This is a genomic window from Hoeflea phototrophica DFL-43 (genome assembly GCF_000154705.2).
Classification (GTDB): domain Bacteria; phylum Pseudomonadota; class Alphaproteobacteria; order Rhizobiales; family Rhizobiaceae; genus Hoeflea; species Hoeflea phototrophica.
In genome coordinates this window covers 3,999,904-4,057,574 of sequence record NZ_CM002917.1, presented here as the reverse complement: position 1 = coordinate 4,057,574, position 57,671 = coordinate 3,999,904, and the positions used below count along the sequence as shown (strand labels likewise).

Here is a 57,671-nt window from a genome sequence, read left to right as displayed (position 1 = left end):
TAGCAGGGTAGCTATATACGGAATGGATAACCGCTGAAGGCATCTAAGCGGGAAACCAACCTAAAAACGAGTATTCCCTGAGAGTCGTGGAAGACTACCACGTTGATAGGCTGGGTGTGGAAGCGCAGTAATGTGTGAAGCTTACCAGTACTAATAGCTCGATCGGCTTGATCGTTCTCATTGCTTGTGCTCATCTTGAAGTGCAAAGCACTTCAACAATGACATGTCCTCACGGATGAGCGTCACTAACGTGACTATCCTCCGGACGGGGCGGCCAAAAGTGGCCGGCGCGCAGTCGCGCTTGCAGAGCTTTGCTCTGGTTCCTTGTCCCTGATCTATCAGGGGAAAGAAATTCGAAGCATCGCTTCGCAAGGGCAAGTTCCCGTCGCCAATCATTTGGCGCGCCGTCTGCAGCGCAGCAATCGTCAGATTGCGGCAGCGTGAAGACAAAACAGACGTGTTCAAAGACAAAGGGTTAGCCGCCCGCCAGCTTCTCATACAGATTTACTGAAATGTTCTGTCTTAGAACATGGTCAGCCAATGCGCCCTGCGAGGCAACGAGCAGGACAAGCTGCATTGGCCAGTAAAAATGTTGCGCTTTGCCGACCTGGTGGTTATGGCGGGGCGGCTGCACCCGGTCCCATTCCGAACCCGGCCGTGAAACGCCCCAGCGCCGATGGTACTTCGTCTTAAGACGCGGGAGAGTAGGTCGCTGCCAGGTCTGCAAAGCGCAACAAAATCTTCTCACATTACGAAAATTGGAACCGCCGCGGGTCGCATATCGCGGCCCGTTTTTGCTTTGAACGCCTTGAGTAATCATCAAGGCAACCCAAGGGCCCGAGCAGCCCCGCCGAAACCCAGGGAGCAACGCTCCCAAGGCCGGCAAAAAAATCCGGGCAGATCCCGGAGCGCTCAGAACTTAACGCGGGGCATGGAGCAGCCCCCGCCGACCCGCAGGAGCATCGCTCCGAGGACCGGCAAAGCAAAAAAATCCGGGCAGATCCCGGAGCGCTCAGAACTTAACGCGGGGTGGAGCAGCCCGGTAGCTCGTCAGGCTCATAACCTGAAGGTCGCAGGTTCAAATCCTGCCCCCGCAACCACCGAAACTTGTAAGTCCTTCCATTCAAGGCGCTTACCCTCAAGTTCCTCCGCACACAGCGCGAGGAATTTTTTGCGTTTGGCCTCCGTGTCGAGAACGCCCTTGTCGATCAGGTTGTGGAACTCGTATTCCTGAGCCGTCCGGAACTCCGCTTCCATCGCCTTGATCGTGTCCATCGTTGCCAGAATGCTCACGATAGCACCATGGACGTAAAGTTCGACGCCGTTGCCGTGTTCGGCCGGACCGATCACGACTTGCTGGATCAGCCCGCGAATGATGTTCACGAATGGCTGCTTGGTCTCGGTATCGGCGTGCTCCCGCAAATAGTACATCAGCGCATTGATCACGCGTTCGACCATTTCCGCGGTGACGTCGTCCGCCAGATTGACCGGCTTGGTGGTCCTGGCCACTTCCAGTTCCTGTCGGAGGCCAGCAATCTTGACCTCAAGCTCATCGACCATGTCGTCGAGGCTTGCGATAGCAGGTCGGTTGGCCTGGATGCGATCGGCGATCTGTTTGAGGATCGTCTTCTGCTCCTGTTGCCTGGCGGCAATCTGCTGTTCAAGCGCGGGGATGCTGTTGCCGGCCTTTGCCTGTCGCGCAGCTACGCTTTCCTTGGTGGCGGCAATCACGGTCTCGATGTTGACCAGGTTCCAGAGCGCGTTCGGGATACAAGTCAGCACCCGGTCTTCCAACTCCTGCCGGCTGATGGTCTTGGTGTTGGTACAGACGCTTCCGTCAAGGTGATCGAGCGGCAGCTTCTTGCCTCGGTTCGTGCAGCTGTAGCGATCTTTCCCTGAAATCGCATAGGGGCCGCCACAATGGGCGCAGCGCAGGATGCCGCTGAGCAGATAGCTCGGGCGGTGTGTCCGGTTCAGCTTGTTCGTGGTGGTCGCTTCGTAATTGTCCCGGACTGCAATCTGGCGCTGCTTGACCCTGTCCCAGAGCGCATCATCAATGATCCTGAGTTCCGGGACATCGACGATGATCCAGCTGCTCTCACTGTTCATACGGGCTTCGCGCTTCTCGGTCTTCGGGTTCTTGCGGAACTTGCGCCGGTTGAAGATCAGGCGTCCACGATAGGCCTCGTTGTTGAGGATGCCCGTGCCACGGTCGACATGTCCGCGAATGGCCGTGTCGCGCCATTTGAGGCCACGTGGTCCGGGCACGCCTCTCCTGTTGAGTTCTTCGGCGATCTGGATCGGAGAGCGCCCGCGGGCATATTCCCGGAAAATCTCCTGAATGATCGCTGCCTCTTCGGGATCGATCTCCCTCAGACCGGGAATGCGGTTACCCTTGGCATTGGTGCAGGGATCAAATTTCAACGTTTTGTATCTATGCGGCGGGGATCGAAAATTAGCTTGATTGGTCCCGTATGCCGCATAAGCACAACTCCGCCCGCCGCCATCATATCGGCAAGATGAAGTTCAAAGTGACGAACTGGGCGGAGTATGAGGCGGGCCTTCGCCGCCGTGGCAGCCTGACCCTTTGGATAACGCCGGAGGCGTTGGCGGGCTGGGCAGCCCCACGTCGCAAGACGCGTGGTGGCCAGCCGCGTTACTCTGACCTGGCGATCGAAACTACGTTGACGTTGGGCATGGTATTCGGATTACGGTTGCGCCAAAGCGAAGGGCTTCTGAGTTCGGTGCTTGACATGATGGGATTGGATTTTGCCGTGCCCGATCACACCACGCTCAGCCGACGGGCCAGAACCTGGAAGCCATCGGCCAGAAGCAAGGGCCACCAGCATGTGGCGAGTGGCCCCATTCACGTTCTGGTCGACAGCACCGGGCTGAAGATCTATGGCGCGGGCCAATGGCTGGAAGAAAAACACGGCGTAAAGTCCCGGCGCAGCTGGGGAAAGCTGCATCTGGCTGTTGACGCCGACAGTGGCGAGATCATTGCCCATAGCCTGACCGATCAGGAAACAGGCGACGCCTCGCAGGTGCAGCCATTGCTGGATCAGATCGATGATGAGATCGACCAGTTCACTGCCGATGGAGCTTATGATGGCCATCCATCCTACGACGCGGTGCTACGTCACAGTCCAGGCGTAAGGGTCGTCATCCCTCCGCGCTCGAACGCGGTTGAACATCCCAAAGCCCACGCATGCTGCCAGAGAGACGACCACATAGCATCCATGCAAGCAGAGGGCCGACTGAAATGGCAGGCATCCACCGGCTATGGCAAACGAGCTTTGGTTGAAACCGCGATGGGTCGATACAAGGGCGTCATTGGACAGCGTTTGCGTGCTCGGTCATTCCTTGCGCAGCAGACAGAAGCTGCGATCAGCGTCGCCATTCTTAACCGAATGCTCGCCTGCGGACGCCCGAAATCCGCTCAACGCCGAGCATCGGCGGGAGCCGCCAAATAACCGGACCCATCAAAGAGCGAGCTCCGCTCATTAGCTGATCCGCGCACCAACGCCGCGCAAATGCATTCGCGTCGTCAAGCGTGCTGATGCCGCGCAGCCTCAATTCCTTAACCAGCCGATCCTGCAAAGTGCGGTTCGCCCGTTCCACACGGCCTTTGGCCTGTGGTGTGTTGGCGCAGATGATGTCGATGTTAAGTTCGTAAAGTGCGCGGCCGAATTGCGTCAGGCCGCTCGTCCGGTCTTTCTCTGATGCGTGCGTCGAGCGGAAAACCCCGTGCTTGTCACTGTAAAAAGCTATCGGCTTTCCCCATTCTTCCAGATAGGCCTTTGTCGCCAGGAGATAATCGAACGTGTTCTCGGACGGCGCAAAGCGCAGGTGAAGCAGTTTGCCGGTCGCGTCGTCAATATAGACGAGCAGGGCGCATTTTGGCCCCCGGTTCTCGAACCACCAGTGATGCGATCCATCGATCTGAACCAGTTCGCCCAAACAATCGCGACGTGCGCGCGGCTGGTAGATGCGCTGCTTGCGCTCGCGCCGTGATGTCCAGATTCCGGCCTCCGTCATCCATTGTCGCAAAGTCTCTTTGCCAATGGCAATCCGGTGCAGCTCAATGAGCTTCTCGCGCGCCAGTGTCGGGCCGAAATCGTGATAGCGCTCGCGTATCAGATCAAGCACGGCGTTGCGAAACTCGTCGCTATGACGCCGGTTGCTGGGCTGGCCGCGTTTGCGCGACACAAGACCGGGTGCGCCGTCACGCTCATAAGCCTGCAACAGCCGATGCATCTGGCTTCGGCTCAGCCCCAGCATCTCTGCCGCCCGAATGATACTCAACCTTCGATCCTTGATCTTTTGAACCGCTTCCAGCCGGTTCAGCTCTTTCTGCGACATGGTGATCAAACAAGACATGGCAACTCCATCAGCACGTGGCCTCAGAGCCCAATCTTCCTTCCAGCGTTGAACTTGACCAGCTAGAAGGGCGAAAACTGTCGCATCTCTAACGGGCCCAACTGTCGCATTACTAAATAGCTGCTATAGGATGTGCTCGCATAAGCTTTATTATGGAACTTATGACCGGATTTTGAGTTTGCGGCACCAGAAATAGAAGCAACGTTCCGTCAGAATCCAACAAACAACATATCCAGCGTTGACTGCATTCGGCGAAATCGTAAGCCTATTCTCTGTCATTGAATGTCGAAACCCTTCAAGGCCGCAGGCTATGAGGCATAATAGATCCGACACGCTTTAGCTTGACACCCCAGCCTTCCTTGCGGCCCACAGCATTCCGCGCCTGATGATTTCCGTCACCTGCGGCACTTTCAGGTCATCGAGCGTGTGGCCGATCGAGCAGTAGAACACCCGGCCCTTGTCCCAGCGTCGCTTCCAGACGACAGGAATGACGGTGCCTTCAATCCACCACAGATGATCGCCGGAAAAAGTGGTGGTTGCCAAAACCTCATTGGATGGATCGACCAGCATGTAATATTGCTCGGAATGCAATCTGAAGCTCTTGATGCCTTTGACGATCGGGTCATCGGGCCGGGTAATGGTCACGTCGTAGTCTATGAAATCATCCGAGGGCACCGGGTTGTCCGGCCAACCCGGCGGATGAGCGACAAACTGCCCGCCAATCATGAAATGATAACTCGGGTGGTCACGAAAGGCGTCGCCCATATGGCCGTGCCAGCCTGCGATCCCGCAACCATCCGCAATCAGTTTCAGCAGGCCTAGCTCTTCCTCCCGGGTGATATTGCCAAACTCGTCCTGATGTGACGAGCGTGCGCTTGACCATATTGGAACGATCAGATCGACATCCGCCATTGCCTCGGGATCGGCCAGCGGTGCAAGCGTGTTGTGGGTGACCACTTCGAAACCCTGCGGTTTCAAAAGGGCTTCGCACCAATCGCCAAAATCGGTTGGTGTGTGGCCTTCCCAACCGCCAACGAATAGAGCCGCCTTCATCGTGCTTGTCCTTTCATGAACGCAAAAACCGATGCCATATCGCGTTGGCCGTAGCCATCGTTCTGCGCCATCTTGAGAACATCCAAAGTGGTTTGGGTCTGTGGCATGTTGACACCAAGTTCATCAGCCAGTGCCAAAGCCAATGTCACATCCTTTTTTGCGAGGTCGAGGGTGAAGGAGACGTCCTGATCAGCTTCGTTGAGATAGTGAGCGCGCCTGTAACCAAGCATCGGTGCTGCGACGGCTGAATTTTCAATGACATCGAAGGCGTCGCTTTCGCTTATGCCGGCTCTGCCTGCCAGGGTCAGAGCCTCGGAGACAGTCTGATTGAGCCCGTGAATGAGCATGTTGACGGCCAACTTCATGACGGCGCCCGCACCAGTTGAACCAAGCCAGATTGTCTTGCGGCCCATTGATCCGAAGACATCCGCAAGCACCGGATGAGCATCCTGCTCGCACCCTGCCATGATCAACAATCGAGCATCTTCGGCGGCCTGCGTGGCACCGGAAACCGGCGCATCAACAAAGGCTTTACCCGCAGCAGTCGCCGCGCTCGACAACTCCTGAACGAGACCCGGACTCATTGTACCCATTTCGACCAACAGCTTTGCGCCGGGGCTCTGTATCAAACCCGTTGGCCCGAAATAGACCGCACGAGAAGCATCGTCATTGGCGAGCATGGTGATAACGGCTTCGCATCGACAAGTCAGCCGGCCAGGGTCCTCGGCGGCTTTCGCGTCATATGCCTTCAGAAAGAGCTCGACAGGATCGGAGCTGCGATTCCAGACGGTGACTTCATGACCGGCTCGGACGCAGTTTGCGGCCATTCGGCGTCCCATCCGCCCCAACCCGGCGAAGCCGAGTTTCATCTCAGACGGCTTTCTCGTCGCTTGCGACAATTCCCGAAATTGCCTGGATAAGGCTGTCTTCGGTGACCTCCTCGGAGGTGAATTCGCGCATGATCCGGCCGCTGTACATGGCAATGATCCGATCCGAAACATGCAACACCTCGGGCATTTCCGATGAGATCACGATGATCGCGTAACCCTGCGAAGCCAGGCCCCGGATGAGTTTGTGGATTTCGGACTTGGATCCAACATCGATTCCACGCGTCGGTTCGTCCACGATAAGCACCTTCGGATGCATGGAAAGCCATTTTCCGATAACGATCTTCTGTTGGTTGCCTCCCGAAAGATTGCCCGCAAGCTGCTTCCAGCTTGGGGTCTTAATCTCCAGCTTGTCGTGATAGAGGTCGAAGATCGCGATCTCCGCACCGTCTGACACAAAGGGGCCGGCGGTCAAATCACTCACCTGCGGCAGGGTCATGTTGTCACGGCAATTCATGCCGAGGACGAGTCCCTGTTCTTTCCGGTTTTCCGGCACCAGCGAAATGCCAAGATTGATGGCGTCCATTGGGGAGGTGATTTCCACTTCCTGACCTTCCAGCAGGATGTTGCCACCAGTTGGCGTTCGCAGGCCGAACAGGGTTTCGGCAATTTCCGTACGCCCGGCCCCGACAAGGCCATAGAAGCCAACCACTTCTCCAGCGCTCACGTTGAAACTGACATTCTGGTAGAGCGAGCCGCAGGACAGCCCTTTCACCTCTAGTGCAACATCACCGAATTCATGGTCATTGACGTGGCGCGTCAGATCAAGCTTGCGTCCGATCATCAGCTGGGTGACGTCTTCCTCGGTTGTTTTTGCCGTTTCCAGGGTGCCGCGGTACTGACCGTCGCGCAGGACCGAAATGCGATCGGTAATCTTGAAGATTTCTTCCATCCGGTGCGAGATATAGATGATGCCGACACCGTGAGATTTCAGATCTTCAACCACCTCGAACAGAACCACTTTCTCAGCGTCCGTGAGTGAAGCAGTCGGTTCATCGAAGATCACCGCCTTGGCTTCATGGGTAAGCGCGCGTGCAATCTCGACCATCTGCTGGTTGGCAATCGACAGGTCGCTAACCTGCGTCTTGGCATCAAAACCAACCTTGAGACGCTGCAAAATCAGGTTGGTCTTGTCGAACAGGGATTGCCAATCCACCACGCCAAAGCGCTTGCGCGGCAATTCGCCCAGATAAATGTTTTCGGCAACCGTCAGTTCCTTGGCGAGGCTGAGTTCCTGATGAATGAAGACAATGCCCTTGTGCTTGGCCTCGAGCGGCGTGCCCATCCTTACAGGGGTTTCATTGACAATGATGCGGCCGCTGTCAGGCTGATGGATGCCGCCGAGAACCTTCATCAGCGTCGACTTTCCAGCCCCGTTTTCTCCCATCAGGGCATGCACTTCGCCAGGCATGACGTCGAACGAGACACCGTCAAGCGCGCGCACACCGGGGAATGTCTTGACGATGTTTTCAAGCCTAAGTGCAGGCGCCAATTCAGAAGCTTTTTTGCTCATACCTTCAACTCCCCCTTGGCCTTGATGTTGAGTTGGCGATCAAGGAACAACACCGCGATCAGGATCAGGCCGATGACCAGATTGACCGTCTCCGTGCCTGCGCCGATATAGCCCAATCCCTTGCGCAAGAGCTGAATGGCAATGACGCCGCCAAGCGTGGAGATGATCGACCCGGACCCCCCGGTCAGCTTGGTGCCGCCGAGCACCACAGCCGTGATGGCCCAGAGCTCGAACAGTTCACCATCATTGGGATTGACCGAGCCGCTTTCCGAGTAGAACACCGCCGCAGAGAGTGCTGCCAAAAAACCGATCAGCATGAAGTTGATCATCATATGCGGACCGACACGAATTCCCGCGTTGACCGCAGCCTCCCGATTGTCCCCAATGGCATAGGCATTGCGGCCATGAACCGTGCGGTTCATCAGGAACCACAGACCAGCGACGACGGCCAGCAAGAACCAAGTTGCCGTGTGCAGACCGAGGAACTGTGCTTCGGCGAAATCAACAAGGGTCCAGTTGAGCTGCGACGTCGGCTGTTCGCCATTGTACATGAACACAAGCCCGCGGTAGCCCAGCATTGAACCCAGAGTGACGATGAAGGCATCGACCCCGGTTTTCCAGACAATGAGGCCATTGACGGCGCCAAGCAAAACGCCCGTGAGAAGAGCCAGAATCCAGGATATCGGGATCACCCAATCACCGAGGCCGCCAAAGACCGGCCAGGTCATGCTGTCCAGCATCACGATTGCCGCAAGCGCGTAGGTTGCCCCAACGCTCAGGTCGATGTTGCCATTGACCATGATGATCGTCATGCCCAGTGCGATAATGCCGATGGGCGCCGACTGTTTGAGCAACAGCAGCATGTTGTCGACATCCATGAAGGCGCTTTCCGAGACCGAGAGGTAACTCCCGGCGATCGAGAAGAACGCGAGCTCGAACAGGATGAAACCCCATATGGCGCCCTTCTTGAACAGTCTGGTGCGGGATTCGTTCTGCATCAGTCCGACCTCACGCGATGGGTGACAACAGGCGGCCACGCTTGGCCGCAATGTCGAGCCAAACGGCCAGAATGATGATGACCCAAGTGACCACATACTGCGCGTAAAACTGCAGGCCAACCAGCAGCAGGCCGTTCTGTATGAAGCCGAGGATCAACACGCCAATGATTGTCTTGAAGATCGTGCCGGAGCCGCCGAGAAGCGATGCACCACCGAGAATGACAGCAGCCAGGACCTCGAGCTCCAGCCCCTGGCCCACGGTGTTCTGGCTTCCCATGCTCCGGCTCGCCTGAATGAGGCCGGCAGTGGCAACACACAAGGAAGAGAGCAGATAACAGGTAAAAACGACCCTCGCCCGGGGAATGCCGGAGAAGGTGGCTGCCACACCATTGCCGCCCACGGCATAGACCTTTCGTCCGAAAGGCGTTTTCCCAAGCACCATTCCGAGCAGCGCCGCCAGCAGTCCGAAGATCAGGATCGGGACTGGAATCCCCAGAACACTGCCCTGCCCAAAGACCGCGAACCAGGTTTCGCCCTTGTTGGCGATGTCCATGTTCTTGCCGCCCGAATAGGTCAGCGTGAGCCCATGAATGGCAGACAGCATGCCAAGCGTCACAATCAGCGAATTGAGCTTAAGATAACCAACCAGAAACCCGATGAAGGCCCCCAGGCAAAGGGTCATCACAAACATGGCAGGAATTGCAAACTCGGGTCCGATCTTGTCATGCAGATCCAGCACGACAATCGTTGAGAACGACATCATCGATCCGACTGACAGATCCAAATTGCCGCTGATCACCACGAAGGTAACCCCGAGGGCCATGACACCAAGAATTGCGGAGGAGCGCACCACGCCCATGACATTCTCAGGCGCCAGGAAACGCTCGTTGGCGATTGTGAAGCCGATCATGAAAATGACGAAGGCAATCAAAATGCCCTGCTTGGCAAGAAGCCCGCCAATATCCGATTTGGTGATGCCACCAGCCATCGTGTCCTGCCTCCCATTCCAAAATGCACTCAGCGTCAAAAACACGCCGTTACCGGTCTGAACCCTTACTCAGACCAGAACCATCCCACCATCGATCATGACGATCTGACCGGTCATGTAATCGCTGTCAGCCGAAGCCAGAAACGTCGTGGTTCCGGTGATGTCGTGCGGCGTAGCCACACGACCCTTGAGAATCCCGGCGGCAAAATCCTCCATTGCCTGTCCCGGGCGCTCCGCAGCGCCGATCTCCATAAGGTCCTGATCGACCTGTTCCCACATTTCGGTCGCGACCACACCCGGCGCGAAACCGGTCACTGTAATGTCGTGCTTCGACAGATCGCGTGCGCCCGACTGGGTCAGGGATACAACCGCGAACTTGCTGGCGCAATAAGGTGCGACATTGTCGAACCCCTGCCGCGAAGCAACCGATGCCGTGTTAATGATCTTGCCCCCGGTGCCTTGGGCAATCATCTGGCGTGCGGCCTCCTGCATGCCGATCAGGCATCCAAGACCATTCACACCCATGATAAAGTTCCAGTTCTCTTCCGTCACATCGAGGAAGTTCATCGGCCGGTTCACGCCGGCATTGTTGAATTTGACATCGATCTTTCCAAAGGCGGATACCGTGTGCGCGATGAGAGCCCGGACCTGCATGCGATTGGTCACATCAACGGCCGCATGGGTCACCTTACCGCCCTCGCTTTCAGCAATATTCTTGTAGAGATCGGCGACTTCACCCGCCTTGTCACCATCGATGTCGGCAAAGCAGACGTCGGCACCTTCGCTCAGCAGCGCTTCGCCAATGGCCCGGCCAATGCCGCGTGCAGCCCCCGTGACGATGCACGAGCGTCCAGATAACCGGCCCATGCTCACCTCCCCGCTCACATGGAAAAACGACAGGAATGATCCGGACGCGGCATCTGCCGCGCCCGGAAGGAACAACTCCACCAGCCTCAGAAAACAGGCTTGGTGAAATCGGACATATTGTCCTGAGTGATCTTCGGTGTGTCGAAGTAGTTGAGGAACGGCAATTCCTTGCCATCGAGAACATCAATCGCCGTTTTCAACGCCGCCTTGGCGTCATCGACGGGAGACTGGTAGATCGAGCCCCAGTATTCGCCCTTTTCCATCGCCTCATATCCGACGGCGAAGTTGGTTGCGCCGACGAAGATGATGCCCTCGCGACCGGCTGCCTTGGCGGCATTGAGCGCCCCGACTCCCATATTGTCATCACCGGCATAGACACCGTCGATCTTGTCGTATTTTACCAGAAACGCTTCCATCACCTTCTGAGACTTCTCACGGTTCCAGTCGCCTGGCTGGGTTTCGACAATCGTCACATCCGGGCAGACTTCCGGAAGACGGTCGTCGAAGCCTTTCTGGCGTTCGATTGCAGTGGTGTAGCCGGGCTGACCCGAGATCTGGACCACCTGCGCGGTGGTTTCAATGCCCATTTCCTTGAACTTGTCGCACATGATTTCCGCCGAGCGGGAGCCCTGCGTGATGTTGTCCGGTCCGGAGAAGGACTTGACGAAGTCGAAGCCGGCTTCGGCAATATTCGAGTTGGTTACGATGACCGGAATGCCCGCATTGTGGGCCTTACGGACGGCGGGGATCACGGCCTCGCCATTGGTCGGCCAGATGATGATCGCCTGAACCTGCTGCTGGATCAGATCCTCGATCTGGGCGATCTGGCGGGCAACATCACCACCTGCATCAAGAACGACCGCTTCCACTGCGTCATTCGCCTCGACGGCTTCCTTGAACGATTTGTCATAGGTCGTCTGGTAGCTGTCGACACCGACATTGTTCTGCGTGATGCCGATCCGGTACTCAGCGGCACCGGCTGCATTTGCAAAGACCAGGCCCGCCATCGCGGTCGACAGGGTAAGCATAGTACGAAGTGTCATTTGGTTTCCTCCCGAAATCTCAATCTCACACACATGTGGGTTTCGCATTTCCTTTGCCCAGTGAGCGCGGCATCAGGAAGCGGTCTCCAGCCGCGTTCATGCAAAACACAACCGCAAAGTGCCGACAAGCTCCTCACGATTGAGTCTGAAAGATATTCAAAATGGATATTTTGATATCCAAAATGGTTTTCTTGCCCGTATCCTCAAATCCTCAAATTGAACATCTTGATGGAGACAGCCATGAAAAAAGCTGCGCGGCAGTCCGGGGCCGGACGTCCTCTGGCAAAGGCGGAAGGCCTAATCGGCAAGGCGGGAGCCGAAACCATGCTTTCGATCAACAAGGGAGGACACGAAGCGCGACGGCCGCCGGACCGGCAGTTCGAGACCACCGAACTGCTCGACGTGGTGGCGTTTCTTGAGGATTTCGAGCACGAGTTGTCCGATGCCCTGAGTGTTTTCGCGCCTGATCCTTATGTTCGCATGACGCTCCACCTCATACGCAGCCATCTCGAAGCCAAGACGGTCACGCCAACATCTCTGATCGGCGCTTCCGGTGTCCCCTATGCTACAGCAACCCGGCGCATCGGTGAAATGATCGACAATGGCCTGATAGATCAACGCCCGCGAACCCGCAGCGGCAAGACATTTTCAATGCACCCGAGCGAAAAGTTGCTCGAGTCCTGGATGCAATTGTCAGGACGCTTGCAGCGTCTTGCCGAAACCCGCCTGGCGAAATCACCCAACGGCTCAGCCGGCCAGGAATACTATTTCGGCGGCTCCTACTTGGCGGCCCAGTCGATCCCGCCTCTGCAGGTGCTCGCCGAACCGCTGCGGCTTGCTGGCGGCGTGCGCGTGCTGGTGCACGGAGACCCCACCTTCATGGTGATGGACAATCTCAAACGGCGGTTCGAGCAGGTCGTGGGTACGGACATTTATCAACGTGCCTTTTCCATCGACCGGCTACATCAGGAAGCGCTCAAAAACGCCGAACGCAAGGCAAGCCGCTATGACATCATTGCCGTAGATCTGCCCTGGATCGGCGAGTTTGCCGAGAAGAACGTACTCATGCCGCTCGACGAAGCACTGGATATTGCACGCCTTGATCCGGCCGATTTTCATACCGCTGGTTGGAAGGCCGCCCACTGGGGCGGACGCCCTTATGGCGTGCCGGCCCAGACGACACCGGAACTGCTGTTTTATCGCAAGGACATCTTCGCCGAAGCCGGTATTGAAGCGCCCGCCACCACAGCCGACGTCATCAAGGCGGCAAAATCGCTGCATGACCCTGCCAGAGGCTTTTACGGAATAGCCTGGAATGCGGCGCGCGGCACCGCACTTGGCCATACATTCCTGATGACGATGGCCGACTTTGGCCAACCCGTGATCGACATTCCCCCAGAGGCCGGAGGCTTCAAGACCGACAGGCTCAAGGACGGCGTCTACCATCCGATGATAGACTCGGAAGCAGGGATGGCCGCTGCCGAATACCTGATGGAGTTGCTAAAGTATTCGCCGCCCTACATCCTCTCGATGTCGTGGTACGAGCGCATCCGGCCCTATGCGGCGGGCGAAATCGCGATGGCCTATGGCTACACCTTGCTTGCCCCCTATTTCGAGCTCGACCCGACATCGCCTGCACATGGCCAGACCGGTTTCCTGCCGCATCCCGCCGGTCCGGAGGCCACGCCGGTCGCGCCCGTGGGCGGATATGTGATGGGCATTCCGCGCAACATTGCCCCCGAGCGGATAAAGGCCGCTGCGGAAGCGCTGATCGTCTTCACCTCGGCGGGAGCCCAGAAGCTCTACGTCGAAAACGGCAGCCGCACCAATCCACGCTACTCGGTAGCCGCAGACCCGGAAGTGCGCCGCGCGTCACCTATCTTCGAGGCAGTCGATCAGATGTCCTGGCGCGACGAGCTCCAGTTCTGGCCACGGCCGCCAATTCCAGAAATCGGCGAGATCTTCCAGATCTGCGGCGAGGAACTACACGACATGCTTCGCGGAATAACTCCGCCGAAAACCGCATTGCAAAACGCCCAGAAACGGGCGGAGCAAGCCTTGCGGGGGCAACGCAAGACTTAAAAATGGAGGAGTGACATGGATCCCAATCGGCTCACAGGAAAGAACATTCTCATCACCGGAGCGGCACGCGGCATGGGTGCGGCAAATGCAGAAAGCTTCGCCCAGCAGGGCGCCAATGTCTGCCTGGGGGATCTCGATCTCGATGAAGCTCAAAAGGTCGCCGACCGCATCAATGCAGCCGGAAACGGCAAGGCCGTTGCCGTTAAGATGGACGTCACCAAGCGGGAGGACAACGTGGCGGCCGTGGCTGCAACGGTGGAGGCTTTCGGCTCGATCAATGTCGGCGTTTTCAATGCCGGTCTGAACAAGCCACGTTTCTTCATGGATATCGATGAAGACAATTGGGACATGATTATGAATGTCAACACCAAGGCAATGTGGCTCGGCATGCAGGAAACAGCCCGACAGATGATCGCTCAGGGCCCCATGGACGAGCCTTATAAAATCATCAATGTCGGTTCCATTGCCTCGAGAAAGCCGCTGGTCGACGTCACGGTGTACTGCACCTCCAAATATGGCTGTCTCGCACTCACCCATTGCGGCGCCGTGGCGCTGGCCGAACACAACATCACCGTCAACGGCTATGCGCCGGGCGTTGTTGTAACCCCGCTTTGGGAGCAGCTCGACAAGGATCTTGTCGAGATCGGCTTCAAGGAAAAAGCCGGCCAGGCTTACGAGGACATCGCCCGCGATGAACTTCAGATAAAGCGGGTCTCTTATCCTAAAGACATTGTCGGCACGGCCTCGTTCCTTGCCAGCCGGGACAGTGACTACATGACCGGCCAGATGATCCACATCGATGGCGGCTGGTGCATCCAGTAACGGCATAAACCCAGGTTTCAACGAATGAAACGGGCGCGTGAAGGCGGGTCCGGAGGAGAAAGTCATGTCGCGTGCCCTGACACCCAACATCCTGACAGCCCAGGATCTCGAACCCCAGTGGAAATGGGAAAACCGGCTGCCCGCGTGGGGTCACACATCTGTTGATTTCGAACGCAGGATCGATCACGATCGGCTGCGGCGCTATCGTTTGAGCCGGACGCGCCAGGCGTTGCAGAACTCGCCTGCCGGAACGCTTCTGCTGTTTGACGTCAACAACATCCGCTACGTTTCGGCGACCAAGATCGGCGAGTGGGAGCGGGACAAGATGTGCCGCTTCTGCCTGCTGACCGGCGACGATTCCCCCTATGTCTGGGACTTCGGCTCCGCGGCCATGCACCACAAGAAGTTCTCGGATTGGCTCGAGCCAGACCATTGCCGGGCCGGTGTCGTCGGCATGCGCGGCACGATACCACCGGATTTCGGTCTGATGCGCAAATACGCAAGGGAGATTGCGGGGCTGATCAAGGACGCCGGAATGGCGGATATGCCGGTCGGCGTAGATTACGCGGAAACAGCCATGTTTCATGCGCTTCAGGCGGAAGGCCTCAACGTCATCGATGGTCAGCAGATCATGCTGGCTGCGCGCGAGATCAAGAACTGGGACGAGATCCAGTTGCTCACCCAGGCGGCCGCCATGGTCGATGGCGTCTACCACATGATCTATGAGGAGCTGAAACCGGGCATCCGCGAAAACGACATCGTCGCGCTGTCCAACAAGATGCTCTATGAAATGGGGTCGGATGACGTCGAGGCGATCAACGCCATTTCCGGCGAACGCTGCAACCCGCATCCGCACAATTTCACCGACCGCTATTTCCGGCCTGGTGATCAGGCATTCTTCGATATTCTGCAATCCTACCAGGGATATCGTACCTGCTACTACCGGACCTTCAATATCGGCCGGGCAACGCCGTCGCAGAATGATGCCTACGTCAAGGCGCGGGAATGGATCGACGCATCGATTTCGATGATCAAGCCCGGCGTCAGCACCGACAAGGTGGCCGAGGTCTGGCCGAAGGCGGAGGAATTCGGTTTCCCCAGCGAAGAGGCCGCCTTCGGCCTGCAGTTCGGCCACGGCTTGGGCCTGGCGCTTCACGAGCGCCCGATCATCAGCCGTGCGGTCTCGCTGGATCATCCGATGGAGATCCAGACCGGCATGGTGTTTGCGCTCGAAACCTACTGTCCGGCAAGTGACGGATACTCGGCCGCGCGGATCGAGGAAGAGGTGGTGGTGACCGACACGGGCTGCGAGGTCATCTCGCTTTTCCCCGCCGAAGAACTCCCGATCGCCAACCGTTATTGAGCTCCTCCCTGAAAGGCCCGGTTCGCATTCGCTGCGACCGGGCCCCAGCAGGAGACTGGGAACTGAAAATGAGCAGCAGCAAAGCCAAAAAAACCACCAGCCACCAGGCCAAACACAATACAGAGGATTTTCTGCGGATGTACCGCCAGATGGTTCGGATCCGGACCTTCGAGGACAATGCCAACCAGCTCTACCTGTCAGCGAAGATGCCCGGGCTGACCCACATGTATTCCGGCGAAGAAGCGGTTGCCGTGGGAATCTGCGAAGCGCTCAAGGTAACGGACAAGATCACCTCGACGCATCGCGGTCACGGGCATTGCGTGGCCAAAGGCGCTGATTTCAAGGAAATGTTCTGCGAATTGCTGGGCAAGGAAGAAGGCTATTGCCGCGGCAAGGGCGGGTCGATGCACATCGCCGACCAGTCAAACGGCAATCTGGGGGCCAATGCCATCGTCGGCGGCTCGATGGGGATTGCCACCGGCGCGGCTTTTACAGCCAAACTGCTTGGCAAGGATGACGTTACCGTCTGCTTCTTTGGCGACGGCGCGACCGCTCAGGGCCTTATGTATGAAGTGATGAACATGGCGGCACTTTGGAACCTGCCGATCATCTATGCCTGTGAAAACAACGGCTATTCGGAATACACCAAGACAGCCGAAATTGCGGCCGGGTCGATCACGGGCCGGGCCGAAGCTTTCGGTATTGAGGCGCACACCGTCGATGGCCAGGATGTGCTTGCGGTCAATTCGCTGACGGAACAATTGGTCGAACGCTGCCGCAAGGGCGAAGGCCCGTTCTTCATGGAGTTGATGACCTACCGCTATCACGGTCACCATGTCGGCGACATCAACCGCGAATACTACCGATCCAAGGACGAGGAAAAGGACTGGCGGGAGAACAAGGACCCGATCACCCAGTTCGCCCGCCATCTTACCAGCGAAGGCATCGCCACCGAGGAAGAGCTCGAGGCCATGCAGGCCGAGATCAAGGCCGATGCCACTGCCGCCGTCGAATACGCGCTGAAGGCAAAATATCCGGATGCGTCGGAAGTCGACATGCACGTCTACGCGGCCTGAGGAGAAGAACCATGCGTGAAATCACCCTTTCCCAGGCCGTCAACGAGGCCCTTGCCGAGGAGATGCGCCGCGATGAAACGGTCTTCATCATCGGCGAGGACGTCGCCGAAGCCGGCACCCCCTTCAAGGTCCTGTCCGGCCTTGTCGAAGAGTTCGGAACATCCCGGGTGGTCGATACACCGATTGCCGAACCCGGTTTCATGGGCATTGCCGTTGGTGCTGCGATGACCGGTTCGCGTCCGGTGGTGGACCTGATGTTTGGCGACTTCCTATTTCTGATCATGGACCAGCTCTGCAATCAGGCGGCCAAGACCCATTACATGTCCGGCGGCAAGCTGAACGTTCCGCTGGTGCTGCGGACAAATCTCGGCGCCACGCGCCGGTCGGCCGCCCAGCATTCGCAGTCGCTGCATGCTCTGGTCGCGCATATTCCCGGCCTGAAGGTTGCGCTGCCGTCATCGGCCTATGAAGCCAAGGGGCTGATGAAGACGGCAATCCGCGACAACAACCCTGTCGTCATCTTCGAAGACAAGCTGATGTACCAGGAAAAGGCAGGTGTTCCTGAAGAGGAATACATGATCCCCTTCGGGGTCGCCAATGTGAAGCGCGAAGGTACCGACATCACCCTGATCGCCACCTCTTCGATGGTGCAGGTCGCTGAAAAGGCCGCCGAAATTCTCGCGACTGAGGGCATCAGCGCGGAAGTGATCGATCCACGCACCATCGTTCCCCTCGACGAAGCTACGCTGATCAAATCGGTGAAAAAGACCTCGCGTGCCATCGTCATCGACGAAGGGCATCAGAGCTACGGGGTGACCTCGGAGATCGCCTCGCGACTCAACGAGAAGGCGTTCTACCATCTTGATGCTCCGGTGCTGCGCATGGGAGCCATGGATGTGCCGGTACCCTTCAGCCCGGCACTGGAAGATCTAACCGTGCCAACGCCGGAAGGCGTGGCCGCCAATGCCCGCAGGCTTGTTGCCGGGGAGCTGATCAATGCCGCATGATGTCATCATGCCGGCACTCGGCATGGCACAGGACACAGGCCTGATCGTGTCCTGGCTCAAGAAGCCGGGCGATGCGGTGAAGACCGGCGAGGCGCTGATGGAGGTCGAAACCGACAAGGCGGTGATGGAAGTCGAGGCTGCGGGCGACGGCTTTCTTGCCGCCGTCAGCGCTCAAGCCGGCGATCACGTGCCTGTCGGTCAGGTTGTCGCCGTGATTGCGGAAACAGCGGAGGCGGCGAAGAACACAAGCCCTTCGCCGTCAGACACCAAGCCACAGGATGCCAAGCCAACCTCGCCGGAGGCTGCCAAGCCCGAGGCGCTGCCGTCGGGCGCGGAGATCATCATGCCGGCGCTCGGCATGGCGCAGGACAGTGGTCTGATCGTTGCCTGGCGCAAGAAGCCGGGCGACCCGGTTGCCACCGGTGACATCCTGCTCGAAGTGGAAACCGACAAATCGGTGATGGAAGTGGAAGCCGGACATGACGGCTTCCTGGCCGCCATTCTGGCCGACGCGCGACAGGCGGTGCCGGTCGGATCTGTGATCGCGATCATCAGCGCGGAAAAGCCAGAAAATGCCGTTGCCCGCAGCCACAAGAGCACCGCTGCTGACGACAATGGCGCACCTGGCAAGCCCGCACCCAAAGCGCCGCCGGCGGCGGCGAAAATACCCCAAACCGGAGGCGCAGCTGCTTCGGGCGGGCGCATTCTGGCGTCTCCCAAGACACGCCGCCTGGCAATGGAGAAAGGCCTCGACCTGAGCCTGCTGGTTGAGCATGGCGTGCCGCAACCCTATCATGTCTCTGATCTACGGCTTCTTGAGACCCTGGTCTCTTCCACGAAAGCGGCTGATGCAAGTCCCTCCCCCGCGTCTGCCGGCGCCTTGCCGATGCACATTGGTGCGCGAGTGGCTGCAAGCGGCTGCGACGAGTTCATCGCCTGGCTGGCGAAGGATGGCGATATTCATGTTGAACCGCGCCTGATCTGGCTGCGTTTTGCCACAGCCGCATTTCGTGAGGCGACAGGCCTCCGGGACAAAACCCTTGTTGTGGAATCCCGGACGGTTCGCACCACGGATGGACGTTTCGCCGATGCAGACCGCTCACGCCTGTCCAAGCCGCTGAGCGATGCGGGAGATCAGGTTCCGTCCATCATGATGCGCGATCTTTCCGGATCGCCGATCACCGCGGCCACCGGTATTCCAACCCACGCACCGGTGCTGACGGTTTGCCGTGAACGGGAAGACTACGTCGTTTCGCTCGACTACCAGGCCGGCCAACTCGACGAGGACCAGGCGATCGAATTCGTCACCGGCTTCGTGGACCGGCTCGGCGAACCTCTCAGACACCTGCTTTGACTGGAGCAAACCGGATGCAACACACCAATCTTTACATCGATGGCCAATGGCGCGACGCGGCGAGCGGCGACCGCTTCGATGTCATCAACCCCGCAACCGAAGAAGCGATCGCATCGGTTGCCTCCGCCGATCTCGCCGATGCTGATGCGGCGCTCGATGCAGCGCAAGCCGCCTTCGGGCTTTGGGCCGCAAAGAAGCCGCGCGAACGCTCGGAGATCCTGCGCAAGGCCTGGGAGCTGATGACCGCACGGCTGGAGGAATTCGCGCGGCTGATCACGCTTGAAAACGGCAAGGCCCGTGCGGATGCGATGGGTGAAGCAGCCTATGCGGCCGAATTCTTCCGCTGGTTCGCCGAGGAGGCCGTCCGCGCAGACGGCATGATCACCCATGCGCCGGCTTCGGGCGCGCGCATCGTTGTTCAACACAAGCCAGCCGGCATCGCCGTGCTGGTCACGCCGTGGAATTATCCGGCCGCGATGGGCACCCGCAAGATCGCGCCGGCTTTGGCGGCAGGCTGCCCGGTGATCATCAAGCCCGCGTCTGAAACGCCATTGACGATGCTGGCGCTGATGCCGTTGCTGGAAGAGGCGGGCGTGCCGAAGGGGCTGGTCAACGTACTGCCCTCAAAGAAATCCGGTAGGCTTGTCGACCATATGCTGCACGACCCGCGGGTGCGTGTCATCTCGTTTACCGGCTCCACCGAGGTTGGCCGCAAGTTGCTTCATTCTGCCGCCGATCAGGTGCTCAAGCCGGCCATGGAACTGGGCGGCAACGCCCCGCTGATCGTGTTCGAGGATGCCGACATCGACAAGGCCGTGGCTGGCGCGATGCTCGCCAAGATGCGCAATCTCGGCGAGGCCTGCACCGCCGCCAACCGCTTCTATGTTCACGAGAAGGTCAGCCGGGAGTTCACGAGCAAGTTCAGCGCCGCCATGGCTGCCCTGAAGATGGGAGACGGGCTGGAAGACGGGATCGACGTCGGCCCGCTGGTCAATGCCGATACCCGCGACAAGGTGGCAGCCTTTGTCGAGGATGCAGTGGCAAAGGGCGCAAAACTGGAGCTCGGTGGCACCTTGCCGAACGGCAAGGGTTATTTCTACCCGCCGACGGTGCTCTCCAATGTGCCGGAAACGGCCGACTGCGTGAACGATGAAATATTCGGACCCGTTGCGGCGATCCAGTCCTTCACAGATGAAGATGACGTGATCCGCCGCGCCAACAACACGGAGTACGGACTGGTCGCCTATGTGTTTTCGGAGAACATGAAGCGCGCCATGCAGGTTTGCGAGCGCCTGGAATATGGCATGGTCGGTCTCAATCGCGGTCTGGTTTCAGATCCCGCAGCCCCCTTCGGTGGCGTCAAGCAATCAGGTCTTGGCCGCGAGGGCGGACATGAGGGCATGCTGGAATTCATGGAAACCCAGTATATTTCGGCGGAATGGTAAGATGGGGCAGTCCGAAATCATTGCCAGCCCCTCGGTTGTTGCCCTGGCCGGGCGATTGGGCGTTGACCTTGCAGATGTGGCTCAGGCCGCCGGCCGCATCAATATCGCGCGCGAGGATGTTGAACGCCATGCCGGTGGCGATGCCCAGCGTGGCTCTGCCGCAGCTTCCAGGGACAATCGCTATTGGGACGTGGATCACGCGGCATACGGACCCGTCACGCATGAACCGGTGTCGCGTTTCGCGCGCGCCGCCGCGGCCAACCTGTCTGCTGCGAACCGTCTCATCCCGCAAGTCACCCATCATGATCGCGCCGACATGCGCGCCGTGGAAGCCTTTCGCCGGAGACTGAAACCGGAGGCAGCGGATCGTGGCGTGCGTCTCACCGCACTGGCCTTTCATGTGAAGGCCCTGGCAGTAAGCCTTGGAGAGTTTCCTCGTTTCAATGCGTCGCTGACTGCAGACGGCGAAACCCTGGTGCTCAAGCAGTTCTGCCATATCGGAATTGCAGTGGACACGCCGCACGGCCTGATGGTGCCGGTGATCCGGGATGTCGACCGCAAGGGCCTGTGGCAGATCGCTGGCGAGATCTCCGATCTGGCCGGGCGGGCGTCACAGCGCAAGATCAAGCCCGACGAGATGGGCGGAGCGTCGATGTCGATCTCCAATCTTGGCGGCATCGGAGGCACCGCGTTTACGCCCATCGTCAATCCACCCGAGGTCGGGATCCTGGGCATCACCCGCACCGAAACAGTTCCGGTGTGGGAGAATGAGAGCTGGACGCCGGTTCCGATGGTGCCGCTCGACCTGTCCTATGACCACAGGGTGATCAATGGCGCGGAGGCAGCTCGCTTCATGGCACACCTGGCCGGTCTGCTGGCCAACCCCCGCCGCATGATGAGGTAGAAGACGTGACCCTTCCGATCGACTTGACAGGACAGACCGCGTTGGTGACCGGCGCATCCCGGGGGATCGGGAGAGCGATCTGCGCGGTTCTGGCCCGCGCCGGAGCCGATATTGTCGGCACTGCAAGCTCGATGCCGGAAGACGGCGGCGAGACGGCTCACCTGGTCAGGGCGGCGGGCCGGCATTTCACTGCCGAGAGCTGCGACCTGGGAGACCGGGACGCAACGCTTGGCTTCGCGGCCCGGATGGCCAATCGCGGCGACATTTCGATATTGGTCAACAATGCCGGGATCATCCGCCGCGCGCCGGCCAGCGAACACCCGATCGAAGACTGGGATGCCGTGATGGCGGTCAACTGCGATGCCCCGTTCATCCTCACCCAGGCCATTGGCCGCGGCATGGTCGAGCGCGGATATGGCAAGGTTGTCTTCATCGCCTCTGTTCTGAGCTATCAGGGCGGCATCAATGTCCTGGGCTATGCGGCCAGCAAGGGTGCCGTGGCGCAACTCATCAAGGCCTTCGCCAACGAGTGGGCTTCGAGCGGCGTCAACGTCAATGGCATCGCACCCGGATATGTCGCCACCGACAACACCGCGGCGCTGCAGGCCGATTCAGCCCGTCAGAAGGCGCTGATGGATAGGGTTCCCTCGGCGCGTTGGGGCAAGCCCGAAGAAATCGCGGAACCGGTGGCGTTCCTGTGTAGCGATCTTGCGCGCTTTATTCACGGAACCATCCTCCCGGTTGATGGTGGATGGCTGGGCAGATAGGAAGGCGATGTCACGGTAATGCCTTGTGAGGGTCCGCTGCGATTGAGACCGCCCATGCTTTTGGACAGAGAACCACTCCATCTATTCAGTCTGGGTCGGTCGCACCTGACGAAATGAGGTCCACATGAAATGTAAAACCCCTCTAAAGGATAGCAGGGGTTTTACAATGCGTGGCTGAGATGCGTTATTAAAGCATGACTTAGAACTCTTTCCACTCGGACGTATCAATAGCGGTAATACCGCTAGATACTGCACGGGGGGCGTCGCCTTAACCGAGCACAGCGCGCGATCATTGCCTGGGCATGAATTTCAGGCTTTGAACGACAAGGCGATCTCACGCCAAGTGGTGCTGGCGTGGGCGCGGAGTTGGCGATGATCGGTAGCGGTCATGTGTTTTCTATGAAGATGGAAAAGATTGGCAATCTGGCCGTGGGTTGAGACGAAACGCTGGCATTGCCGTGCCGACTTGAACCGCATCATGCGTCTCTCTCGTCGTCGCACGGGAAGGTGAGAATTCTCGACGCGGTTGTTGAGCCCTTTGTGCGAACGGTGCTCGATACCCGGCATGAGCTGTCGCTTTGCAGCGGAGTAGGAGCGCAGCTTGTCTGTCACCATCACGCGTGGCGTGACGCCCTGGCTTTTCAGCAGTTTGCGCATCAGCCGGAGAGCGGCTCCCTTGTTTCTACGGCTTTGCAGCAGGGCATCGAGAACGTAACCGTTGGCATCGACGGCGCGCCACAGCCAGTATTTCTTTCCTTTTATGGAAACGACCATCTCATCAAGATGCCATTTGTCAGCAAAATTGCCGCCGGACCGCCGACGAAGTTGACGGGCGAACTTCAGGCCAAATTTCCTAGCCCATTCGGCGACAGTCTGAAAAGACACCTCGATCCCACGCTCGGCAAGCAGGTCTTCAACGTCGCGCAGGCTCAGCGGAAACCGATAATAGAGCCATACCGCATGCGCGATGACCTCGGCTGGAAAGCGGTGGCGTTTATATTGGGCGGAAGCATCTTCAGTCATGCAGATAGACTATGCCCCGATCCCCACCAACCAGTTAAGGCGACGCCTCCCATTCTGCGTCAGCTGGAAATCTTCACGAAAAACAGTGCGACGTCGTGAAGTACGATGAAGTAAAGCGACGCTACCCATCAGTGTCCGATTTTCCCGGTAGCTTGCTCATGTTTCAATCTTCCGATTCTGCTCTACATCAAGCCGGGCAACCAAAGCACAACGGCCGGAATGTAGGTGATGATTGCCAGAACCAGGAGCATCAATCCGATGAACGGCAACACCGCCATCACGACCTCTCGGTAGCTCACTTTGAAGGTGGTAATCCCGATAAACAGGTTCAGACCGAACGGCGGGGAAACCATTCCCAAGGCGACATTGGCGACAATAATGGCGCCGAGGTGGATCGGATCTATACCCGCTGACAAGGCCGCCTGAAAGATCAGAGGCGTCAGCACGATAATGGCCGAGTTGGGATCGATGAACATGCCGCTGAAAAGAAACACGATATTGATGATCAACAGCACTTCATAGGTCGAAGCTCCCGACAGAAGCGCGGTTACCTGCTGCGGGACCTGGCTGAGTGTCAGGTAATAGGTGAGCGCGGTTCCGGCGGCGATAAGGATCAGAAGAACCGCAATCGTTGCCGAGGAACTGTTGGCGGCCCGGAAGATGTCCGAGAACGGCATGGACCGGTAAATGATGCACTCGACGATGATCGCATACACGCACGCAAAGGCTGCCGCTTCGGTCGGCGTGAACGCGCCGCCATAGATGCCACCCAAAACAAAGACAGGAAGCCCGAGCGCCCAGAGAGCGATCTTGGTCGCGCTCCAACGCTCAGTCCAGCTCAGCTTGGCGGTCGGTTTGATGCCGCGCATACGCGCATACACATAGGCATAGCAACACAAAACGCTGGTGAAGATGCTCCCCGCCATAAGTCCGGCAAGAAAGATTGCTCCAATCGACGAGTTCGTCTGCAAGGCATAGAGGATCATCGCGACCCCCGGCGGAATGAGCATCGCGAGTGTGGAAGCAGTGGTGATCAGACCGACTGCGAAACCTCGAGAGTAGCCTTGTTTGACCAGCGCCGGATAGACTAGGGGGCCAATGCTTACAACTGCGGCAGGACCGATGCCGGACATGGCGCCGAACAGTGCACATGCGAGAACTGTTGCGATTGCGAGGCCGCCTGTGATGTGTCCGACAAAGCTCTCGGCAAGGCGGACCAGCCGGCTGCCGATCTGGCCGCGGGAAATGATGTCGGCAGCAAAGATGAAAAGCGGAATGGCGAGCAGCGAGAACTTGTTGACGCCGTCGACCATTCTCTGCGGAATGACCATGGAGGGGATTGGCGGCCCGTAAGCTTCGAAAGTGATGATGGTCCCAGCCATGATGGACAGGAAGATCGGAGCCCCGATGACAAGTGTCAGAAGGCCGATGGTAACGAGAACCGCAACGTGCATCAGATGTCCGCTTTCTGTTCGTCAGCGTCTGTACCCAGATCAACCAAGGGAGGGAGTGTATCGGTGATGGCGCGCCAAAAGATTTCGGCAAAGGCCACCATCATAAGCAAAGCGCCCACAAGAACAGGCAGGAAGAAAAGCCCTCGCGGCACCGGAAGCGTCGTTCCCATCTGGCCCGAACCGAAACTGAAGGCCGTCAGATCATAGGAGGAAGATGCGAGGTAGATCATCACCAGGATGCCGATCAATGCACCCGCACCACGGAAAAAGCGTTGCATCTGCGGGCCGACCGCCCGAAGCAGCAGGTCGATGTTGACGTGCCCCTCGCGGCGGACGAGCACGAACGTTCCCACAAATGTGATCCAGACGGTGAGGAGCCGGGCCAGTTCCTCACCGCCCAGAAAGGACCATCCAATCAGGTATCGACCGGATGCGTTGAAGAAGATGGTGAGCGTGGCCCCAAGAAGCGCCAGCCCAGATCCCCACGAGACGACGGCTTCCACGACATTCATGATGCGCACGCCAAAACCGGTGTGGCGTTGGGTTTCGTCTGTCATGGCCGGCGCCTCGCGGGATGTTGATCTTAGTTGGACATCTCGTCTTCAAACATCTTGAGTATTTCTGCGCCGCGTTCACCGTTGGTCTTGGCGTAGAAATCGAGAACCGGCGGCAGGACGGCTGCCTTCATGGCTTCGCGTTCTTCGTCGGTGAGTTCGACGACTGTCACGCCTGCGGCTTCGAAATCCTTCATCGCCTGTTCTTCCTGGGCCATGGTGGCCTCCAGCGTGATCTTGTTAGCCTCAGGCATCGCATCCTTGATTGCCGACTGGCAGCCTTCGCTGAGGCCATCCCACCAGGGCTTGTTGACCAGAATGACCTGATCGAGATTGCCATGATAGGTCATGGTCACGTGCGACTGCACTTCGTGGAACTTCATGTTCCAGCTTGTTGGGATCGGGTTTTCCTGGGCGTCGATCGCGCCGGACTGAAGTGCGGAATAGGTTTCGGGAAACGGCATCGTGACCGGGGTCAGCCCGAACGCCTTCTGCTCTTCGGCCAGAACCGGCGAAGGCATGACGCGAGAGACGAGGCCGTCATAGGCTTCCAGCGTGTTCAGGGGCTTGTTGGCGGTCCACTGCTTGTAACCGGTGTGCCAGACATCGAGCATCACCATGTTGTGTTTTTCCATCTCCGACGCCATCGAAGCCATGGCGGGCGACTTGTGAAGCGCCAGCAGGGCATCAACATCTTTCGGCCAGAAGAACGGGAAATCGAAAACACCGAGAAGCGGCTCGGTGCCCACGATATAGGACGCGGGCATCACGCTCATTTCGATAGAGCCGAACTGGACGCCCTCGTTGATGTCCTTGAACATGCCAAGCTGCCCGCTCGGGTAAACCTGGCCGTCGACATCGCAGCGTGCATCCGCCTCGACGAGTTCGACGATCTTGTCGGCGCCAAGGTCGCGCGGATCGCCGTCGGGAAGAATGTGAGCAATCTTCAGCGTCACGTCGGCAGCTTGTGCGCCGATGGCGCCGGCTACAAGAACAAGGGTGATGGCAGTCGTCATCTTCAAGGCATGTTTCATGTCGTCATCCTCTGGTTTTACCTGCGGCCATCCAGGGCAATGGAACGACCGAAGGGCGGTTTTTATCATTCATACCGACGGACATGGTAAACAGACATGAATATAAATCAAGTGACTTGATTGAAAAGAAATCGGTTTCTTTGCTCCGTCGGCAGGGTCCCCTGTCGCGGAACGGAACATGTATGCATGGCAGGTCACGATGCTTCGTGACTCTAATAAAATCAATCGTCTAGTAGGAGGGCGGGGAATTCACCCAGACAACCCGTGCTACGACTTTCCCGGGGTTGCGATAGGAATGTGGCCTGCTTGAATCAAAAAAGAACGAATCTCCGGCGCCCAGGAGCACCGTCTGATCGCCGACGGTCAGCTCCAGCGACCCTTCAACCACATAGCCCACTTCTTCGCCTTCGTGCTGAATGGCGCCATCGCTGGCAGCGCCCGGTGCAATTACGTGCAGCTGGCCCTGAAGATGGCCGTGGATCTCGTAGGGAGTGAGCCTTTCCAAGGCGAGACCGGGGCCGTGCCGCATATAGCTTTCGCTTAGGACTGACCGTGTGCCCTGGCGCTGAATAAACCGTGAGGTCTCTTCCACCGGTGCAAAAAGCCCGGAAATATTAACGTTCAGGACCTTTGTAATCCTGTGCAGCATGTTGATCGAGGGGCTGACATGCCCGGTCTCGACTTTTGAAAGCATGCTTTCGGAGCAGTCGGCCGCAGCCGCTACGTCCTTCAGCTTCAAGCCTGAAGCGATACGCATGTGCCGGAGCCGGGCTCCGATCAGCACATCATTATGATCCGTTTCGGATGCCGCCGTATCGATTTTCTTGCGCTGTTGCTCGGACGCCATCTCTTTATCCCCTTGTGGACAACCTTTCCGTCCGTAGCTGAAAAATCCGCGCCGAACAACTTTCTTGTTGTTCAAGTGAGTTGATTATCGTTCAAATTTCTGAGATGAACATGATCAGTTAAGTGCCAATGGAAATTGTAGAAGGGATCCAGATGTCCAAGACGCCCGAAGAGAGGATACTCTATTCAGCGATTGTTGACCGTCCGCCGCTCAAGTTCGACGGTGAGACCAAACTGGTCGTCTGGCCGATCGTCAATCTTGAAGTGTGGGAAATCCAGCGGGCGATGGCTCGCCAGGTTCTGCCGGCGCCAACCGGCGTCTCGGTACAGCCCGATATTCCCAACTGGTCATGGCACGAGTACGGAATGCGCGTGGGTTACTGGCGCTTAAAGGCGCTGTTTGACCGCATGAACATCACCCCGACGCTGTCGATCAACGCCAATGTCTGCGAGCGTTACGAACAGGCGGCCGCCTCGGCCAGGGACGCCGGCTGGGAATTCATGGGCCATTCCTATGTTCAGATGCCCACCCATGCGCTTGAGAATGAAGAAGAGAACATGGTGCGCTCGCTGGATGTATGCGAGAAGTTCACCGGAAAACGGCCGGTGGGCTGGCTTGGACCAGGCCTAACGGAAACATATGCATCGCCCGATCTGATGACCAAGCACGGCATCAAATACACCGGTGATTTTGTGTTCGACGATGAACCCTGCGTGTTGAGCACCGACAACGGCCCGCTTGTCACGCTGCCCTATACCGTCGAACTCAACGACATCCCGATGATGATCGTCCAGCATCATGAAAGCAGCTACTTCAAGACCCGGATCATCGACCAGTTCGACCGGCTTTACGCCGAAAGCGGCGAGCGGGTTAAGTTCCTTTCCTTCGCCATCCACCCCTATATCAGCGGCGTTCCGCACCGCATCCGGTATCTTGAGGAAGCCGTCGAATACATGGCAGGCAAGCCGGGCGTGGAGTTCTGGACCGGAGAGCAGATTTATGACTGGTTTGCCGCGAAGTCGAACCTGAAATAGAGCGGCGTTGACAATGAGCATCAAAGACAAAATGGCGCCTGCGGCGCATGGTTTCGATCCGACGTCCGAAGCTTGGGCGCTCTATGGCGGGCTGGTCGAGGCGACGCTCTCGAGCGTTGACGGGATGCTTGCATCGGTCCCCGCAGACGCCGTGGAGCTGCCGGCCGGCAAAATGGGCAAGTCCGCGCCGGTCCCATCCGAAATCGGATACGGCCCGCGCGGAACCGGCGATCTTTGCGATCTCGTCGCGCAGCTGACATCGGGTGAGACAAGTCCAACAAAGGAAGTGGCTGCGGCCCTTGAGCGGGCTTCGGCACGTGACAACGCGTATCACGGCGTGATTGCGCTCGAAGCTGACCGGGCGATGGCGGACGCGGAAAAACTCGAAGCCAAACCATCGGCCGAGCGCGGCATTCTCGCCGGGGCGCCCTATGCGCGGAAAGATCTCTTCAAGCGCGAGGGGTACAGAGCCGAGAACGGGGCCCTGATTTTCAAGGGCCAGATTGCCGACAACACCTCCACGGTGATTGAACGCCTGGACGCGGCGGGCGGCATTGATATAGGCCGGCTGGCGATGGCAGAGCTTGCCATGAGCCCGACAGGCTTCAATGCCCATACCAAGCATCCGCGCAATCCCTGGAACCCGGCGCATGTGACTGGCGGCTCGTCCTCGGGTTCTGCAGTCGCGGTTGCAGCAGGCTATGTGCGGTTTGCGCTTGGCACCGATACCGGCGGATCAATCCGCCATCCGGCCGCGATGTCCGGCCTGACCGGGATCAAGCCGACCGCGAACCGCGTCAGCCGCGCCGGTGTCTGGCCGCTGTCCTGGAGTCTCGATTGTGTTGGTCCGCTCGCCCGGTCCGCACGGGATTGCGGCCTTGTTCTGGACCTGATTTCTGGACTTGATCCACGAGATACATCTGCGGGCTCAGTGGCAACCGCACGCCCGCCGCTGACTGGCGACCTGAGCGGAAAGACCATCGCCGTGCCGAAGGGCTATTACTTCGAGACCGTGACGCCGGCCGTAAAGGCCAGCCTGGATGCGGCGATCGAAACCTTCAAGAGTGCAGGCGCAACCATTGTTGAAACGGCCGGACCGGCTATGACGGCTGTCAACACGATGGCGCATCTCGTGCTCGCGGTCGAAGCATCGGCACAGCTTGCGCCGCATTTCACGGATCCCGATTGCAGCATCGGCCGGCAGGTGCGAGACCGGCTCGAGCCGGGCATGTTCTATTCCGGGATCCACTACGCGACCGCCTTGCGGGTCCGTGCGACGCTGCGCGGCAAGTGGATCGCAGAAGCCATGGAGGGAGCTGACATTGCTTTCATCCCGGCAATTGCCTGTGAAGTGCCGACCATCGAGGAAACCACGCAAGGTGACCCAAAGTTGGTATCCGCGGCCATTGCCAAGCTCACCCATACAACACGCGGCATAAACTACCTTGGTCTGCCGGCGCTCGTCGCACCGTGTGGAGAGGATGCCAAAGGGCTTCCGATTGCATTCCAGCTTGTTGGCCGCCCCGATGATGAGGCAAGCCTTATCGAGATCGCCGATGCCTTTCAGTTGAAGACCGACTGGCACACGCGCACCCCAACAGACAGGAGCATCTCATGAGCAACCCGGTCCCGGAGAATGCGATCGATATCGTCAGTGACAATCTCAATCCGCATTACGAACCCATGGGCTGGCATCACTGGCCCGAGCATCCCTGGCTGACCTATCAGTTTCGTCGCGGGCTTGGCGAAACCCAGGAAGGCGGCGGCGCGGTCTCGGAGTGCTTTCTGGCCGCGAGCCGGATGATTCCGGGAGATTATGACAGCTGGAACCGCGAGTGGATGCGCGTTGCCGACCAGAACTGGGAACGCGGACTGGAGGCCGAGGGCAGGGGCCACATTCGCACAGCGATGAACTGCTTTCTGCGCGCCGCTGATTATTACCGTCAGGCCGAGTTCTATCTGGAGCCCGACGCAGCCGACCGGCTGCCGACATTCGAGAAAATGGAGGCCTGCAGCCACAAGTTCATCAGCTATCTCAATCCCCCCGGTGAAGTGGTCGACATTCCCTATGAGCCGGGAAAGCCTATCTGCGGCTATTTCATCAGGACACCCCATCCCGGCGACAAGATGCCGGTGCTGATCTGCTTTGGTGGCCTGGATTCAATCAAGGACGAGATGTGGTTCATGCAGGCGCATGGCGCATTGCAGCGCGGGATATCTGTTCTGATGGTCGATCTTCCCGGCCAGGGAGGCACGCTCCGCCGTCACGGACTGGCAGCCCGGCACGACACCGAGGTTCCGGTTGGCGCCTGCATAGACTGGCTGCTTGAGCGCGATGACGTGGACCCGGACAGGATTGCCTGTTGCGGCTCGTCCATGGGCGGCTACTATGCGGCGCGCGCCGCCTGTTACGAACACCGCCTTGCCGCCTGCGTGGCGCATGGAGCGATCTGGTCAGTTCACGAAATGTGGGGTGACAAGGACGAGAGCTTCGGTCTCGCCATGCACATCAAATGGGTGATGGGCGAAGACACCATGGCCGTCGCCCTCGAAAGGTCACGGGATTTCGCCCTCGAAGGTCATCTCGAACACATGCAATGCCCGCTTCTCGTCCTGCATGGCGGGCATGACGTGCTGACCGTTTCTGCTGCGACACAGGTTCACGAACATGCGGTCGAAAAGGGGATCAACTCGACCCTGCGGCTGCTCCAGCCCGACGAGACGGGCGCAGAACATTGCCAGCACGACAATCCCACAATCGGTCAGGAAATCCTCAACGACTGGCTCGCTGACGTGTTCGGAATCGACCAGCAAGCGTTGCTCAAGACCGGATGGAACCCGCTGATATGACCGCGACAAGCATGAATTTTGGTGTCGATACTCCAAAGGCCGCCGTGATCGCGATCGACTGTCATCGCGGTCATCTGGATCCGGAAGTCGCGACCATGCCGGTTGCGGCAGATGTGGCGGACGCGGTGATCGCTGCCAACAAGGCGCTGATGGACCGTGCCCGCGCGGCCGGTATTCCCGTCATCCATCTTGTGACCCGCTACCGGGACGCTCAGGAAATCCGTGCAAACGCTTTCTGGCGCACGCGGGCCGAAGATCCGGGCAACACGCGAAAGAACGTGCTCAGGCACAATCTTGACGGCATGCCCGGATGCACGGTCATGCCCCAGCTTCGTGAGCCGGAGGACCGCGTTGTTGACACCAAGAAGCGCTATGACTGCTTTTTGGGAACGGATCTTGATTTTCATCTGCGGGCGCATGGCATCAACACGCTCATCATCACCGGGGTGAACACCAATTCCTGTGTGCTGGCCACGGTGACAGCGGCCAATGTCCGCGACTATGCGGTCATTGTTGCCAGCGACTGCGTGCAGACGATGGACGCGCCGGAACTTCACGATGCCGGATTGCTCTGCATTCGCACGGCGTTCGGCTGGACCATGACCAACGAGGAAATCTACACCCTGCAGGATCTGGGGTTCGGATCGGAAGGCTAGGATTTGTCAGCGGCATTCGACGCGAGCATCGAAAACGGCACCCTTCTGGTTGCGGTCAATCCGGGCCTTTCGCCGGTGCCTGACGCGATGGATGGCGCCAACGCACTGTTCATCGATTGTGAGGGCACAGGGCTCGGCATGGTGCGATCCGCCAAGATGGTGGAGGACGCCAAAGACCGGCGCCTGATCTCGATGATCCGTACGGACGGACTTGGACCCGTGGCCATCGGCGCGGCCTTGTCTGCCAAACCCGATGTGCTGGTCCTGCCGCAGGTGACTACCGAGCAAAGCCTCAAGGATTGCATGGCGCATATCGGTTCTGAGAATGTGGGCGTGATTGCGCAAGTCGAAACTGTGGAAGCGGTGGACTGCCTTGAAGCCCTGATGCGGGTTGACGAAGTCTCGGCCTTTCTTATCGGCCCCAACGACCTTGCAACGGCCATGGGGCATCCCGGCCAGCCGACGCACCCCGAAGTGGTCGCCGCCGTCGACCGCGTCGCCAGGAGGCTATCCGCCGCCGGCAAGGCTTTTGGTTTGCCGGCCCTCACGAAGGCGGCGGCCGAGATGTGGAAGGCACGCGGCGCGCAGCTCCTCTACGTGCCTCTGGCTGCGTTCCAGACAATGGAGTTGAAGTATGGAAATTAAAAAGAAGCCCCTGATCAGTGTCCGGCTTGAAGCGCATTGCCCGACCATGAGCCTGACGGAAATCCGGACGCGCAATCATTCCTTCGTGATTGACGAACCTCCCTACCGGCATGGGACCGATGTCGGCCCGACGCCGCTTGAAACCATGCTCGGCGCCCTGATGAGCTGCACCCATGTGATTGCAGCGCGCATCGCCCATGAGCGCGGCGTCACCCTGGAGTTTGCGAAAATGAGCTGCCACGGGCTGCTCGATCACCGCGGCATCGACAAGGAGGCGGATGTGCCGGTGCCGTTTCCGAAGATCGAGCTCGATATAACGGCGAAAACCGATATGGATTCGGCAACGCTCGAGGATTTCAAGGTCGAACTCGAACAACGCTGCCCGATGTCCGTCATCCTGCGTCAGGCAGGCAGTGAAATTGTGCAGAACTGGACATTCCAGCCGGTGGTGGCGAAATGATCATCGATGCACACACCCACACGCTCTGTCCCGCCGTCAATGAAAAGGTGGCCGGCACGATCAAGCCCGACAGCGTGCCGTACCAGCGCGACATGTCACCTGAAAGCAAGGAACAGGATCATACCCAGTTCCCCGAGCTCAAGATCATGTTCAACCAGGTTGAGCGCCGGCTTGCCGACATGGCGCGGATGGGCATCGACCGCCAGGTGATCGCCCCGGCTCCGGGCCAGCAACACTATTGGGCCGAGCCCAAATTGCTGGCCGAAATCTCGGCGCTCCAGAACGACCATGTCGCCGAACTCGTCGCCAGGGCGCCCGACCGCTTTGCGGGCATCGGCACGTTGCCCATGACAGATCCCGATGCAGCCGTAGCCGAGATAACACGCGCCACACGCGAGCTTGGCCTCCGCGTCTTCCAGATCGACAGCCGGGTGATGGAGCGGGAACTCTCTGACGCCTCGCTTGATCCGATCTACGCGGCACTGGAAGCTGCCGGCGCCGGCCTGATGATCCATCCGCTGGGCTTTTCAAATGGTGAACGCCTGACGCCCTTCTTCATGGTCAATTCGGTCGCCCAGCCGCTCGAAGAACTTCTGGCCTTCAACCATCTGGTCTTCGGCGGGGTTCTTGACCGGTTTCCCAAATTGAAGGTCTATATCGCTCACGGCGGAGGGTTTGCGCCGTTTTACATCGGTCGTTTCGACCATGCCTGGAAAGTGCGCCCCGAGGTCAACCGGCTGACCCCGTCCGCGCCCTCAACCTATTTGCGCCGCATCTATTTTGACACCTGCGTCTACCGTACCGACCACATCGAAACACTGGTCCGGACCGTTGGCGCCGACCGTGTCATGCTTGGCAGTGACTACCCGTTCGACATGGGAGACACGGATCCGCTTGGCCTTCTCAACGCCTGCCAAGGGCTGAGTGATGATGAGAAGGCAACCATCTCCTCGAAAGTCGCCATAGATTTCTTCGGTCTTGAGACATGAAGGCAAAAGACGAGTTCAACAGACTTGTCCAGGGCAACGGAAACTACACCGACGATCTGATTGCCTCCCGCCCCGAAGCCATGCATGTGAGCTTCGTCAGATCGCCCGTGGCCCATGCAAGGATCACCGGGATCGATACGGGAGATGCCGCTGATCAGCCGGAGGTGATCGCGGTTTTCACTGCCGATGATTTTCCGGACCTCAATTCCTTTCCGGCCAGTGCTTTCCATCCGCTTGTTGGCAACGGTGGCTTCAAGCCGGCACCCCGGCCGGCCATAGCCGCTGACCGCGTGCGATTTGTTGGCGAGATTGTTGCGTTGGTGATCGCACGGACCCGCGCTGGTGCAGAGGCCGCTGCGGAAATGGTGATGATCGACTATGACGAGCTTCCGCCGGTTATCGGCTGGGATCCTGCCGCCGATGCGGTCGATCTCCATGATGGAATACCCGGCAATCTGGCGATGGATGTGGGCTTCGGTCATGAGGCTGAACTCACAGATCGCTTTTCGCAGGCCGCCTGCATCGTCGAAGCTGCTGTCGAGCTGCCTCGGGTGGTTGCCAATCCGATGGAGCCGCGCAGCGCCATTGCAACTCATGATCCGGTCACCGGTCGGTATCATCTCTGGGCGCCGCACCAGGGGGTGCCGGAAATGCAGACGGTGCTTGCCGCAGTTCTGGGCGTGGCGGAGAAATCGGTTGCCGTCGAAAGCGTGGATGTCGGCGGTGCTTTCGGTGCGCGCGGCGCGCCCTATCCCGAACATGCACTCCTGATGGCGGCCGCAGAACGGATCGGTGACACGCTGGCTTGGCAGGGTCAGCGTGTCGAGGGTTTCATGTCTGATGCCCAAGGCCGAGGAAATCGCCTCACGGGCAAACTCGCCCTGGACGATAACGGCCGCTTTGTCGCTATCGATGTGATCTACGAGGCCGATCTCGGCGCGTATGCGACACCCGTCGGCGCGCTCATCAATCTGAAGAATCCGGCGCCCTGTATCACAGGAGCCTATCAGATTCCTGTTGCCCGGATGCGGGTTGTCCAGCGTTACACCAACGCGGTGCCCACGGGTCCGTATCGCGGAGCCGGCCGTCCGGACATTGCCTGCCTGGTTGAAAGACTGGTCGACAAGGCAGCCATGACGACCGGGTTTGACCGCCTAACCCTTCGCGAAGTCAATCTGGTTCCTGCATCCGCTATGCCCTGGAAGACCCCGCTCGCCTCGGAATATGATTCCGGCGATTACCACGACCTCATGCGGCGTGCTGCGGAACTCTCGCAGTGGGACGAATTCGAGCACCGGCGGCAGGCTTCACAGCGAGAGGGCAAGCTGCGCGGCATCGGCATGGCAGTCTTTGTAGAAATTGCCGGTGGCGGCCCGGTGCCTCAGGATCAGGTAAAGCTAGCGCTCTACATTGGGGACGATTCGAAACTTCGGATCGACTGCAGGATCCTCGGGCACTCTTCGGGCCAGGGTCCAACCACGGTTTTCTCGCAGTTGGTTGCCGACCATCTCGGCTGTCGTCCGCAGGATGTTTCCATCCTCTATGACAACGGCCAATCGGGTCTTGCCGGTGCCGGTGCATTCGCCTCGCGGTCGGCCTCGATTATCGGGACCGCCATTGCACGAGCATGCGAGGCGGCCCGAACGGAACTGACGGGAATTGCCGCCGACGTGGCAGGTCTGGCGTCGAACGGCATGCATCTCGAGGACGGCGTCTTTCGGGTGGCTGGCGGGAATGTGTGCTCTCTCGAAGATGTGCTCGCGACCGGTGTCCAGCAGAAGGGTAAGTTTGCCTACATAGGCACCGCGGATCGCCACGAGACTTACCCCTCTGGCGCTCATGTGGCAGAGATCGAGATCGACCCTGCAACCGGCGAGATCGAGGTCGTGCGATACACTGCGGTTGACGATTGCGGGACGGTGCTTTCCGAACAGCTCGCCGAGGCTCAGATCCAAGGCGGGATCGTGCAGGGGTTGGGCGAAGCGCTTGGCGAGATGGCTGCCTTCGACGACAGCGGCCAATTACTCAGTGCCAGCTTCATGGACTACCGGATGCCCCGGGCGCTGGATGTCCCCAACCTCACGGTGGAATTCCAAGGCAGCCCGTCGCCACGCAATGTCCTGGGCGTCAAGGGGGTCGGCGAAGCCGGTCTGACCGGCGCCCTAGCCGCCACCTTCAATGCGATTCATCACGCACTTCGAGGAAAGGCCGACAAAGCGGCCCTCCAGATGCCGTTCACCTCCAACAAGGTTTGGCAGGCCATCAATGGCTGAATGTGATAGGCGCTTTGGTTAGCAGGTTGTCAGTGATCTACGCACGCAAGGTCCTGTAGCGTGTTGCATCTATTGTGCCTCATATCCCGCTGCCTTGAAGAAGTTTTAGCATTCGATGACGGTGTATCGGCTTACAATCTCGCCGAGTGCCGAGCTGATTGCATCGAAGCTGCGAGCCGCGTGCTTTGTATGATGCGGTTACCCGTGGGACATCTCGATTGCTATTTATAGCTTTTCTCTGAGGGCTTCGTAAGGCGTGTTGCCGTTGAGCGCGCCGTGCGGCCTATGGAAATTATAAAAGCGCTCCCATTCGCTCAGCTTTATTTCGAGATCGACGTCGGCTTTGTAGCTGAGGAGTTGATAGAATTCTTGGCCGTCCGATCTGTGCGACCGCTCGACCTTGCCATTCAGCTGCGGTGTGCCGAGTTTGATATATGCGTGTCGGATGCCAAGATCTTCGACGTAGCGTTGGTGCATGGATCACTTAATGGATGGATTTCGGTCTTTGATACAGTTGCTAGGTAGCGTCGCCTTAACATTTGCGTCGGTATTTAACGGCATGAACCCGAACCCGAACCCGACGCCCGATGTAACGACGCTGCGCTATAAGCGTCATCGTTTTCCTGCTGAGATCATAGCGCATGCGGTGTGGCTCTACTTCCGCTTTCCGCTGAGCTTGCGTCATGTCGAAGATTTGCTGGCTGAACGCGGCATTGAAGTCTCGTTCCAGACTGTCGCGGAATGGGCTGGCAAGTTTGGCCAGCACTATGCCCGGTCCATCCGGCGGCGTTCGAGGGGAAGTTTTGCCGACAAATGGCATCTGGACGAGATGGTCGTTGCCATCAAGGGCAAGAAATACTGGCTGTGGCGCGCCGTCGACGCAGATGGTTATGTTCTCGATGCCCTGATTCAGAGCCGCCGGAACAAGAAGGCGGCCCTTCGGCTGATGCGAAAGCTACTGAAGGGCCAGTGCGTCACGCCGCGTGTCATGATCACTGACAAGCTCAGATCCTACGACGCAGCCAAAAGGAAAATCATGCCCGGTGTCGAGCATCGTTCGCATAAGGGTTTGAATAACCGGGCGGAGAATTCGCATCTGGTTGTGCGACGACGAGAACGAGGTATGATCCGGTTTAAGTCGGCAGGACAATGCCAGCGCTTTGTCTCCGTTCATGGCCAGATCGCCAACCTCTTCCGTCTTCACCGCGACCGGAAGAGCGCTGCTGAACATCGCAAACTGCGAAACGCCACCATGAATACGTGGCGCGAAATCGCCTTGGCGACCGCGGCATAGACAGGCCCCATCGCGGCTATTTCTGTCCCGACCCCAGTTAAGGCGACGCTACCAGCGAGCATGCCGGGATCGGCCGTGGTGCCACCGGTTCCATCGAATGCTTCGCAAGGCGCGGCCATAGGGCTCAATTCTGAGTGGAAATCAACAAGCCATAGCCGACACCTCTCAACGACAAACCCCCAATTCCCCATCCAACCAGTGAGAGCGCGGTCGAAATCACCCAGTTCTTGCGGGTGTCCAGCTGGACTTCGATGTTCGAAACCCCAGCTAACTCTCCACGATGATATTATTGTGTTTGCAGAAAACTAGAGCCGGCGCGTTTGGCAGCTGATTGAGCCATAGTCAGGCACCATCATATCCCAAACTGTCGATCCGTCACCGAGCTCGTTGATAACGATTTCCCAATCGCTGACATAGCCGCCTTGCAGCGCTTCTCTGTCTGTGAACGTATCGCCAAACGGCGTCATGGACGACATGAGCGGCGGTGAAAACGAACGCGAACCATCCTCAAAATCAGGAAACTGGATCATAACATCGCCAGAATTGGCGAACTGTTGATTGAGCCGGACGACTTGGCCATTGAGCGGTGGATAGTCGGCGCATTGCAACACTTGCTCGGTCGGGGTGCCGTACTGGTAGGGGCTCAAGCGAGACCCGTTTGGCAAAGACGCGGCTTGGGCAAGATTTGCCGCGCGCTGCTCGTGCACGCTTGGAAAGCTTTGAAAGCCGTCCCAGCCGCACTCCCTGCCAAAAGTTTGCAAGGCTTTGCGTGAACCTTCCAAGCTGATAAATGCTTCGCGCTCATTCATTGTAAGGCGTGCTTCATGTCCAGACGACAGCGCTTCCACAATCGGTTCGCTGCCTTTTAGCTGAAACTGCGGTACGATTCCGTTTCCCTCAACAAATCCCATAGTGGTCGCGAAAGAGTAAGGCACGTTATCCACCTCAATGGTCAATTCTGTACCACCTGGTAAATGCACTGATCTGGCCAGACCTGTCGCGCGCATGATGGCAGGGACACCGTATCCGGTGCAGATGAGTTCCAACCCTGCGCAGCTGTTGTTTTGGCAATAATAAGCCTTCACATCGGTGCCTTCACCGGACACTTGCCAACCAGGCGGAGCCACCAAGGAAAGAGCTTGGCTGGGCGCCATCATGTTTGCGCTCACAATCAAGCCCGCGGCTGAAGTGGCAATCGCTGACTTGATGAGTTTTGACAAAACGAAAGTCATGGAGAGCCTCTTCATTGGTTAGCGACAGGTTTCATATGTGCCTGGAATTAGCTGCGAGCGACCGCAAATAATTCCACCCCATTGATAGCCGCCGCGCCCATCGCGATAGCGGATTTGAAACCAAGGGTAGCCGCCCATATCAACGCCCGTGTTTTGTAAAAGCGTGATCGGCTCTCCTTCCGAAAGACTATCGAGGCGTTGCGACTCCATGGTCGGACCGCTACGAACAATGCCGCCCCAAGAAGCTGCTTCTGGGAAATTACCCTGTTGCTGGATTGGCGGAGCGGGATTTAGATTTTGATTTGAGAAATTCTTGTTACCTTGCCCTTGCTGGGGATTAACTTGGCGGCGGGCCAAGGCCTGCTGCTCATAAAGCTGATAGGCAAGAGGGTTGGAGGCTTTTAGGACATCAAGATATGCACAGATCTCCCGCATCGCCTGATCAGTAAGCGCGCCGGCCATGCAGGAGTCCATCGTCAAGGTCGATGTCGCCAACCCGGGCGGTATGGATGAAACTTGCGGTGCCTGCTGGCCCTGCAACGCTTGTCCACCGGCTACCGGCGGCTGAGCGAGAATAAGCGGTGATCGTTGCTGGCCCTGCGGGGCAATTGTTATTTCTTGATAGGCACCAGGCTGAATCCGGTAATTCATAACCGGTGTGCGATTGATGCCGAAAATCCAAGATGCACCGGTGGCGGTTGTGAGGTCCCGGCTTTGTCCTGGCGCAATCTGCCCTATGGGTTCGGGCTGATTGGTCGAAGGGTTGACGCGATATACGTCGACGGCCTCATTGAACGCGTTAACGGCCCGTAACTGGACTTGCTGTGCTTGCTGTTGATTACCTTGCTGGCCTTGCAACGGTTGGCCCTGCGGTGGTTGACCTTGTAGAGGCTGGCCCTGCAAGGGTTGACCTTGTAAAGGCTGGCCTTGGAGTTGCTGACCATAACTGTTGTTTTGTGCCATCGCCGTGCCCGAGATGAATACAAAAAGACACGCACCGACAAGCGCTTTTTTGGAACCATGTCCGTTAGACATCTGATGCCTCCCACTCAAATATTTGACTTTGCAAATCACTGTTTTGGCTGCACTAATATGATGGTACCAGCGCGCTATTGATAACATTTAAAGTCATAGGTTTTTTGAATGCAACATGAATTTGACATTCAGCACCCGTTCATATTGTACTGCCTAGATCGACATCTACGTAAAGCGAATGTCAATGCATTTTGTATCAGCAACACGCTTTTCGCAGACCAATTTGTTGTGCCACGCAATGCTCAATCTGTTTGGAGCAAAAGGTGCATTCTGGATTATTAAGCGCGTAGGTTGAACATCCGAGTGCTTCCTTCCAGTCATCTTCATTTTGGTAACTTGTGAGCAATTTGCGTTATTAAGGGAACGAAACACGATGGCTCGACGGCTCACCTCTCTTCAAACCAAATTGATCGCCTGCACGACAGTTTCTGCGTTAGGCTTGCTTGCCGGCGTTATCGGCACCAATGCAATCGCCAGCGATATTTCGGAATCGGACACTAAACCAGTGAGCGCCGCGCCGATCCAATTGGCGCAACTGCTGCCGCCACAAGGCCAGCAGCAGAGTTTTGTGGTCAATCGGTTTGAAAACCGGACCGGCGTTCCCATCGACATTCTGGTCGTTCGCAACGGCGCCTACCAGCTATTGGGAACGCTGGGACCCAATATGAGCTATGACTATCAGACCCAGTTTGCAGACCAGCTTGCCTTCGGTTATGCGGGCCAAACTATTTTGGCGACCCATACTATTACCGGTTCGCTTGGTCAGACCATTACTATTCCTCTTGGCCCAGAGCTTTTGGCCCGCGCGGGTATTCAAGCGCCGCAACAGCAGGCCCAGCCGCAACTTCCACCTGCGCAACAGCAGGGCCAAGTCGCGCAAACATTGCCGCCAACGGTTGATCCGAATGCAGCGCCAGCCGTTGGTCCCGGCTCACCGCCACCGATAAGCGCCGATGAGGCGGTGCCGCGTCAGAATGCTGAATTTGCCGCAATGCCTCAACGCCAATCATTTAGTGATCGGCCATGGGCTGAAAGCCCGCTTACCTCCTATATGATTTGGCCGGGAACTGGAACAAGTGCACTCATGGTCAACGTACACGGTGAGATCGACTACGTGCCGATCAAACAAAATCTCAGCAATGGTACGTGGTTCCTGGAGGAAATCGAGGGAACCAACCGGCTTGTTATCCGTAATGTCCAATTCCCTGACAAAGCGCTTTACATTGACCGGGGTGCATCTGGCGGGGCGCAGGTCCGATTTGGCCCCGAAGGCCTAAATTCGGAGCTGGGCCAGTGGACCAAAGAACCCCGCGGGGATCTTGTGTCATTTCATCCAGTGTCCAACCCTTCGCTATACCTTTCCGGCAAAGATGGCGGACTGTCGGTCTTGGCCGGGGAAGTGTCCGCCGCTTATCAAGGCGTTTGGTTTGCGCATACTGTCCGGGATATGCGCGAACTGATGGGTGTCATGCAAGATCTGGCGCCTGCCTTCTCCGAGTTGAATGATAACATCAATGAACTTGAGCGCAGCATTTCGGAAGAAAAGCGTGCCGCTCTGGAAGCTGAAGAGAAGGCTCGTATTGATCGGGCGCGCCAACCTTGGATATCGAGCGGCGGAAACGGAAGCGACCAGATGGTCATGCGTCTTGGGGTCAATCCAGCGGAAGAGCCGATCCCCGACGTCCATGGTGTGCGGTTCAACTATGATGTGACACCCTATCCGGCGTTCGTCAAAGGCCCCTTCCAATCAAAGGATGGCGGTAATTTCAATGTCCAATTGCAACTGCGTCCCGAGGTGTATGCCTGGGCGGAAAACGGAAAGCTTTATGTCCGCGTAAAGACGTCGGACGGCACGAGCCTTAGCATCCTTGAAAATGGACTTAAGCCGCAGATCACCGATACTGAAAACACTTACTATCTTGCCGGTGCCAACGTTGGTATGTGGCTTACTGGTGCTCAGGCGATTCGACATTCCCCTGCCAATATCAACAGCGTGACAGATGCGGGAGTGAGCTCCGACCAAACAGTTGGATTCGACCTAAGCCTTGAATCCTTGGGCGGGAACTTTTCGTCCTCGCGCGGAACCAATGCCAGTTACCAAGCCTATGACTACCGTATTTCGGGTGGCTTTGACCGCGGCGGTGTCTCCTACAAATGGGAAGGATGTGGTCTGGCGGTCACTGTGTCCCGTGCAGATAATTGCACCTATTCAGGGCCGCAGGACCTATGGGTTCCCGAGGACAACACGGTCCGCAATTTGAAAGACATCTCGCTCGACATGCCACTGATGTTGACCGACTCGGTTTATGTGATCGATCCTTCCCAGATCGTGTGGGACGAAAACTCTTCCGCTCATGGGATGGTCAATATTGGCATGTATGTCGGCTTTAATCTTCATGCGGTCGATATACAGGACGTTCGAAACACCAATGCGACAGAATCCGAAACGTTCTGGGAGCAATTCAAAGGCGGCTTTGAGTTTGTCTATCGTCCCGACCTATGGGATTTCAATTCCTCGCTTAATGACCAAGCCATAGTGCGCAAACACACCATTAAGGCCGTACCCTATGGCGGCTCTGGCCAATTCATCATCAACCTTCGGGCCGATGTTTCTCAACTCAAGCCATTTTTGAATTGAAGCTGCGAAAAGGAATCAGCCATGATCGCACAGTCCAAGGTCCAGACGTCGCTTGTCGTTTCGTACAAGAACATCATGCTGGGCACGGTTTGTTCAGCACTTCTGGCAGGCGGCACAGTGCTGCCCGCCCATTCTTTTCCGGTTGCGGGATTGGACTTGAAGCAAACGATCCAAAAGGCTGACCGCTATATTCACAACGTCAATATGACTGCGGCGGAACGCGCGCGGCTACGGGACCGCGCCAAAAACGGCGGCTCTAGTTCAACATGGAGCCCGGGCTCGCGGCCGAACAACATTGATCGTGACAATGGCGGCTTCGGCGGCGACGCCCAGGGTAATCGCGGCCAAAACCAACGCCCCGGAGACGACGGCTATGGTGCCGTGCCCTCACAGGCTGACCGCGGAAACGGAACGGTCAACGATGGCGGCTATGGCGCGGTCCCGTCCGGTGGCGGCTATGGTTCCATCCCCTCGGGCAATGGTTACGATGCGCCATCAAACAACCAAGGCGGGTTTCAGACGGGCAATGATGGCCGGCCAGCTGTAAACAATCCCTATGATACGGTGCCACAGATCGGGCCAACCGGCAATGGTGGCTACGCGATCGCACCGCCCCCGGCCAATGGTGGGAATCCGTATGGTGTCGCGCCACCACCGGCGCAAAATGCGGGCTCCGGCTATGATTTGTTGCCACCACCTGCCGGCAATGATGGCGGGGGCTATGGCAACGCCCCATCACCGCTAAATCCCTATGGTGCAGCCCCGCCACCGGCGCAAAATGCGGGCTCCGGCTATGATTTGTTGCCACCACCTACGGGCAATGATGGCGGGAGCTATGGCGACGTCCCATCACCGCTTAATCCCTATGGCGCAGCCCCGCCGGAGCGTGTGAACAATAATGCCTATGATTTGGCTCCGGCTCCGGCACTGCCGGCCAATTATGGTCTTGGGCCCCAGCAGAATGCGCAAAACCCCTATGGCGTTTTGCCCCTGGCGCCGCCCGTGCCACCGCGCCCGGCGCAATTAGGACAAGGCGACAATTATCAGCCGCTGCCCGCCAATGCGCAAAATGGCAACCCTCTGCCGTTGCCGTTGAACCTTCCAGACAACGGCCAGAACGCTCGACCCATCGACACGGCAACGCTGCCTCCGCCGCCCGTGCCACCGCGCCCGGCGCAATTAGGACAAGGCGACAATTATCAGGCGCTGCCCGCCAATGCGCAAAATGGCAACCCTCTGCCGCCGCCGTTGAACCTTCCAGACAACGGCCAGAACGCTCGACCCATCGACACGGCAACGCTGCCTCCGCCGCCCGTGCCACCGCGCCCGGCGCAATTAGGACTAGGCGACAATTATCAGGCGCTACCCGCCAATGCGCAAAATGGCAACCCTCTGCCGCCGCCGTTGAACCTTCCAGACAACGGCCAGAACGTTCGACCCATTGACACGGCGACGCTGCCACCGCCGCCCGTGCCACCACGTCCGGCACAGTTCGGTCAAGACGGTAGCTACCAGCCGCTGCCTGACAACCCACAAATTGGGCAAGCGGACTACGGCCAGCCTGCTTTAACGCCGCAAAACGCCAATGGCGCGCCATTGCCGCTGCCCATAACCGGCCTCAATGGCCAGGGCGATCCCTATCAAGCGCTGCCTGCTGGTGCACAAATTGCCGGACAGCCGGCTGTGCCCCCCGGGGTGAGGCCTGTATACGGGCAACAGCCGCAATATCAGCGCCCGCTGTTGCAGAATGACCCGAACTATCAAGATGCTCGGCTCAATGCCGGCAACCCCTATCAGCCGGTTGACACCGGCGCTCCGCAATATCGACAGCCAGGAATCGAGATTGGTCAATATGGACAAAATCCGTACCAAACTCTGCCTTTGAACCCCAACGCCGCACAGCCAAATGTGCCTCCAGGTGTCACGCCCGTTTACGGGCAACAGCCGCAATACCAGCGCCCGCTGTTGCAGAATGACCCGAATTATCAAGATGCTCGGCTCAATGCCGGCGACCCCTATCAGCCGGTTGACACCGGCGCTCCGCAATATCGACAGCCAGGAATCGAGATTGGTCAATATGGACAAAATCCGTACCAAACTCTGCCTTTGAACCCCAACGCCGCACAGCCAAATGTGCCTCCAGGTGTCACGCCCGTTTACGGGCAACAGCCGCAATATCAGCGCCCGCTGTTGCAGAATGACCCGAACTATCAAGATGCTCAGCTCAATGCCGGCAACCCCTATCAGCCGGTTGACACCGGAGCTCCGCAATATCGACAGCCAGGAATCGAGATCGGTCAATATGGTGCCAACCCCTACGGCGCATTGAACCTGCTTCCAGCGCCGCTACAGGACGGGCAATATGATCGGGTTCAAGGTTTCGATCTGCGCGACCGCAATGATGCCGGAAATGGGCTCAACGGCTATGAGAACGTAGATGCCGCGCTTCCGCTGGGACAGAGTTCCTACGAGCCTGTGCCCGTGCGGGTGAATGGATTGAACGGAAATCCCCTGCCGCCACCGCTCAATCTGCCCGCGGCGGGACAAGCCTTGGGCCAGCCAATTGATCCAGCACAATTGCCGCCGCCTCCGCCAGCCCTGGTGCAGAACTGATCATGGCCCTCCACCGCATATTTTCAGGTCTGTTGGTTGCGTCTGTCTCGTTGTTTTCTGCCCAGGCCCAAGGGGCAAATACCTATGGTCCCGTCAGTCCGGATGGGCTTGTTTGGGGATTGTCCAGCTATGTCGATGCTCAGGGCAAGCAAGTGGAAAACTGGAGCTATGCTATTCCTGAAACTGACGCCTTTGTTTTTATAGCCTCATGCAAAAGCGGTGAACGCGGTCCGGCCATCGAGGTAATGCTGTCAGCCGATTTTGGCGCGCGACAGGATGGTGATCGCGTTGAGGTCGCTTTTCGGTCGGCGGTCAGTGAAGCTACTTACGCTGGAACCGTGCGTATCTTCAACGAGGAATATGCAGGCGTAATGCTTCAATTGGGCATAGAAGACCCGTTCTGGTCGCTGTTCAACCAGAATATTTCGTCAGTCGAATACCGCATTGTCGGCGATGAAACGATGTTTCCGGGCAGCATATCCATGTCCGGCGTGCGCCAGGGCGCGCATCAATTCCGCGTTGCATGCGATGCACATTTTGCGGCCTATGATCAAACTGCCAGCGCGCCGCAAATGGCCCCGATTATCTATCAATGCCCCAATGGCAGCCATTTTGCTGTGACCTTTGACAATAGCCGCTCATATTCGACTGCGACGATTAATATTGGCGGCATTACCGAACGGCTGATTCAGGTGCGCTCTGGTTCAGGCGCACTTTACAAAGCTGGTACAATTTCGCTGCATACAAAGGCAGATGACGCCTATCTGGAGCTCGGCGGCGCCGGACTTTCATGCAAAAGCGTGCCGTGAGGCCATTGAATTGACGTGGCGAAAGCGAACCCAACGCTAGCCGGAAGACAAAAGATGCGAGGCATTATGGCGATCAAAAATTCTCTCAGAGCGGTAGCGTTAGCACTCGCAATCTGTATTTCAGCAGCACCCAACAGCCATGCCAGTAGTTTCGGCATTCAATGGGTCTATTTTTCCTCGTCCGATGGCGCACGCATTTCTGCCATTTGGACAGCCTCCTTTCTTGGCAGTGATGAAGTTACGAGGCGACACGTCTTTTCCGCACTTTGCAATCCGCAACAACCAACACCCTATGTTACGGCGTTGATCGACCCGCGCGGTGGTAGCCCACTCCATCCGAGCCAAAACCTGAAGATCCGTTTGGAAGACGGAAACCATATTTTTGTTGCGGGAGATATCGACCGCATAGCCAGCGCAAATGCGGGCGACAATCTTCCCAGATACAGCTTTTTTCTGCCTGCCACATCACCTTTCTTTCGGGCTCTAACCAATGACGGATCGCGCTTTTATCCCAAGATCGATTCTGACCCCGGCGACGGCGGTACCCGATTGGTCATCAATAATTCTGATCGACAGAAACTTCGTGATTTCCTGAACCACTGCGCCAGTTTCGCTGGCACAACCGCAAACACTGCGCAAGAACCGGCACAGCAGCCGGAGCGCCCTCATGCCTGCCGCGATTTCCTCAATGGTCCCAACAGCTATGCGGGTAACTCAGTGCGCATCCACGCGCCAGAGATTGTCGACGCGGTTTGCGGAAATCTGCGTATGGATGTCCGGCCAGCGGTATGTATGCACATAGTGACGAGTGGAAACGTCGCTTGGAACCAAACTGGCGCGAGCCAGTGGGAAGATGCTAACGCAGCTAGCCTTTGCTACCAAAGCCAAAACCCCGGCCTGCGGATCGATTGTTTTTTACGTGAAGTCAAGAGGGGCAATGAATGGTACGTCGCAGTCAACATTTGCAACCAAGTGAACTGACGGCCAGCCTGGTCTTCCTGCTGCTTTTCGCGCGGCATTCATAACGATCCACTTAGCGTGGCAACATGACCAGCTCGGAGATGTAAGGGTAAGGCGATGCGCAACAGGGTTTTGATTTTAGCCTTGATGGCAGCAACCGCTGCCGGGGAATCGACGAGCGCAAAGGCTTCCGACGAAGTGCAGCATTGGGTATGTACAGCAATTGGCGAAAACATTGGCAAGACGGAGCCGGGCTATATGTCCGATATTATGCGATGGCCGGATGATCGCTTCCGGACCATCGAACCGGGCGCGGAATATTACACATCGGACAACCCGGACGAGGCTGACTGGCTAGAAGTTTACGCCGTTCCCAATGGCCACGGTAGTACGCTTATCGGTTTTCTGCAGCCCCAGAATTTCAACTGTTCAATCTACCAAGTCGCACGTGAATTTCCTTGATTTCAGCTACATGCGGTAATGGCCTTATGATGACCGACGGGGTTCTGTCTCGCTGGACCTCTCTCTGTCGCTTCCTCGAAGATGGAGTAGCCCCCTGAAAGTGGTCCACCAACTGGGATAGGTTTGTCCCGTAATTGGAGGATCAGCGATGGCTGGGAAACGAGAGAAGCCCGAAGAGATCGTATCGAAGCTTCGGCAGGTAGAAGTGCTGCAAGGACAAGGAATGACGGTTGCGGAAGCCGTGCGCCAGATCGGCGTCACGCAGCAGACGTTCTACAGGTTGCGGAAGCTCTATGGCGGGATGGGCAGGTCTCAGCTTGCGCGACTGAAGGAACTGGAGAAAGAGAACCAGCGGCTGCGGCGGGCCGTGTCTGACCTGACGCTGGATAAGCTCATTCTGACCGAGGCGGCACGGGGAAACTTCTGAGCCCTTCACGTCGCCGCAAGTGCATCGACCATGTGCGGCAGGAGCTTGGCGTATCGGAACGCCGCGCCTGCCGCACGCTCGGGCAGCACCGGTCCACGCAACGCAAGGTGCCCCAGGGCCGGGCCGATGAAGAGCGGCTGACCGATGACATCATCGAACTGGCCGATCAATATGGGCGCTATGGCTACCGCATGGTCACCGGCATGCTGAACAATGCAGGCTGGCAGGTGAACCACAAGCGGGTCGAGCGCATCTGGCGACGTGAAGGGCTGAAGGTCCCGCAAAAGTAGAAGAAGAAAGGACGGCTCTGGCTGAACGATGGCTCCTGCGTGCGTCTGCGGCCTGAGCGGCCCAACCATGTCTGGTCCTATGACTTCGTGCAGGATCGCACCGCCGATGGTCGCGTCTATCGGACACTGAACATCATCGATGAATACACCAGGGAGGCGCTTATGATCCGCGTCGATCGCAAACTTAACTCAACCGACGTGCTGGACGCGCTGACGGACCTGTTCATCCTGCGCGGGCCACCGGAATATATAAGATCCGACAATGGCCCCGAGTTCATTGCTCAGAAGGTGCGGGATTGGATTGGAGCGGTCGGCGCTAAGACAGCCTACATTGAGCCCGGATCGCCATGGGAGAACGGATACTGCGAAAGCTTCAACGCCAGGTTCCGGGACGAGCTGCTCAACGGTGAAATCTTCTACAGCCTAAGAGAGGCACAAATCCTGATCGAAAAATGGCGCAACCACTACAACACGATCAGGCCGCACAGCGCTCTGGGCTACCGCCCACCCGCGCCGGAAAGCATCGTTCCGTTGGACCAGAGGCCAACGATGCACTAACAATCAAACCGGACCACCCGATGGGGGCACGCCAGAGCTGCCATGTCTTGTTTGATCACCATGGGGCAACGTCAGCAAATGCGTGCCGCCGATGAAGACGCGAAGGTGCTCATCCAACAGACGCACCCGCAGCCGATGAGTGCTAGAGTTGGCGGTCGTGGTGCGCAGGCGCACAAACCCAGCTCCCCTCAAATCATCTTGTAGAAGCTGGGTTTCGTACTCGTTCCTTCCGTCGAGACCTATGTTCAATTCATGATGCGTTCAAACGCTCATATTCCATGGCCACATTCTGAGCGTAGCTGTTGCTCACTCTGTGAATGCTGTCATAACATCTGATCGAACACTCGCCGTCTACATCCGCGCAGTCTTCATCATAGTCGCCTTCATTCACATCATAGTCGACGATGTAAAGCTCAAGTCCGCTCGGCCAATTTTCCGCATCCGCCAGTTCCGCCACTCCACCGGTGATGGTTATGACGATCCGCGACTTCAATGGACCTGCCCCTTCCTGATCAATGGGAAGATTCGAGGTAAGCGTTGCCGGTTGCCTCGCATTTTTGCCTTGTGAGATGTCGTTCATGTAAGTCACCTTTATAATGTAACGTGCGATCGAAATTGATCGTATAATGATGATTGAGCAAAAAATCATCGGCCACAATATGTATAAAGGAATTTATTGTCTTTTATTTAGATATAGTAATTTATAACTATGAATTATAGAGCTATTTGCGCCGTTCATTCTTTTAATTAATATATTGATATATTATACAATAAATATTATATTACGCTATAGTATATTGGAGGAGCATTATGGAATACACGATTTACATTCAACGTTTGGCAACTGAAAGTATCAGCGTAAGTGCGAACTCCGTTCGCGCAGCGATGGATATGGTAGCCGAGAAAGTAGGCGGCGACCTCGAAAATGTCATCCGCATGGCGGGCGTCGATGAAGGTGGCAAAATAAGTGATCGTCTGCTTCCAGATCTCAATTGGTATGTGATCACGCCGACGGAACGGGGCTTGGACAATCAAGTGCAAGAGATCTCAAAGCAGCTCCATTTGCAAATCGCAAAAGGCTTTGCGGTTCTCAGAAAAATTTCTGAATTCCACACAACGGAGGACATCGCCTTCGAACAAGAGGTATCTGAAATGGAAGCGTATTTGTCCCGCGATTTCGAAGACGAATACGGCGTCTTGATGGAGGTCATCCGAAAAGCGCGGGCTGCACTGGATCTGCCTGACTGCAACCTGGTTCCGGGCGAATGATTTCCTGTCGATGTGTCCTACGGAGCTTCTGTGGTCGGCTCGCCGAGTCGGCATTGATGCAGAGCCTATCTCGTCCAGACCGAGCGGTGCCGCCCTCGAGGCGGCTCCGTTCTCGTCTGACTGCATAAGCTACAGTGCAAGCGCACGTTTCATTTCGTCATGTTCGAATGCGGGTTCTAGGCTGCGCATGTCTGCGCCGCGAGGCGTCGCCTTAACTGGTTGGTGGGGTTCGGGGGCATAGTCTATCTGCATGACTGAAGATGCTTCCGCCCAATATAAACGACACCGCTTTCCAGCCGAGGTCATCGCGCATTCGGTGTTGCTCTATTATCGGTTTCCGCTGAGCCTGCGCGACGTTGAAGACCTGCTTGCCGAACGTGGGATCGAGGTGTCTTTTCAGACTGTCGCCGAATGGGCGAGGAAATTTGGCCTGAAGTTCGCCCGTCAACTTCGTCGGCGGTCCTGCGGCAATTTTGCTGACAAATGGCATCTTGATGAGATGGTCGTGTCCATAAAGGGAAAGAAATACTGGCTGTGGCGCGCCATCGATGCCAACGGTTACGTTCTCGATGCCCTGCTGGAAAGCCGTAGAAACAAGGGAGCCGCTCTCCGGCTGATGCGCAAATTGCTGAAAAGCCAGGGCGTCACGCCACGCGTGATGGTGACAGATAAGCTGCGATCTTACTCCGCTGCAAAGCGGCAGCTCATGCCGGGTATCGAGCATCGTTTGCATAAAGGGCTCAACAACCGCGTCGAGAATTGTCACCTTCCCGTGCGACGACGAGAGAAACGCATGATGCGGGTCAAGTCGGCACGGCCAGATTGCGAATCTTTTCCATCTTCATAGAAAACACATGACTGCCACTGATCATCGTCAACTCCGCGCCCACGCCAGCACCACTTGGCGTGAGATCGCCTTGTCGTTCAAAGCGTGAAATTCACGCCGAAGCAATGATCGCGCGCTTTGCTCGGTTAAGGCGACGCCACTGTTGGGCCCGTTAGAGTCGTGCCGACTTTGACTCAATTGGAGCCAACCGGGTTTTGGAACAATAGAATCTCACGCAGGGCTAGTCCCAATTAAAATTATATCACAAGCCTCTGTGTAATCACGCCCCCGCAACCAAATCATAAACATAACAATCATAAAAAAAACGGTAAAACACCGGGGACTTGGTATTTGGGTCCCGTGTCCGGAATGCCTTTGTGTTTAAGTTCAATGTACCCGGGTTTCTGCAGCGTCCGGAATTCCGCTGTGCGGTTGCCTTGATCACTCGATTTCAGGCTGCCGTGTTCGTTCAAAAGCGGAGGAAGCACGAGGCTCATGTCGAGAGGCAGTTTCAGGTTTGGCTGTTCGCCGCTCATCACCGGGTTTTGCGGAAAGAGATTGTTTGACCGGTCTCACTGGGGCGCGCCCTGAGCCGATTGAAGCGCGGTCGTTCCAGATTTTTTCACCGCTGCTCTCAGCGACAATAGGCGGGCGAAGCGCCCGCCTATGTATTTTGGCACTTGGTGGTGCGCCGTCAGCGCTATTGCGCCGGTGTCATGTCGAATGCCCGCATCCAGTCATCGCCGCGCGGCGTGTAGTTCACCTTGTTTGAAACGCCATAGGTCGCGGGCTGCGCATAGAGAAAGAGCACCGGAGCCTCTTCACACATGATCTCGGTTGCTTTCTTGTAGGCTGCCTCGCGGGTGGCGACATCGGTCGTGGTCGCGCCGATCACCAATTGTTCGTCAAAGGCGGTGTCGTTCCAGTAGGCATACTGGTTGCCCGGTTTGAACAGGGTAAACAGCCCGTCAGCGTCGATCGTAGGCCAGGCCTGGCCGAGAAGCGACAATTGGCCCAGATCGCCCGCCTTGCGGTACTTGTCGAGGTAAGCCCCGAATTCCATGGTGACAATCTCAGTCTTTACTGAGCTACTCCCCATTCGTTGGACAGTTTCTGGCGTAAATTAAGCTACTCTTTGCACTTGCTGATCGGGTTGGGTTTCGTCTTTTCCCAGCCAATAGACCACGGCAGGTGGTCTTCCACCAAGGGCTGAGTGTGGGCGTTGATGGTTGTAGAACGTCATCCATTTGCGGATGCCCGCCTTCGCTTCTGATCCGGTCTCCCAGGCATGCAGGTAGACACATTCATATTTCAGCGTCCGCCACAGGCGCTCGATGAAGATATTGTCGAGGAAACGGCCCTTTCCATCCATCGAGATGCGCACGCCGGTCCGGCGCAAGCGGTCCGTCCAGGCGAAGGATGTGAACTGGCTGCCCTGGTCCGTATTCATGATCTCCGGCTGGCCGAACTTGTGGATGGCCTCATTCAGCGCCTCGACACAGAAGTCGGCCTCCAGCGTATTCGAGACGCGCCAGGCCAGAACCTTACGGGTGTGCCAGTCCATGATGGCGACGAGGTAGAGAAAGCCACGCCGCATGGGCAGGTAGGTGATGTCCGAGCACCAGACCTGGTTCGGTCGATCCACGCGCAGTCCTTTCAGCAGGTAGGGATAGGTCTTGTGCCCTTTCGCCGGCCTGCTGGTATTGGGTTTCTGATAGATCGGCATCAACCCCATCAGGCGCATCAACCGGCGTATCCGTTTCTCGTTCACCAGATGGCCATCGTTGCGCAGATGCCAGGTCATCTGCCGGACGCCGAAGAACGGCGTTTCAAGGAACTGCTCGTCGATTTGACGCATCAGGTCGAGGTTCTGCTCGGTCTCGCCCTTAGGCGTGTAGTAGAAGGACGAGCGCGCGATCGACAGCAGCTTGCACTGCTGGCCTATCGACAGCTGGGGGTGATCGGGTTCGACCATGCCGCGCCTCACTTCCCGCCCCATGGCTTCAGCTTTCTTTCCAAAAAAGAGTTGGCCACGGCCAGCTCCCCGATCTTGGCGTGGAGTTCCTTCACCTGCTCCTCGTCGATCTCGGGCTTCTTTCGACCGCCGCGTTCGAACACGCCGGACGCGCCCTCAAGGAGCGCACGTTTCCATTGATGGATCATCGTTGGATGCACCCCGAACCGGCTCGCCAACTCAGCGGCGGTTTCCTCGCCCTTCAGGGCTTCCAGCGCGACCTTCGCTTTGAACTCAGGCGCGTGTTGCTTGCGTTTCGACATCTCTGATCTCCTTCTCGTCGAAGATCAGCAGACTGCAAATCGTAGCTTATGTCAGTGTCCAAATTTCGGGGGGTAGCTCAACCATCCCAGCAGTAGGGCATGATCAGGGACGGCACACCATAATAAAGTGCTTCGCAAAAGCTGTTGTTGCCACCGTGATGAATGAAAAGATCGGCCTGGGCGACGATCGAGGGCTGCGGAAACCAGCTGCCCAGATAGACACTGTTGGGAACGCTTTGGTAGCTTTCGAGAAAACCGCCGACATTGACGAAGAAGCGCGCGGGGAACGTTGCGAAAACCTCGATTAGGCGGCCGATAAGATCGGTGTCGATGGCGCCGAGGCTTCCGAGTTCGGTCTTGGCGCGAGCGTGTTCACCACATCGCTGGAGGAAGCATATGAGGCCCATGAACGGCTTGAGGCTGGTATGGTCTGGATCAACAATCCAATGATCGACAATGATGCGCTGCCCTCTGGCGGCTGGAGAACTCCGGCCTTGGGCGCGAACTTGGACGCATTGGGCTTGATGCCTTCCGCCGTTCGAAAATGGTGATCCTAGATCACAAACCCGTTCGTCGGGACTGGTGGTATCCCTACTTGGATGACTGGTTCCTGGATGCTGGTGGGCACAAGATATCCTGAGACCGGAGGCCGAAAATACAGACGACCCAATTTTACATCGACGGCACATTTGTTGCGCCTCAGGCCGGCAGCAGATTTGAGGCGATCAATCCCGCCACCGGAACCGCATTCGCCTGAACCGTTGCGCAGCTTCGCTATTGGAATGGCGCAGAAAGGGCTGGCCGAGGAAGACCTGACCGGCCGCCGCCCGCCCTTCCTTCGGCTTCTCGATGCCTTGGGCATCGGCTTTGCGTCCTGAGAGATCCATGTCCCGACCTGTTTTCCCCCGCGGATGGGATTGCCTTCGACACCAGTTCTGCACCGCGCGAAATCCGCGTCGAAGACCCTGGTCTGGTGAGACTGGCTCCTCAAGTGCAGCGAGTCTCTCATGTGTAGAGACCGCCCTGGTTCTCGGTGCCGGAAATGTTGCCAGGCAACCATGTGCTTGCCTGGCCATTGGTCTGGATAAGGCCAAGCCGTTCAGCGATGTACCTCTTTCCGCTGGCGCCACCGCTGAACGAGAGACCAGTGGGCCGTATCTGCGCCTGTTCCTCCGCATGGGCAAATGCCGTGCTGAAAACAGGAACACCGGTGAGTGTCAGCGTGATGCCTGACAGGCGTATCATGCTGCCGGGACCTGACGACATCAAATGTCGCGCCGCACCAGCGGAAATCTCATAATTTCCGGTTGCGGTGATCTTTGCGCCGGACGCCGAGACGTGGATTGAGCAGGTGCCGAAATTGATGTCCTGATAATCAAGATCGCCGCCCTGGAGGTGGAACCCATAGTCAATGGCTTCAATCCTGAATCCCTTGACGACATATTTTCCCACAAAGGTCCCGGTGAATGCAGAATCTGGCGCGTTGATGACTGCATTGGAGGGCGCCATCACGTTGCCTTCGATGGTGATTGTTCCAGAGCCGAGATAGGTTTTGAGCATCTGGTTGGTGGTGTAGGTGCCGTCGTCCACCTTGATTGTCACGTTGTAGATCGACATGTCGAGACTGGCGGACATGTCGATCGCCTTTTGAATCGTTGCAAAAGCGCCACCGGGATCGTTGCTCAGGCCGTTGTTGCCGTCGCTGCCATCGGTGCGAACGTAGTAGGTTCTGTCGGAAGTCAGTACCTCGCGGCCGCCGCCAACAATACTGTTGGGGAAGCTGACTGTGCCGGTATCTTTGTCGACACGGATGCCCTCGAACCAGCTCATCCCGTCAGGCGATACCTTGACATGGAAATCATCGTCGCCGGTCAGCCCAAGCTCGACGCGACCCGAATATCCATTCTGAAACAGCACAGAGGCCGTATTGACCGCGGTAGCCTTGTTGAGTTTGAAACGGTGATCACCGCTGCCGGGCGTCACGTCGTCATGGGAGAACAACACCGCATCGCTCTTAACCAGCAAGCGGTTGGTGGCATCTGCGAGGCTGTTGATTCCAACACGCGGTACCGGATTGACATGGTCATGATCAGACCATGACGAGCCGCCCCATGTCACGAACCTGCCTTCATCAATGATCTGGGCCATCCACCCCATCTGAGGCGTGTAAAAAACCCAAGCTCCGTCCTGCCAGACCGCCAGTTCCTGATCATGTCCCGACCATTCACCGCTGCCAGTCGGCCTGACGATGTAGCGGTCCCCATCGTTTGGCAGTGGCGGCGGTACAGCCAGGTCGCGGTCGAGCACGGCAAGCTGCACGATCGCATCAAGTGCCTGCAGCGCTTCATTGTGGGTCACGTGCTTTTGTGCTTGTGCCGCCGCGATGTAAGGGAGTTGAAGATTGGGAGACTTTTGCATTCGCTTCATCCTGTGTCGCTGGAAAGGGACTACAGGATAAGCGGGCTTCAGAGGGTGGGGACAAAACAATGGGGATGGCGTGACTGCTCTGAGCCTTTGTCAAGGATTGGCGGTTGTTGATGTTCAGTAGCCAACCCTTCTGCTGAAGCAGCACATTCACAAGCCATCATAGTGCGCCCGTGTCTCACAGACCCCCCTGATACGGATTTGCAAAACCGGCCTGTCCGGTGCGACGGGACTTTTGTATTCGAGAGTCGAGGTGTCTAACTTCAGCGCCTTGCGGGCCTGCGGGGTCAAGATCCCCCATAGCTTACCGTGAACCCTGGGCGGTTTCGGAATGCGCTTCCAAGCAAAAGCCTTGAGCATCATCACGCGGTGACAGAGGGCCCTGAATTTGCCGGCACCGCGCGGTTCTCACCGCGGATGTTGATCCAGTTGGCGAACAGGATGATTGCGCCGCCGATCAGCACCATTGCGTCCAGTCTTTCAGAGAACAAAACCATGCCGACAACAGCAATGAGCGGCAGCCGTGTGAAATCAATCGGCATCACGAAGCTCGCCGGCGCCAGAGACAATGCCGTCGTAAGGCAATAATGCGCAACAAGTCCGGCCAGCCCGATGACAATGAGCCAGGGCAAGGTTGCGCTGGTGGGCCAGGTGATTGAGGGTTGCACAGCAAGGGCGATAACGCCGAAGCAAAGCTGAATGCCGGTCAACCAGAACAAGATAGAGACGATGCTTTCATGACGGGTGAGAGCTTTGGTCATGATGATCGTTGCCGCAAAGAAAATCGCCGACATGGCCGCCGCAATCACCCCGGAATCGATCATGCTCATCTCTGGTCTGGCGACTACCAGAATACCAATGAACCCCAAAACGGCGGCAGCCACCCGCGGCCGTGTCAGCCGCTCACCGAGAAAGATCAGGCTGAGCAGTATCACCCATATTGGCGAGGTGAATTCGAGCGCGAACACTTGTGCCAATGGGATGGTTGCAAGCGCGAAAAACCACAGGTTTTGTCCGATAAAATGGAAGAAGTTGCGGAAGAAATGGGTTTTGATCCGGTTTCCTCTGACTTCGCGGATCCGATTGAGCACTAAAGCGATTGCTACAACAACAATGAACCCGATCAGCGACCGGATCGCCATGATTTCGAACGTGCTGTGGACCGCTGACACAAAACGGCCTGCAACAGCCATGGAGGAAAAGGACAGGATTGATCCGATCATCCATAAAGCGGCCCGGAGCGGCCGGTAGGTTTGGGGCATGCGTGAAGGTCTCCAACGGGCACTGCGGCGACATGCACGCACCGGAATCTTACATCACAGGGCAGCGGATACCAGCGCTTTGCCGCATGTCCCTGTAAGTTTTGCATGACATAATGAAGTTCATCATGTTGGTGTTGCTGAAGGCGCGGTTCAAGCGGTGCGGCAGTCTTGCGCCCAGCATGTCGCCGATACGGACGCCTTTCGGCGGGTGACTGGCCTGGTCACTGTGGGTTCAGGGTCCATCTCCCTGAGCGTGCCGCCATGGATGGAAAACTTGAGCACAGGTTTGCCTTGTGGCGTGGCCGGTACTCTTAGTAATAGTGGTCTGGTTGAATCACATGATTTGGCAATTGATGCAGTTAGGGAGAGCCAGGGCTTGACCGAGATGAACCCCTCGACACCGGTCACTTCGGAAGATGTGGCGCGGCACGCAAATGTCTCGCAGTCGGCAGTCAGCAGGGCCTTTACGCCAGGAGCGAGCGTATCGCTCAAGATGCGGGAGAAGATCCTGAAATCCGCTGCAGAACTGGGTTACCGTCCCAATGCTCTGGCAAGGGCGATGATATCCGGGAAATCGGGGCTTATCGCCATGCTGGTGGCTTATCTTGATAACCAGTTTTATCCGGTCATGCTGGAGCAGCTGTCGCGCAGACTGCAGGCAAGCGGTTACCAGGTGCTGCTGTTCATGACCGAACCGGGGGACCAGGATGAAGTTGTCGGCCGGATTCTCCAATATCAGGTCGAGGGCATTGTCATGGCTTCGGCGACACTTTCGTCAGATCTTGCCCGGGAGTGCGCGCGAACCGGTATTCCGGTGGTGCTTTTCAATCGTTATGTGGCCACATCGCCGGCTTCTTGCGTCACCTCGGACAATATCGAGGGCGGGCGCTTGATCGCCGATTATCTGGTCAGGGGTGGTCATGAGCG

The 57,671-nt window shown here is 57.6% G+C and carries 48 protein-coding genes, 1 tRNA gene, 2 rRNA genes and 5 pseudogenes (2 of these 56 only partly in view); 32 read left to right on the top strand and 24 right to left on the bottom strand.

The window, feature by feature from the left end; genetic code table 11:
* The 3 genes from HPDFL43_RS19190 to HPDFL43_RS19180 form a co-directional block, all read left to right on the top strand.
* A 23S ribosomal RNA gene (locus tag HPDFL43_RS19190) occupies positions 1-175 on the top strand; it begins 2,624 nt to the left of the window's first position.
* Positions 176-606: 431 nt separating this feature from the next.
* Positions 607-721: ribosomal RNA gene (rrf, locus tag HPDFL43_RS19185) — 5S ribosomal RNA — on the top strand.
* Positions 722-1,023: 302 nt separating this feature from the next.
* Positions 1,024-1,100, top strand: a tRNA-Met gene (locus HPDFL43_RS19180).
* On the opposite strand, the gene HPDFL43_RS22445 is transcribed toward HPDFL43_RS19180, so the two are convergent.
* A complete protein-coding gene (locus tag HPDFL43_RS22445; protein WP_007199073.1) occupies positions 1,057-2,424 on the bottom strand; it encodes a recombinase family protein in 1,368 nt (455 codons plus the stop codon). The two genes, HPDFL43_RS19180 and HPDFL43_RS22445, sit on opposite strands and share 44 nt — an antisense overlap.
* Before the next feature lie 50 nt (positions 2,425-2,474).
* Between HPDFL43_RS22445 and HPDFL43_RS21775 the strand changes: the two genes are divergently transcribed.
* Positions 2,475-3,473, top strand: coding sequence for an IS5-like element ISHph1 family transposase (locus HPDFL43_RS21775; RefSeq protein ID WP_169743268.1), 999 nt, complete (start codon positions 2,475-2,477; stop codon positions 3,471-3,473).
* Positions 3,474-3,510: 37 nt separating this feature from the next.
* Here the strand turns inward: HPDFL43_RS21775 and HPDFL43_RS19160 are convergent.
* From HPDFL43_RS19160 to HPDFL43_RS19125, 8 genes and pseudogenes are all read right to left on the bottom strand, one after another.
* A pseudogene (locus tag HPDFL43_RS19160) lies at positions 3,511-4,380 on the bottom strand (ISNCY family transposase); the annotation flags it as partial.
* A 336-nt stretch (positions 4,381-4,716) separates the two neighbouring features.
* The gene (locus HPDFL43_RS19155; protein WP_007199070.1) at positions 4,717-5,433 is read right to left on the bottom strand and encodes a ThuA domain-containing protein; all 717 of its coding nucleotides are present in this window, start codon (positions 5,431-5,433) and stop codon (positions 4,717-4,719) included.
* On the bottom strand, positions 5,430-6,302 hold the full coding sequence (locus HPDFL43_RS19150; protein ID WP_007199069.1) for an NAD(P)-dependent oxidoreductase: 873 nt from the start codon (positions 6,300-6,302) through the stop codon (positions 5,430-5,432). The genes HPDFL43_RS19155 and HPDFL43_RS19150 overlap by 4 nt, the downstream gene beginning before the upstream one ends.
* Before the next feature lies 1 nt (position 6,303).
* Positions 6,304-7,833 (bottom strand): sugar ABC transporter ATP-binding protein, encoded by a 1,530-nt coding sequence (locus HPDFL43_RS19145; RefSeq protein WP_007199068.1) that lies wholly within the window; start codon positions 7,831-7,833, stop codon positions 6,304-6,306.
* Entirely contained in the window at positions 7,830-8,831 is a 1,002-nt protein-coding gene (locus HPDFL43_RS19140; protein ID WP_007199067.1) for an ABC transporter permease, read from the bottom strand. Before HPDFL43_RS19140 ends, HPDFL43_RS19145 begins: the two co-directional genes overlap by 4 nt.
* Before the next feature lie 10 nt (positions 8,832-8,841).
* Positions 8,842-9,819 carry an ABC transporter permease gene (locus tag HPDFL43_RS19135; RefSeq protein WP_007199066.1) on the bottom strand — a complete coding sequence of 326 codons (978 nt, stop codon included), beginning with the start codon at positions 9,817-9,819 and terminating at the stop codon, positions 8,842-8,844.
* 69 nt (positions 9,820-9,888) lie between these two features.
* On the bottom strand, positions 9,889-10,686 hold the full coding sequence (locus HPDFL43_RS19130) for an SDR family NAD(P)-dependent oxidoreductase (RefSeq protein ID WP_040450555.1): 798 nt from the start codon (positions 10,684-10,686) through the stop codon (positions 9,889-9,891).
* Positions 10,687-10,772: 86 nt separating this feature from the next.
* Positions 10,773-11,729 (bottom strand): sugar ABC transporter substrate-binding protein, encoded by a 957-nt coding sequence (locus HPDFL43_RS19125; RefSeq protein WP_040449356.1) that lies wholly within the window; start codon positions 11,727-11,729, stop codon positions 10,773-10,775.
* Positions 11,730-11,969: 240 nt separating this feature from the next.
* On the opposite strand from HPDFL43_RS19125, the gene HPDFL43_RS19120 reads away from it, so the two are divergent.
* The 9 genes from HPDFL43_RS19120 (at position 11,970) to HPDFL43_RS19080 (ending at position 22,549) form a co-directional block, all read left to right on the top strand.
* Positions 11,970-13,811 (top strand): extracellular solute-binding protein, encoded by a 1,842-nt coding sequence (locus HPDFL43_RS19120; RefSeq protein WP_245271072.1) that lies wholly within the window; start codon positions 11,970-11,972, stop codon positions 13,809-13,811.
* Positions 13,812-13,826: 15 nt separating this feature from the next.
* A complete protein-coding gene (locus HPDFL43_RS19115; RefSeq protein ID WP_007199062.1) occupies positions 13,827-14,633 on the top strand; it encodes an SDR family NAD(P)-dependent oxidoreductase in 807 nt (268 codons plus the stop codon).
* A gap of 64 nt (positions 14,634-14,697) precedes the next feature.
* Positions 14,698-15,996 carry a M24 family metallopeptidase gene (locus HPDFL43_RS19110; RefSeq protein ID WP_007199061.1) on the top strand — a complete coding sequence of 433 codons (1,299 nt, stop codon included), beginning with the start codon at positions 14,698-14,700 and terminating at the stop codon, positions 15,994-15,996.
* 68 nt (positions 15,997-16,064) lie between these two features.
* The gene (locus HPDFL43_RS19105; RefSeq protein WP_007199060.1) at positions 16,065-17,072 is read left to right on the top strand and encodes a thiamine pyrophosphate-dependent dehydrogenase E1 component subunit alpha; all 1,008 of its coding nucleotides are present in this window, start codon (positions 16,065-16,067) and stop codon (positions 17,070-17,072) included.
* Between the two features lie 11 nt (positions 17,073-17,083).
* Positions 17,084-18,079 (top strand): alpha-ketoacid dehydrogenase subunit beta, encoded by a 996-nt coding sequence (locus HPDFL43_RS19100; RefSeq protein ID WP_007199059.1) that lies wholly within the window; start codon positions 17,084-17,086, stop codon positions 18,077-18,079.
* Positions 18,069-19,433: a biotin/lipoyl-containing protein gene (locus HPDFL43_RS19095; RefSeq protein WP_007199058.1), complete on the top strand. Its 1,365-nt coding sequence runs from the start codon at positions 18,069-18,071 to the stop codon at positions 19,431-19,433. The genes HPDFL43_RS19100 and HPDFL43_RS19095 overlap by 11 nt, the downstream gene beginning before the upstream one ends.
* Before the next feature lie 14 nt (positions 19,434-19,447).
* A complete protein-coding gene (locus tag HPDFL43_RS19090) occupies positions 19,448-20,878 on the top strand; it encodes an NAD-dependent succinate-semialdehyde dehydrogenase (RefSeq protein WP_007199057.1) in 1,431 nt (476 codons plus the stop codon).
* Between the two features lies 1 nt (position 20,879).
* Positions 20,880-21,782 (top strand): 2-oxo acid dehydrogenase subunit E2, encoded by a 903-nt coding sequence (locus HPDFL43_RS19085; protein ID WP_007199056.1) that lies wholly within the window; start codon positions 20,880-20,882, stop codon positions 21,780-21,782.
* 5 nt (positions 21,783-21,787) lie between these two features.
* Positions 21,788-22,549, top strand: coding sequence for an SDR family oxidoreductase (locus HPDFL43_RS19080; RefSeq protein WP_007199055.1), 762 nt, complete (start codon positions 21,788-21,790; stop codon positions 22,547-22,549).
* A gap of 309 nt (positions 22,550-22,858) precedes the next feature.
* Here HPDFL43_RS19080 and HPDFL43_RS19075 read toward each other — a convergent pair whose 3' ends face one another.
* From HPDFL43_RS19075 to HPDFL43_RS19055, 5 genes are all read right to left on the bottom strand, one after another.
* Entirely contained in the window at positions 22,859-23,572 is a 714-nt protein-coding gene (locus HPDFL43_RS19075; RefSeq protein WP_007199054.1) for an IS6 family transposase, read from the bottom strand.
* Positions 23,573-23,754: 182 nt separating this feature from the next.
* Positions 23,755-25,026, bottom strand: a complete 1,272-nt coding sequence (locus HPDFL43_RS19070) for a TRAP transporter large permease (RefSeq protein WP_007199053.1) — start codon at positions 25,024-25,026, stop codon at positions 23,755-23,757.
* Positions 25,026-25,583: a TRAP transporter small permease gene (locus HPDFL43_RS19065; protein WP_007199052.1), complete on the bottom strand. Its 558-nt coding sequence runs from the start codon at positions 25,581-25,583 to the stop codon at positions 25,026-25,028. Before HPDFL43_RS19065 ends, HPDFL43_RS19070 begins: the two co-directional genes overlap by 1 nt.
* A gap of 26 nt (positions 25,584-25,609) precedes the next feature.
* Complete coding sequence (locus HPDFL43_RS19060; RefSeq protein WP_007199051.1) at positions 25,610-26,614, bottom strand: TRAP transporter substrate-binding protein; 1,005 nt, start codon at positions 26,612-26,614, stop codon at positions 25,610-25,612.
* Between the two features lie 229 nt (positions 26,615-26,843).
* Entirely contained in the window at positions 26,844-27,536 is a 693-nt protein-coding gene (locus tag HPDFL43_RS19055) for a cupin domain-containing protein (protein WP_156970340.1), read from the bottom strand.
* Positions 27,537-27,613: 77 nt separating this feature from the next.
* Between HPDFL43_RS19055 and HPDFL43_RS19050 the strand changes: the two genes are divergently transcribed.
* From HPDFL43_RS19050 to HPDFL43_RS19015, 8 genes are read left to right on the top strand one after another with little or no spacing between them, the layout of a single operon-like run.
* A complete protein-coding gene (locus HPDFL43_RS19050; protein WP_040450552.1) occupies positions 27,614-28,495 on the top strand; it encodes a polysaccharide deacetylase family protein in 882 nt (293 codons plus the stop codon).
* 13 nt (positions 28,496-28,508) lie between these two features.
* A complete protein-coding gene (locus tag HPDFL43_RS19045; RefSeq protein WP_007199048.1) occupies positions 28,509-30,113 on the top strand; it encodes an amidase in 1,605 nt (534 codons plus the stop codon).
* A complete protein-coding gene (locus HPDFL43_RS21495) occupies positions 30,110-31,345 on the top strand; it encodes an alpha/beta hydrolase family protein (protein ID WP_007199047.1) in 1,236 nt (411 codons plus the stop codon). Before HPDFL43_RS19045 ends, HPDFL43_RS21495 begins: the two co-directional genes overlap by 4 nt.
* Positions 31,342-32,001, top strand: coding sequence for a cysteine hydrolase family protein (locus HPDFL43_RS19035; RefSeq protein ID WP_040449354.1), 660 nt, complete (start codon positions 31,342-31,344; stop codon positions 31,999-32,001). The genes HPDFL43_RS21495 and HPDFL43_RS19035 overlap by 4 nt, the downstream gene beginning before the upstream one ends.
* Positions 32,002-32,004: 3 nt before the next feature.
* On the top strand, positions 32,005-32,646 hold the full coding sequence (locus HPDFL43_RS21490; protein WP_007199045.1) for an aldolase/citrate lyase family protein: 642 nt from the start codon (positions 32,005-32,007) through the stop codon (positions 32,644-32,646).
* Positions 32,636-33,106: an OsmC family protein gene (locus HPDFL43_RS19025; RefSeq protein WP_007199044.1), complete on the top strand. Its 471-nt coding sequence runs from the start codon at positions 32,636-32,638 to the stop codon at positions 33,104-33,106. The genes HPDFL43_RS21490 and HPDFL43_RS19025 overlap by 11 nt, the downstream gene beginning before the upstream one ends.
* Positions 33,103-34,095 carry an amidohydrolase family protein gene (locus HPDFL43_RS19020; protein WP_007199043.1) on the top strand — a complete coding sequence of 331 codons (993 nt, stop codon included), beginning with the start codon at positions 33,103-33,105 and terminating at the stop codon, positions 34,093-34,095. Before HPDFL43_RS19025 ends, HPDFL43_RS19020 begins: the two co-directional genes overlap by 4 nt.
* On the top strand, positions 34,092-36,368 hold the full coding sequence (locus HPDFL43_RS19015; protein ID WP_007199042.1) for a xanthine dehydrogenase family protein molybdopterin-binding subunit: 2,277 nt from the start codon (positions 34,092-34,094) through the stop codon (positions 36,366-36,368). The genes HPDFL43_RS19020 and HPDFL43_RS19015 overlap by 4 nt, the downstream gene beginning before the upstream one ends.
* 225 nt (positions 36,369-36,593) lie before the next feature.
* On the opposite strand, the pseudogene HPDFL43_RS19010 reads toward HPDFL43_RS19015, so the two are convergent.
* Positions 36,594-36,833, bottom strand: a pseudogene (locus tag HPDFL43_RS19010) (integrase core domain-containing protein); the annotation flags it as partial.
* A 94-nt stretch (positions 36,834-36,927) separates the two neighbouring features.
* On the opposite strand from HPDFL43_RS19010, the gene HPDFL43_RS19005 reads away from it, so the two are divergent.
* Entirely contained in the window at positions 36,928-37,662 is a 735-nt protein-coding gene (locus HPDFL43_RS19005) for an IS6 family transposase (protein ID WP_007199040.1), read from the top strand.
* Between the two features lie 305 nt (positions 37,663-37,967).
* Here HPDFL43_RS19005 and HPDFL43_RS19000 read toward each other — a convergent pair whose 3' ends face one another.
* Both HPDFL43_RS19000 and HPDFL43_RS21485 read right to left on the bottom strand, forming a co-directional pair.
* Positions 37,968-38,894 (bottom strand): hypothetical protein, encoded by a 927-nt coding sequence (locus HPDFL43_RS19000; RefSeq protein WP_156970339.1) that lies wholly within the window; start codon positions 38,892-38,894, stop codon positions 37,968-37,970.
* Between the two features lie 18 nt (positions 38,895-38,912).
* Positions 38,913-39,929 (bottom strand): SH3 domain-containing protein, encoded by a 1,017-nt coding sequence (locus HPDFL43_RS21485; RefSeq protein WP_007199038.1) that lies wholly within the window; start codon positions 39,927-39,929, stop codon positions 38,913-38,915.
* Between the two features lie 373 nt (positions 39,930-40,302).
* Between HPDFL43_RS21485 and HPDFL43_RS18990 the strand changes: the two genes are divergently transcribed.
* The 6 genes and pseudogenes from HPDFL43_RS18990 (at position 40,303) to HPDFL43_RS18960 (ending at position 48,686) form a co-directional block, all read left to right on the top strand.
* A complete protein-coding gene (locus tag HPDFL43_RS18990; protein ID WP_156970338.1) occupies positions 40,303-42,567 on the top strand; it encodes a hypothetical protein in 2,265 nt (754 codons plus the stop codon).
* Between the two features lie 21 nt (positions 42,568-42,588).
* Positions 42,589-45,180, top strand: a complete 2,592-nt coding sequence (locus tag HPDFL43_RS18985; RefSeq protein WP_007199036.1) for a hypothetical protein — start codon at positions 42,589-42,591, stop codon at positions 45,178-45,180.
* A 2-nt stretch (positions 45,181-45,182) separates the two neighbouring features.
* The gene (locus tag HPDFL43_RS18980) at positions 45,183-45,989 is read left to right on the top strand and encodes an MliC family protein (RefSeq protein WP_007199035.1); all 807 of its coding nucleotides are present in this window, start codon (positions 45,183-45,185) and stop codon (positions 45,987-45,989) included.
* A 66-nt stretch (positions 45,990-46,055) separates the two neighbouring features.
* Complete coding sequence (locus HPDFL43_RS22065; protein WP_156970337.1) at positions 46,056-46,970, top strand: hypothetical protein; 915 nt, start codon at positions 46,056-46,058, stop codon at positions 46,968-46,970.
* Positions 46,971-47,066: 96 nt separating this feature from the next.
* The gene (locus HPDFL43_RS18970; protein ID WP_156970336.1) at positions 47,067-47,411 is read left to right on the top strand and encodes a hypothetical protein; all 345 of its coding nucleotides are present in this window, start codon (positions 47,067-47,069) and stop codon (positions 47,409-47,411) included.
* A gap of 148 nt (positions 47,412-47,559) precedes the next feature.
* A pseudogene (locus HPDFL43_RS18960) lies at positions 47,560-48,686 on the top strand (IS3 family transposase).
* Positions 48,687-48,936: 250 nt separating this feature from the next.
* Here HPDFL43_RS18960 and HPDFL43_RS18955 read toward each other — a convergent pair.
* Positions 48,937-49,266 carry a hypothetical protein gene (locus HPDFL43_RS18955; protein ID WP_007199029.1) on the bottom strand — a complete coding sequence of 110 codons (330 nt, stop codon included), beginning with the start codon at positions 49,264-49,266 and terminating at the stop codon, positions 48,937-48,939.
* 230 nt (positions 49,267-49,496) lie between these two features.
* Between HPDFL43_RS18955 and HPDFL43_RS18950 the strand changes: the two genes are divergently transcribed.
* A complete protein-coding gene (locus HPDFL43_RS18950; RefSeq protein WP_156970335.1) occupies positions 49,497-49,955 on the top strand; it encodes a hypothetical protein in 459 nt (152 codons plus the stop codon).
* Between the two features lie 250 nt (positions 49,956-50,205).
* Positions 50,206-50,890, top strand: a pseudogene (locus tag HPDFL43_RS18945) (IS6 family transposase).
* Positions 50,891-51,095: 205 nt separating this feature from the next.
* On the opposite strand, the gene HPDFL43_RS22060 reads toward HPDFL43_RS18945, so the two are convergent.
* The 4 genes from HPDFL43_RS22060 to HPDFL43_RS18920 all read right to left on the bottom strand — a co-directional run bounded on the left by HPDFL43_RS22060 (position 51,096) and on the right by HPDFL43_RS18920 (position 53,465).
* Positions 51,096-51,317, bottom strand: a complete 222-nt coding sequence (locus HPDFL43_RS22060; protein ID WP_007199026.1) for a hypothetical protein — start codon at positions 51,315-51,317, stop codon at positions 51,096-51,098.
* 164 nt (positions 51,318-51,481) lie between these two features.
* Positions 51,482-51,844, bottom strand: a complete 363-nt coding sequence (locus tag HPDFL43_RS18935) for a periplasmic substrate-binding domain-containing protein (protein ID WP_007199025.1) — start codon at positions 51,842-51,844, stop codon at positions 51,482-51,484.
* Positions 51,845-51,904: 60 nt separating this feature from the next.
* Positions 51,905-53,058 (bottom strand): IS3 family transposase gene (locus tag HPDFL43_RS18930; RefSeq protein ID WP_245271052.1). Its coding sequence is split into 2 segments (ribosomal slippage): positions 51,905-52,806 and positions 52,806-53,058, totalling 1,155 coding nucleotides; the frame shifts between segments, so codons are not numbered across the junction.
* Positions 53,059-53,135: 77 nt separating this feature from the next.
* Positions 53,136-53,465 carry a glycosyltransferase gene (locus tag HPDFL43_RS18920; RefSeq protein WP_007199024.1) on the bottom strand — a complete coding sequence of 110 codons (330 nt, stop codon included), beginning with the start codon at positions 53,463-53,465 and terminating at the stop codon, positions 53,136-53,138.
* Here HPDFL43_RS18920 and HPDFL43_RS21765 point away from each other — a divergent pair.
* Positions 53,394-53,698, top strand: a pseudogene (locus HPDFL43_RS21765) (aldehyde dehydrogenase family protein); the annotation flags it as partial. The gene HPDFL43_RS18920 and the pseudogene HPDFL43_RS21765 overlap by 72 nt on opposite strands.
* Positions 53,699-54,063: 365 nt before the next feature.
* Here the strand turns inward: HPDFL43_RS21765 and HPDFL43_RS18915 are convergent.
* Positions 54,064-55,476, bottom strand: coding sequence for a DUF2793 domain-containing protein (locus tag HPDFL43_RS18915; protein WP_007199021.1), 1,413 nt, complete (start codon positions 55,474-55,476; stop codon positions 54,064-54,066).
* Positions 55,477-55,844: 368 nt separating this feature from the next.
* The gene (locus HPDFL43_RS18905; protein ID WP_040449350.1) at positions 55,845-56,744 is read right to left on the bottom strand and encodes a DMT family transporter; all 900 of its coding nucleotides are present in this window, start codon (positions 56,742-56,744) and stop codon (positions 55,845-55,847) included.
* A gap of 274 nt (positions 56,745-57,018) precedes the next feature.
* Between HPDFL43_RS18905 and HPDFL43_RS18900 the strand changes: the two genes are divergently transcribed.
* Positions 57,019-57,671 carry the 5' portion of a LacI family DNA-binding transcriptional regulator gene (locus HPDFL43_RS18900; RefSeq protein ID WP_245271071.1) on the top strand. It continues 469 nt past the right edge of the window, so only the first 653 of its 1,122 coding nucleotides appear in the window; the start codon lies at positions 57,019-57,021; its stop codon lies beyond the right edge, outside the window.

What these genes read in the sequence shown, in the direction of transcription:
- HPDFL43_RS21775 (WP_169743268.1), top strand. Translation starts at nt 2,475, where the DNA reads ATGCCGCATAAGCACAACTCCGCCCGCCGCCATCATATCGGCAAGATG.
- HPDFL43_RS19155 (WP_007199070.1), bottom strand. Translation starts at nt 5,433, where the DNA reads ATGAAGGCGGCTCTATTCGTTGGCGGTTGGGAAGGCCACACACCAACC.
- HPDFL43_RS19150 (WP_007199069.1), bottom strand. Translation starts at nt 6,302, where the DNA reads ATGAAACTCGGCTTCGCCGGGTTGGGGCGGATGGGACGCCGAATGGCC.
- HPDFL43_RS19145 (WP_007199068.1), bottom strand. Translation starts at nt 7,833, where the DNA reads ATGAGCAAAAAAGCTTCTGAATTGGCGCCTGCACTTAGGCTTGAAAAC.
- HPDFL43_RS19140 (WP_007199067.1), bottom strand. Translation starts at nt 8,831, where the DNA reads ATGCAGAACGAATCCCGCACCAGACTGTTCAAGAAGGGCGCCATATGG.
- HPDFL43_RS19135 (WP_007199066.1), bottom strand. Translation starts at nt 9,819, where the DNA reads ATGGCTGGTGGCATCACCAAATCGGATATTGGCGGGCTTCTTGCCAAG.
- HPDFL43_RS19130 (WP_040450555.1), bottom strand. Translation starts at nt 10,686, where the DNA reads ATGGGCCGGTTATCTGGACGCTCGTGCATCGTCACGGGGGCTGCACGC.
- HPDFL43_RS19125 (WP_040449356.1), bottom strand. Translation starts at nt 11,729, where the DNA reads ATGACACTTCGTACTATGCTTACCCTGTCGACCGCGATGGCGGGCCTG.
- HPDFL43_RS19120 (WP_245271072.1), top strand. Translation starts at nt 11,970, where the DNA reads ATGAAAAAAGCTGCGCGGCAGTCCGGGGCCGGACGTCCTCTGGCAAAG.
- HPDFL43_RS19115 (WP_007199062.1), top strand. Translation starts at nt 13,827, where the DNA reads ATGGATCCCAATCGGCTCACAGGAAAGAACATTCTCATCACCGGAGCG.
- HPDFL43_RS19110 (WP_007199061.1), top strand. Translation starts at nt 14,698, where the DNA reads ATGTCGCGTGCCCTGACACCCAACATCCTGACAGCCCAGGATCTCGAA.
- HPDFL43_RS19105 (WP_007199060.1), top strand. Translation starts at nt 16,065, where the DNA reads ATGAGCAGCAGCAAAGCCAAAAAAACCACCAGCCACCAGGCCAAACAC.
- HPDFL43_RS19100 (WP_007199059.1), top strand. Translation starts at nt 17,084, where the DNA reads ATGCGTGAAATCACCCTTTCCCAGGCCGTCAACGAGGCCCTTGCCGAG.
- HPDFL43_RS19095 (WP_007199058.1), top strand. Translation starts at nt 18,069, where the DNA reads ATGCCGCATGATGTCATCATGCCGGCACTCGGCATGGCACAGGACACA.
- HPDFL43_RS19090 (WP_007199057.1), top strand. Translation starts at nt 19,448, where the DNA reads ATGCAACACACCAATCTTTACATCGATGGCCAATGGCGCGACGCGGCG.
- HPDFL43_RS19085 (WP_007199056.1), top strand. Translation starts at nt 20,880, where the DNA reads ATGGGGCAGTCCGAAATCATTGCCAGCCCCTCGGTTGTTGCCCTGGCC.
- HPDFL43_RS19075 (WP_007199054.1), bottom strand. Translation starts at nt 23,572, where the DNA reads ATGACTGAAGATGCTTCCGCCCAATATAAACGCCACCGCTTTCCAGCC.
- HPDFL43_RS19070 (WP_007199053.1), bottom strand. Translation starts at nt 25,026, where the DNA reads ATGCACGTTGCGGTTCTCGTTACCATCGGCCTTCTGACACTTGTCATC.
- HPDFL43_RS19065 (WP_007199052.1), bottom strand. Translation starts at nt 25,583, where the DNA reads ATGACAGACGAAACCCAACGCCACACCGGTTTTGGCGTGCGCATCATG.
- HPDFL43_RS19060 (WP_007199051.1), bottom strand. Translation starts at nt 26,614, where the DNA reads ATGAAACATGCCTTGAAGATGACGACTGCCATCACCCTTGTTCTTGTA.
- HPDFL43_RS19050 (WP_040450552.1), top strand. Translation starts at nt 27,614, where the DNA reads ATGTCCAAGACGCCCGAAGAGAGGATACTCTATTCAGCGATTGTTGAC.
- HPDFL43_RS19045 (WP_007199048.1), top strand. Translation starts at nt 28,509, where the DNA reads ATGAGCATCAAAGACAAAATGGCGCCTGCGGCGCATGGTTTCGATCCG.
- HPDFL43_RS21495 (WP_007199047.1), top strand. Translation starts at nt 30,110, where the DNA reads ATGAGCAACCCGGTCCCGGAGAATGCGATCGATATCGTCAGTGACAAT.
- HPDFL43_RS19035 (WP_040449354.1), top strand. Translation starts at nt 31,342, where the DNA reads ATGACCGCGACAAGCATGAATTTTGGTGTCGATACTCCAAAGGCCGCC.
- HPDFL43_RS19025 (WP_007199044.1), top strand. Translation starts at nt 32,636, where the DNA reads ATGGAAATTAAAAAGAAGCCCCTGATCAGTGTCCGGCTTGAAGCGCAT.
- HPDFL43_RS19020 (WP_007199043.1), top strand. Translation starts at nt 33,103, where the DNA reads ATGATCATCGATGCACACACCCACACGCTCTGTCCCGCCGTCAATGAA.
- HPDFL43_RS19015 (WP_007199042.1), top strand. Translation starts at nt 34,092, where the DNA reads ATGAAGGCAAAAGACGAGTTCAACAGACTTGTCCAGGGCAACGGAAAC.
- HPDFL43_RS19005 (WP_007199040.1), top strand. Translation starts at nt 36,928, where the DNA reads ATGAACCCGAACCCGAACCCGACGCCCGATGTAACGACGCTGCGCTAT.
- HPDFL43_RS19000 (WP_156970339.1), bottom strand. Translation starts at nt 38,894, where the DNA reads ATGACTTTCGTTTTGTCAAAACTCATCAAGTCAGCGATTGCCACTTCA.
- HPDFL43_RS21485 (WP_007199038.1), bottom strand. Translation starts at nt 39,929, where the DNA reads ATGTCTAACGGACATGGTTCCAAAAAAGCGCTTGTCGGTGCGTGTCTT.
- HPDFL43_RS18990 (WP_156970338.1), top strand. Translation starts at nt 40,303, where the DNA reads ATGGCTCGACGGCTCACCTCTCTTCAAACCAAATTGATCGCCTGCACG.
- HPDFL43_RS18985 (WP_007199036.1), top strand. Translation starts at nt 42,589, where the DNA reads ATGATCGCACAGTCCAAGGTCCAGACGTCGCTTGTCGTTTCGTACAAG.
- HPDFL43_RS18980 (WP_007199035.1), top strand. Translation starts at nt 45,183, where the DNA reads ATGGCCCTCCACCGCATATTTTCAGGTCTGTTGGTTGCGTCTGTCTCG.
- HPDFL43_RS22065 (WP_156970337.1), top strand. Translation starts at nt 46,056, where the DNA reads ATGGCGATCAAAAATTCTCTCAGAGCGGTAGCGTTAGCACTCGCAATC.
- HPDFL43_RS18970 (WP_156970336.1), top strand. Translation starts at nt 47,067, where the DNA reads ATGCGCAACAGGGTTTTGATTTTAGCCTTGATGGCAGCAACCGCTGCC.
- HPDFL43_RS18955 (WP_007199029.1), bottom strand. Translation starts at nt 49,266, where the DNA reads ATGAACGACATCTCACAAGGCAAAAATGCGAGGCAACCGGCAACGCTT.
- HPDFL43_RS18950 (WP_156970335.1), top strand. Translation starts at nt 49,497, where the DNA reads ATGGAATACACGATTTACATTCAACGTTTGGCAACTGAAAGTATCAGC.
- HPDFL43_RS22060 (WP_007199026.1), bottom strand. Translation starts at nt 51,317, where the DNA reads ATGAGCGGCGAACAGCCAAACCTGAAACTGCCTCTCGACATGAGCCTC.
- HPDFL43_RS18935 (WP_007199025.1), bottom strand. Translation starts at nt 51,844, where the DNA reads ATGGAATTCGGGGCTTACCTCGACAAGTACCGCAAGGCGGGCGATCTG.
- HPDFL43_RS18920 (WP_007199024.1), bottom strand. Translation starts at nt 53,465, where the DNA reads ATGGGCCTCATATGCTTCCTCCAGCGATGTGGTGAACACGCTCGCGCC.
- HPDFL43_RS18915 (WP_007199021.1), bottom strand. Translation starts at nt 55,476, where the DNA reads ATGCAAAAGTCTCCCAATCTTCAACTCCCTTACATCGCGGCGGCACAA.
- HPDFL43_RS18905 (WP_040449350.1), bottom strand. Translation starts at nt 56,744, where the DNA reads ATGCCCCAAACCTACCGGCCGCTCCGGGCCGCTTTATGGATGATCGGA.